The sequence below is a fragment of the Pseudomonas fluorescens genome, from assembly GCF_001648775.1.
In the GTDB taxonomy this organism is placed as follows: domain Bacteria; phylum Pseudomonadota; class Gammaproteobacteria; order Pseudomonadales; family Pseudomonadaceae; genus Aquipseudomonas; species Aquipseudomonas fluorescens_M.
On sequence record NZ_LVEJ01000037.1, the window covers coordinates 56,541 to 110,866 of the forward strand.

Annotated in this window: 60 protein-coding genes (2 of these 60 cut by a window edge); 30 read left to right on the plus strand and 30 right to left on the minus strand. The window is 60.2% G+C overall.

Annotation, left to right across the window (positions count from 1 at the left end; genetic code table 11):
• Nucleotides 1-7 carry the 3' portion of an MBL fold metallo-hydrolase gene (locus A8O26_RS28255; RefSeq protein ID WP_064120884.1) on the plus strand. Its footprint begins 857 nt before the window's first position, so 7 of the gene's 864 nt are visible here — the last part of the coding sequence; its start codon lies beyond the left edge, outside the window; the stop codon is at nt 5-7.
• Nucleotides 8-131: 124 nt separating this feature from the next.
• The gene (locus A8O26_RS28260; RefSeq protein WP_064120885.1) at nt 132-989 is read left to right on the plus strand and encodes a tyrosinase family protein; all 858 of its coding nucleotides are present in this window, start codon (nt 132-134) and stop codon (nt 987-989) included.
• Between the two features lie 3 nt (nt 990-992).
• On the opposite strand, the gene bkdR is transcribed toward A8O26_RS28260, so the two are convergent.
• Nucleotides 993-1,481, minus strand: coding sequence for a Bkd operon transcriptional regulator BkdR (bkdR, locus tag A8O26_RS28265; protein ID WP_016985245.1), 489 nt, complete (start codon nt 1,479-1,481; stop codon nt 993-995).
• A gap of 185 nt (nt 1,482-1,666) precedes the next feature.
• Here bkdR and A8O26_RS28270 point away from each other — a divergent pair, with 185 nt between their 5' ends.
• The 5 genes from A8O26_RS28270 to A8O26_RS28290 all read left to right on the plus strand — a co-directional run bounded on the left by A8O26_RS28270 (nt 1,667) and on the right by A8O26_RS28290 (nt 7,868).
• The gene (locus A8O26_RS28270) at nt 1,667-2,902 is read left to right on the plus strand and encodes a 3-methyl-2-oxobutanoate dehydrogenase (2-methylpropanoyl-transferring) subunit alpha (RefSeq protein WP_064120886.1); all 1,236 of its coding nucleotides are present in this window, start codon (nt 1,667-1,669) and stop codon (nt 2,900-2,902) included.
• A 1-nt stretch (nt 2,903) separates the two neighbouring features.
• Nucleotides 2,904-3,962, plus strand: coding sequence for an alpha-ketoacid dehydrogenase subunit beta (locus tag A8O26_RS28275; protein ID WP_003224000.1), 1,059 nt, complete (start codon nt 2,904-2,906; stop codon nt 3,960-3,962).
• Nucleotides 3,963-5,234, plus strand: a complete 1,272-nt coding sequence (locus A8O26_RS28280) for a dihydrolipoamide acetyltransferase family protein (RefSeq protein ID WP_064120887.1) — start codon at nt 3,963-3,965, stop codon at nt 5,232-5,234.
• A 7-nt stretch (nt 5,235-5,241) separates the two neighbouring features.
• A complete protein-coding gene (lpdA, locus tag A8O26_RS28285; protein WP_064120888.1) occupies nt 5,242-6,615 on the plus strand; it encodes a dihydrolipoyl dehydrogenase in 1,374 nt (457 codons plus the stop codon).
• A 233-nt stretch (nt 6,616-6,848) separates the two neighbouring features.
• Complete coding sequence (locus A8O26_RS28290) at nt 6,849-7,868, plus strand: branched-chain amino acid aminotransferase (protein ID WP_053121443.1); 1,020 nt, start codon at nt 6,849-6,851, stop codon at nt 7,866-7,868.
• Nucleotides 7,869-8,056: 188 nt separating this feature from the next.
• Here the strand turns inward: A8O26_RS28290 and A8O26_RS28295 are convergent, their stop codons facing one another.
• The 3 genes from A8O26_RS28295 to A8O26_RS28305 form a co-directional block, all read right to left on the minus strand.
• The gene (locus tag A8O26_RS28295; protein ID WP_064120889.1) at nt 8,057-8,959 is read right to left on the minus strand and encodes a TIGR03915 family putative DNA repair protein; all 903 of its coding nucleotides are present in this window, start codon (nt 8,957-8,959) and stop codon (nt 8,057-8,059) included.
• The gene (locus A8O26_RS28300) at nt 8,956-10,176 is read right to left on the minus strand and encodes a putative DNA modification/repair radical SAM protein (RefSeq protein ID WP_064120890.1); all 1,221 of its coding nucleotides are present in this window, start codon (nt 10,174-10,176) and stop codon (nt 8,956-8,958) included. The genes A8O26_RS28295 and A8O26_RS28300 overlap by 4 nt, the downstream gene beginning before the upstream one ends.
• Nucleotides 10,177-10,269: 93 nt before the next feature.
• The gene (locus A8O26_RS28305) at nt 10,270-11,028 is read right to left on the minus strand and encodes an ArsR/SmtB family transcription factor (protein WP_064120891.1); all 759 of its coding nucleotides are present in this window, start codon (nt 11,026-11,028) and stop codon (nt 10,270-10,272) included.
• 78 nt (nt 11,029-11,106) lie between these two features.
• On the opposite strand from A8O26_RS28305, the gene A8O26_RS28310 reads away from it, so the two are divergent.
• Nucleotides 11,107-12,210 (plus strand): cytochrome P450, encoded by a 1,104-nt coding sequence (locus tag A8O26_RS28310; RefSeq protein WP_064120892.1) that lies wholly within the window; start codon nt 11,107-11,109, stop codon nt 12,208-12,210.
• On the opposite strand, the gene dmeF is transcribed toward A8O26_RS28310, so the two are convergent.
• The gene (gene dmeF, locus A8O26_RS28315) at nt 12,207-13,139 is read right to left on the minus strand and encodes a CDF family Co(II)/Ni(II) efflux transporter DmeF (protein ID WP_064120893.1); all 933 of its coding nucleotides are present in this window, start codon (nt 13,137-13,139) and stop codon (nt 12,207-12,209) included. The genes A8O26_RS28310 and dmeF overlap by 4 nt on opposite strands.
• Nucleotides 13,140-13,151: 12 nt before the next feature.
• A complete protein-coding gene (locus A8O26_RS28320) occupies nt 13,152-13,427 on the minus strand; it encodes a metal/formaldehyde-sensitive transcriptional repressor (RefSeq protein ID WP_064120894.1) in 276 nt (91 codons plus the stop codon).
• Between the two features lie 620 nt (nt 13,428-14,047).
• Here A8O26_RS28320 and A8O26_RS28325 point away from each other — a divergent pair.
• From A8O26_RS28325 to A8O26_RS28345, 5 genes are all read left to right on the plus strand, one after another.
• The gene (locus A8O26_RS28325) at nt 14,048-14,428 is read left to right on the plus strand and encodes a DUF6124 family protein (RefSeq protein ID WP_064120895.1); all 381 of its coding nucleotides are present in this window, start codon (nt 14,048-14,050) and stop codon (nt 14,426-14,428) included.
• A 2-nt stretch (nt 14,429-14,430) separates the two neighbouring features.
• Nucleotides 14,431-14,700, plus strand: coding sequence for a hypothetical protein (locus A8O26_RS28330; RefSeq protein WP_064120896.1), 270 nt, complete (start codon nt 14,431-14,433; stop codon nt 14,698-14,700).
• Nucleotides 14,701-15,006: 306 nt separating this feature from the next.
• On the plus strand, nt 15,007-16,227 hold the full coding sequence (locus A8O26_RS28335) for a colicin E3/pyocin S6 family cytotoxin (protein WP_064120897.1): 1,221 nt from the start codon (nt 15,007-15,009) through the stop codon (nt 16,225-16,227).
• A gap of 14 nt (nt 16,228-16,241) precedes the next feature.
• Nucleotides 16,242-16,481 carry a pyocin S6 family toxin immunity protein gene (locus A8O26_RS28340; protein ID WP_064120898.1) on the plus strand — a complete coding sequence of 80 codons (240 nt, stop codon included), beginning with the start codon at nt 16,242-16,244 and terminating at the stop codon, nt 16,479-16,481.
• 8 nt (nt 16,482-16,489) lie between these two features.
• Entirely contained in the window at nt 16,490-16,825 is a 336-nt protein-coding gene (locus A8O26_RS28345; protein WP_064120899.1) for a hypothetical protein, read from the plus strand.
• A gap of 63 nt (nt 16,826-16,888) precedes the next feature.
• Here the strand turns inward: A8O26_RS28345 and A8O26_RS28350 are convergent, their stop codons facing one another.
• Nucleotides 16,889-17,227 carry an FKBP-type peptidyl-prolyl cis-trans isomerase gene (locus A8O26_RS28350; RefSeq protein ID WP_064120900.1) on the minus strand — a complete coding sequence of 113 codons (339 nt, stop codon included), beginning with the start codon at nt 17,225-17,227 and terminating at the stop codon, nt 16,889-16,891.
• Between the two features lie 163 nt (nt 17,228-17,390).
• Here A8O26_RS28350 and A8O26_RS28355 point away from each other — a divergent pair, with 163 nt between their 5' ends.
• Nucleotides 17,391-18,467, plus strand: a complete 1,077-nt coding sequence (locus A8O26_RS28355) for a sensor domain-containing diguanylate cyclase (RefSeq protein ID WP_064120901.1) — start codon at nt 17,391-17,393, stop codon at nt 18,465-18,467.
• 5 nt (nt 18,468-18,472) lie between these two features.
• On the opposite strand, the gene A8O26_RS28360 is transcribed toward A8O26_RS28355, so the two are convergent.
• Together A8O26_RS28360 and A8O26_RS28365 are read right to left on the minus strand one after the other, a co-directional pair.
• A complete protein-coding gene (locus A8O26_RS28360) occupies nt 18,473-18,937 on the minus strand; it encodes a hypothetical protein (protein ID WP_064120902.1) in 465 nt (154 codons plus the stop codon).
• Between the two features lie 101 nt (nt 18,938-19,038).
• On the minus strand, nt 19,039-19,344 hold the full coding sequence (locus A8O26_RS28365) for an RcnB family protein (RefSeq protein WP_064120903.1): 306 nt from the start codon (nt 19,342-19,344) through the stop codon (nt 19,039-19,041).
• A gap of 430 nt (nt 19,345-19,774) precedes the next feature.
• Here A8O26_RS28365 and A8O26_RS28370 point away from each other — a divergent pair, with 430 nt between their 5' ends.
• Together A8O26_RS28370 and A8O26_RS28375 are read left to right on the plus strand one after the other, a co-directional pair.
• Nucleotides 19,775-21,067 carry an MFS transporter gene (locus tag A8O26_RS28370; RefSeq protein ID WP_064120904.1) on the plus strand — a complete coding sequence of 431 codons (1,293 nt, stop codon included), beginning with the start codon at nt 19,775-19,777 and terminating at the stop codon, nt 21,065-21,067.
• 12 nt (nt 21,068-21,079) lie between these two features.
• Entirely contained in the window at nt 21,080-21,850 is a 771-nt protein-coding gene (locus A8O26_RS28375; RefSeq protein WP_064120905.1) for a substrate-binding domain-containing protein, read from the plus strand.
• Here A8O26_RS28375 and A8O26_RS28380 read toward each other — a convergent pair.
• Nucleotides 21,840-22,754: a LysR family transcriptional regulator gene (locus tag A8O26_RS28380; protein ID WP_064120906.1), complete on the minus strand. Its 915-nt coding sequence runs from the start codon at nt 22,752-22,754 to the stop codon at nt 21,840-21,842. The two genes, A8O26_RS28375 and A8O26_RS28380, sit on opposite strands and share 11 nt — an antisense overlap.
• 252 nt (nt 22,755-23,006) lie before the next feature.
• Here A8O26_RS28380 and A8O26_RS28385 point away from each other — a divergent pair, with 252 nt between their 5' ends.
• Complete coding sequence (locus A8O26_RS28385) at nt 23,007-24,815, plus strand: monovalent cation:proton antiporter-2 (CPA2) family protein (RefSeq protein WP_064120907.1); 1,809 nt, start codon at nt 23,007-23,009, stop codon at nt 24,813-24,815.
• A 118-nt stretch (nt 24,816-24,933) separates the two neighbouring features.
• Here the strand turns inward: A8O26_RS28385 and hcnC are convergent, their stop codons facing one another.
• The 4 genes from hcnC to A8O26_RS28405 all read right to left on the minus strand — a co-directional run bounded on the left by hcnC (nt 24,934) and on the right by A8O26_RS28405 (nt 28,688).
• Nucleotides 24,934-26,193, minus strand: coding sequence for a cyanide-forming glycine dehydrogenase subunit HcnC (hcnC, locus tag A8O26_RS28390; protein WP_064120908.1), 1,260 nt, complete (start codon nt 26,191-26,193; stop codon nt 24,934-24,936).
• The gene (hcnB, locus tag A8O26_RS28395) at nt 26,186-27,595 is read right to left on the minus strand and encodes a cyanide-forming glycine dehydrogenase subunit HcnB (protein ID WP_064120909.1); all 1,410 of its coding nucleotides are present in this window, start codon (nt 27,593-27,595) and stop codon (nt 26,186-26,188) included. Before hcnB ends, hcnC begins: the two co-directional genes overlap by 8 nt.
• Entirely contained in the window at nt 27,592-27,906 is a 315-nt protein-coding gene (gene hcnA, locus A8O26_RS28400; RefSeq protein ID WP_064120910.1) for a cyanide-forming glycine dehydrogenase subunit HcnA, read from the minus strand. Before hcnA ends, hcnB begins: the two co-directional genes overlap by 4 nt.
• A gap of 242 nt (nt 27,907-28,148) precedes the next feature.
• Complete coding sequence (locus A8O26_RS28405; RefSeq protein WP_064120911.1) at nt 28,149-28,688, minus strand: hypothetical protein; 540 nt, start codon at nt 28,686-28,688, stop codon at nt 28,149-28,151.
• On the opposite strand from A8O26_RS28405, the gene A8O26_RS29895 reads away from it, so the two are divergent.
• Entirely contained in the window at nt 28,681-28,890 is a 210-nt protein-coding gene (locus A8O26_RS29895) for a hypothetical protein (protein ID WP_155740697.1), read from the plus strand. The genes A8O26_RS28405 and A8O26_RS29895 overlap by 8 nt on opposite strands.
• 21 nt (nt 28,891-28,911) lie before the next feature.
• Here the strand turns inward: A8O26_RS29895 and A8O26_RS28410 are convergent, their stop codons facing one another.
• Both A8O26_RS28410 and A8O26_RS28415 read right to left on the minus strand, forming a co-directional pair.
• Nucleotides 28,912-29,841, minus strand: a complete 930-nt coding sequence (locus A8O26_RS28410; RefSeq protein ID WP_064120912.1) for a hypothetical protein — start codon at nt 29,839-29,841, stop codon at nt 28,912-28,914.
• Nucleotides 29,842-30,033: 192 nt separating this feature from the next.
• Complete coding sequence (locus A8O26_RS28415; RefSeq protein ID WP_064120913.1) at nt 30,034-30,369, minus strand: hypothetical protein; 336 nt, start codon at nt 30,367-30,369, stop codon at nt 30,034-30,036.
• A 166-nt stretch (nt 30,370-30,535) separates the two neighbouring features.
• Between A8O26_RS28415 and A8O26_RS28420 the strand changes: the two genes are divergently transcribed.
• The gene (locus A8O26_RS28420) at nt 30,536-31,219 is read left to right on the plus strand and encodes a response regulator transcription factor (RefSeq protein ID WP_064120914.1); all 684 of its coding nucleotides are present in this window, start codon (nt 30,536-30,538) and stop codon (nt 31,217-31,219) included.
• Nucleotides 31,197-32,591, plus strand: a complete 1,395-nt coding sequence (locus A8O26_RS28425) for a sensor histidine kinase (protein ID WP_064120915.1) — start codon at nt 31,197-31,199, stop codon at nt 32,589-32,591. Before A8O26_RS28420 ends, A8O26_RS28425 begins: the two co-directional genes overlap by 23 nt.
• Nucleotides 32,592-32,722: 131 nt before the next feature.
• Here the strand turns inward: A8O26_RS28425 and A8O26_RS28430 are convergent, their stop codons facing one another.
• The 3 genes from A8O26_RS28430 to A8O26_RS28440 are packed head-to-tail and all read right to left on the minus strand — an operon-like array spanning nt 32,723 to nt 34,973.
• Complete coding sequence (locus A8O26_RS28430) at nt 32,723-33,133, minus strand: SRPBCC family protein (protein ID WP_064120916.1); 411 nt, start codon at nt 33,131-33,133, stop codon at nt 32,723-32,725.
• A 23-nt stretch (nt 33,134-33,156) separates the two neighbouring features.
• Complete coding sequence (locus A8O26_RS28435) at nt 33,157-33,954, minus strand: SDR family NAD(P)-dependent oxidoreductase (protein ID WP_064120917.1); 798 nt, start codon at nt 33,952-33,954, stop codon at nt 33,157-33,159.
• Complete coding sequence (locus tag A8O26_RS28440; RefSeq protein ID WP_064120918.1) at nt 33,951-34,973, minus strand: aldo/keto reductase; 1,023 nt, start codon at nt 34,971-34,973, stop codon at nt 33,951-33,953. Before A8O26_RS28440 ends, A8O26_RS28435 begins: the two co-directional genes overlap by 4 nt.
• 112 nt (nt 34,974-35,085) lie before the next feature.
• Between A8O26_RS28440 and A8O26_RS28445 the strand changes: the two genes are divergently transcribed.
• Together A8O26_RS28445 and A8O26_RS28450 are read left to right on the plus strand one after the other, a co-directional pair.
• Nucleotides 35,086-35,982: a LysR substrate-binding domain-containing protein gene (locus tag A8O26_RS28445; protein WP_064120919.1), complete on the plus strand. Its 897-nt coding sequence runs from the start codon at nt 35,086-35,088 to the stop codon at nt 35,980-35,982.
• A gap of 219 nt (nt 35,983-36,201) precedes the next feature.
• Nucleotides 36,202-36,861 (plus strand): methyltransferase family protein, encoded by a 660-nt coding sequence (locus A8O26_RS28450; RefSeq protein WP_064120920.1) that lies wholly within the window; start codon nt 36,202-36,204, stop codon nt 36,859-36,861.
• Between the two features lie 126 nt (nt 36,862-36,987).
• On the opposite strand, the gene A8O26_RS28455 is transcribed toward A8O26_RS28450, so the two are convergent.
• Both A8O26_RS28455 and A8O26_RS28460 read right to left on the minus strand, forming a co-directional pair.
• Nucleotides 36,988-37,656, minus strand: coding sequence for an HAD-IA family hydrolase (locus A8O26_RS28455; protein ID WP_064120921.1), 669 nt, complete (start codon nt 37,654-37,656; stop codon nt 36,988-36,990).
• Between the two features lie 56 nt (nt 37,657-37,712).
• Nucleotides 37,713-38,126: a response regulator gene (locus tag A8O26_RS28460; RefSeq protein WP_038365223.1), complete on the minus strand. Its 414-nt coding sequence runs from the start codon at nt 38,124-38,126 to the stop codon at nt 37,713-37,715.
• A 199-nt stretch (nt 38,127-38,325) separates the two neighbouring features.
• Here A8O26_RS28460 and A8O26_RS28465 point away from each other — a divergent pair, with 199 nt between their 5' ends.
• Nucleotides 38,326-39,267 (plus strand): class I SAM-dependent methyltransferase, encoded by a 942-nt coding sequence (locus A8O26_RS28465; protein WP_064120922.1) that lies wholly within the window; start codon nt 38,326-38,328, stop codon nt 39,265-39,267.
• A 149-nt stretch (nt 39,268-39,416) separates the two neighbouring features.
• Here the strand turns inward: A8O26_RS28465 and A8O26_RS28470 are convergent, their stop codons facing one another.
• Nucleotides 39,417-40,190, minus strand: a complete 774-nt coding sequence (locus A8O26_RS28470; protein WP_064120923.1) for a helix-turn-helix transcriptional regulator — start codon at nt 40,188-40,190, stop codon at nt 39,417-39,419.
• A 110-nt stretch (nt 40,191-40,300) separates the two neighbouring features.
• Here A8O26_RS28470 and A8O26_RS28475 point away from each other — a divergent pair, with 110 nt between their 5' ends.
• Nucleotides 40,301-41,404: an extracellular solute-binding protein gene (locus A8O26_RS28475; RefSeq protein ID WP_064120924.1), complete on the plus strand. Its 1,104-nt coding sequence runs from the start codon at nt 40,301-40,303 to the stop codon at nt 41,402-41,404.
• Nucleotides 41,405-41,545: 141 nt separating this feature from the next.
• Complete coding sequence (locus A8O26_RS28480; RefSeq protein ID WP_064120925.1) at nt 41,546-42,664, plus strand: DmpA family aminopeptidase; 1,119 nt, start codon at nt 41,546-41,548, stop codon at nt 42,662-42,664.
• Nucleotides 42,665-42,790: 126 nt separating this feature from the next.
• Here the strand turns inward: A8O26_RS28480 and A8O26_RS28485 are convergent, their stop codons facing one another.
• Nucleotides 42,791-43,417, minus strand: coding sequence for a TetR/AcrR family transcriptional regulator (locus tag A8O26_RS28485; protein WP_064120954.1), 627 nt, complete (start codon nt 43,415-43,417; stop codon nt 42,791-42,793).
• A gap of 163 nt (nt 43,418-43,580) precedes the next feature.
• Between A8O26_RS28485 and A8O26_RS28490 the strand changes: the two genes are divergently transcribed.
• Nucleotides 43,581-44,021, plus strand: coding sequence for a hotdog fold domain-containing protein (locus tag A8O26_RS28490; RefSeq protein WP_064120926.1), 441 nt, complete (start codon nt 43,581-43,583; stop codon nt 44,019-44,021).
• A 63-nt stretch (nt 44,022-44,084) separates the two neighbouring features.
• Here A8O26_RS28490 and A8O26_RS28495 read toward each other — a convergent pair whose 3' ends face one another.
• Nucleotides 44,085-44,771: a GNAT family N-acetyltransferase gene (locus A8O26_RS28495; protein WP_064120927.1), complete on the minus strand. Its 687-nt coding sequence runs from the start codon at nt 44,769-44,771 to the stop codon at nt 44,085-44,087.
• Between the two features lie 224 nt (nt 44,772-44,995).
• Here A8O26_RS28495 and A8O26_RS28500 point away from each other — a divergent pair, with 224 nt between their 5' ends.
• Nucleotides 44,996-45,319: a YXWGXW repeat-containing protein gene (locus A8O26_RS28500; RefSeq protein WP_064120928.1), complete on the plus strand. Its 324-nt coding sequence runs from the start codon at nt 44,996-44,998 to the stop codon at nt 45,317-45,319.
• 43 nt (nt 45,320-45,362) lie between these two features.
• On the opposite strand, the gene A8O26_RS28505 is transcribed toward A8O26_RS28500, so the two are convergent.
• The 3 genes from A8O26_RS28505 to A8O26_RS28515 all read right to left on the minus strand — a co-directional run bounded on the left by A8O26_RS28505 (nt 45,363) and on the right by A8O26_RS28515 (nt 48,429).
• Entirely contained in the window at nt 45,363-45,920 is a 558-nt protein-coding gene (locus tag A8O26_RS28505) for a YceI family protein (protein ID WP_064120929.1), read from the minus strand.
• Between the two features lie 190 nt (nt 45,921-46,110).
• Complete coding sequence (locus A8O26_RS28510) at nt 46,111-47,469, minus strand: MATE family efflux transporter (RefSeq protein ID WP_064120930.1); 1,359 nt, start codon at nt 47,467-47,469, stop codon at nt 46,111-46,113.
• Between the two features lie 204 nt (nt 47,470-47,673).
• Nucleotides 47,674-48,429, minus strand: coding sequence for a hypothetical protein (locus A8O26_RS28515; RefSeq protein ID WP_155740698.1), 756 nt, complete (start codon nt 48,427-48,429; stop codon nt 47,674-47,676).
• Nucleotides 48,430-48,587: 158 nt separating this feature from the next.
• Here A8O26_RS28515 and A8O26_RS28520 point away from each other — a divergent pair, with 158 nt between their 5' ends.
• On the plus strand, nt 48,588-49,151 hold the full coding sequence (locus A8O26_RS28520) for a chorismate mutase (RefSeq protein ID WP_064120932.1): 564 nt from the start codon (nt 48,588-48,590) through the stop codon (nt 49,149-49,151).
• Nucleotides 49,152-49,306: 155 nt separating this feature from the next.
• Nucleotides 49,307-49,630, plus strand: a complete 324-nt coding sequence (locus A8O26_RS28525; RefSeq protein ID WP_064120933.1) for a hypothetical protein — start codon at nt 49,307-49,309, stop codon at nt 49,628-49,630.
• 73 nt (nt 49,631-49,703) lie between these two features.
• On the opposite strand, the gene A8O26_RS28530 is transcribed toward A8O26_RS28525, so the two are convergent.
• On the minus strand, nt 49,704-50,039 hold the full coding sequence (locus A8O26_RS28530) for a hypothetical protein (protein ID WP_064120934.1): 336 nt from the start codon (nt 50,037-50,039) through the stop codon (nt 49,704-49,706).
• A gap of 175 nt (nt 50,040-50,214) precedes the next feature.
• Here A8O26_RS28530 and A8O26_RS28535 point away from each other — a divergent pair, with 175 nt between their 5' ends.
• Nucleotides 50,215-51,885, plus strand: a complete 1,671-nt coding sequence (locus tag A8O26_RS28535) for a sensor domain-containing diguanylate cyclase (RefSeq protein WP_064120935.1) — start codon at nt 50,215-50,217, stop codon at nt 51,883-51,885.
• A gap of 30 nt (nt 51,886-51,915) precedes the next feature.
• Here the strand turns inward: A8O26_RS28535 and A8O26_RS28540 are convergent, their stop codons facing one another.
• Complete coding sequence (locus A8O26_RS28540) at nt 51,916-53,004, minus strand: polyamine ABC transporter substrate-binding protein (protein WP_064120936.1); 1,089 nt, start codon at nt 53,002-53,004, stop codon at nt 51,916-51,918.
• A 51-nt stretch (nt 53,005-53,055) separates the two neighbouring features.
• On the minus strand, nt 53,056-54,326 hold the 3' portion of the coding sequence (locus A8O26_RS28545; protein WP_064120937.1) for an NAD(P)/FAD-dependent oxidoreductase. Its footprint extends 31 nt past the window's final position; only the last 1,271 of its 1,302 coding nucleotides appear in the window; its start codon lies beyond the right edge, outside the window; it ends in the stop codon at nt 53,056-53,058.

The following is a 54,326-nucleotide window of genomic DNA, read 5'->3' on the forward strand; positions in this document are numbered from 1 at the left end:
TCTATAGGAAAAATCGCTGACCCGATTGCCCGTTTATTTTTCCTACGAACCCTGGCGATAGCGATGAACTGGTGAAAATCCTCTCAGCGATCAGACTCCATTGGGCAAACATTCAATGGAGTTTTCGCAATATGGATATTCGTCGTAATCACCGTGACATGACACCGCAACAGAAGTCCGCGTTTATCGAGGCCATCCTGACCCTGAAAAACAACGTCGACAGCGTGCTGCGACCCGGACAACAAAGCCGCTACGATGATTTTGTGCAGATCCACAAAAATTCGATGGGCCGGGGCAATCCGCTGACACCCAATCCGCACTTGAGCCCGCTGTTCTATCCGTGGCACCGAGTCCTGATCCGCCAATTCGAACTGGCCCTGCAAGCCGCGGCCAATGACCCGACCATCACCCTGCCCTACTGGAACTGGCAACTGACCGGCGCAGACAACCCCTTCACCTCGGATTTCATGGGGTCGAACGGTGACAACCTGCAAGACCAGCGCGTTACCAGCGGCCCGTTTTCCAGAGAGCAGTCCCAATTCGACGTCAGGGTCTGGGACGAAGACATCGGCAACACCGGCATTCGCCGGGATCTTGGGGCAAACGGCACACTGCCCAGCGCACTGGACGTGATCTCGGCCCTGAACAGAACGCCTTACTGGATGGCCGAAAGCGGCTGGGAGAACGTCTCGGAACTCCAATTGCACAACCCGGTGCATGCATGGATTGGCGGCAGCATGGCGCAAGCCTCCTCACCCAACGACCCGATATTCTTCCTGCACCACTGCCACCTCGACTTGCTCTGGGAGCGTTGGAAGCACCAGCATCCTGGCACGCCGGGCTTCACCAACGAGGCCGGTTCGGCAGACATGAATGACACCGTACTGATCTTCCATCCCAACAATGAACCGGCGCCCTTCTTAAAAAACTTTACCGTCCAACAAACGCTGTTCACCGAAGAGCTGGATTACCGGTATGACTACATCTGAGCCTCAACTGCCCAGCGTCAGACCGTTCGCCGGTAATGGCAACGCGGTTTTGTAGCGCACCTGCTTGAGCGCAAAACTGGAGCGGATATTCGCCACACCGGGAACCTTCGTGAGGAAATCCATCATGAAACGTTCCAGCGACTGAATCGTCGGCACCAGGACCCGGATCAGATAATCCGGGTCTCCGGCCATCAGGTAGCACTCCATCACTTCGGGGCGATCGGAAATCGCCTCCTCGAAATGTTGCAGTGCCTCCTCCACCTGCTTCTCAAGGCTCACGTGAATGAACACGTTCACGTGCAGCCCCAACAGGTCGGCATCGAGCAGTGTCACCTGCTCGCGAATCAGGCCTAATTCTTCCATCGCCTTGACCCGGTTGAAGCACGGCGTCGGCGACAGATTCACCGAGCGTGCCAGGTCGGCGTTGGTGATGCGCGCGTTCTCTTGAAGGCTGTTGAGAATGCCGATGTCGGTACGGTCCAGTTTGCGCATGAGACAAAACCACCTGTTTTTTATGTTTATGCAGAATTTCTATCTGCAAATCGTCTCCAGCGCAACGAAACAGAGATAAATATTCTTCTTGCCCGGGCCTATGATTGTTGTAGGACAAGATTTCTTCTACCGAAGAATGACTGCCAGCTCACTACAAGAAATTCACAAGATCGAGCGTAGAAGCCATGACCCAAGCGTATGAACCGCTGCGCCTGCACGTCCCTGAACCCTCGGGCCGTCCCGGCTGCAAAACCGACTTTTCCTACCTGCATCTGACCGATGCCGGTACGGTGCGCAAACCTCCCGTGGACGTAGAACCTGCCGACACCGCCGACCTGGCGCGTGGGCTGATTCGTGTGCTCGACGATCAGGGCAACGCTCTCGGCCCTTGGGCTGAAAACGTGCCAGTCGAGATCCTCCGTAAAGGCATGCGCGCCATGCTCAAGACGCGCATCTACGACAACCGCATGGTGGTCGCCCAGCGTCAGAAAAAAATGTCGTTCTACATGCAGAGCCTCGGCGAAGAAGCCATCGGCAGTGCTCAGGCGTTGGCCTTGAACATCGACGACATGTGCTTCCCGACCTACCGTCAGCAAAGCATTCTGATGGCTCGCGAAGTGCCACTGGTCGACCTGATCTGCCAACTGTTGTCCAACGAGCGCGATCCGCTCAAGGGCCGCCAGTTGCCGATCATGTACTCGGTCAAGGATGCGGGTTTCTTCACTATTTCCGGCAACCTCGCCACGCAGTTCATTCAGGGCGTGGGCTGGGGCATGGCTTCAGCGATCAAGGGCGACACCAAAATCGCCTCGGCATGGATCGGCGACGGCGCTACCGCTGAATCGGACTTCCACACCGCCCTCACCTTCGCCCACGTTTATCGGGCGCCGGTGATCCTCAACGTGGTCAACAACCAATGGGCGATTTCGACCTTCCAGGCCATCGCCGGTGGTGAAGCCACCACCTTCGCCGGACGCGGCGTCGGTTGCGGCATCGCTTCGCTGCGCGTTGACGGCAACGACTTCTACGCGGTTTACGCCGCGTCTGCCTGGGCCGCTGAACGCGCCCGCCGCAACCTCGGCCCGACCATGATCGAATGGGTCACCTACCGCGCCGGTCCGCACTCGACCTCCGACGATCCGTCGAAATACCGCCCGGCCGATGACTGGAGCCACTTCCCGCTCGGCGACCCGATCGCGCGCCTGAAACAGCACCTGATCAAGGTCGGTCACTGGTCGGAAGAAGAACACACCGCCGTCAGCGCCGAACTCGAAGCCGAAGTGATTGCCGCGCAGAAACAGGCCGAACAGTACGGCACCCTCGCCGGCGGCCAGATTCCAAGCGCCGCGACCATGTTCGAAGACGTCTACAAAGAGATGCCGGAGCACTTGAAGCGCCAGCGTCAGCAGTTGGGGATCTGACATGAACGATCACAACAACAATATTCAGTTGGAAACCGCCATGACCACGACCACCATGACCATGATCCAGGCCCTGCGCTCGGCCATGGATGTGATGCTTGAGCGTGATGACAATGTCGTGGTGTTCGGTCAGGACGTCGGCTACTTCGGCGGCGTGTTCCGTTGCACCGAAGGTTTGCAGACCAAGTACGGCACCTCGCGGGTATTCGACGCACCGATCTCGGAAAGCGGCATTGTCGGCGTGGCCGTCGGCATGGGCGCTTACGGCTTGCGTCCGGTCGCCGAAATTCAGTTCGCCGACTACGTCTACCCTGCCTCCGACCAGATCATTTCCGAAGCGGCGCGCCTGCGTTATCGCTCGGCCGGCGAGTTCACCGCACCGATGACCCTGCGCATGCCTTGCGGCGGCGGCATTTACGGTGGCCAGACGCACAGCCAGAGCATCGAGGCGATGTTCACCCAAGTGTGCGGCTTGCGCACGGTCATGCCATCCAACCCGTATGACGCCAAAGGCCTGCTGATCGCCTCCATCGAAAACGATGACCCGGTGATCTTCCTTGAGCCAAAACGCCTGTACAACGGCCCGTTCGACGGCCACCACGATCGCCCGGTAACCCCGTGGTCGAAACACCCGCAAGCGCAAGTGCCGGACGGTTACTACACCGTGCCGCTGGACGTTGCTGCGATCACCCGTCCGGGCAAGGACGTGACCGTGCTGACTTACGGCACCACCGTGTATGTCTCGCAAGTCGCTGCCGAAGAATCCGGTGTTGACGCCGAAGTCATCGACCTGCGCAGTCTGTGGCCGCTGGACCTGGAAACCATCGTCAAGTCGGTGAAGAAAACCGGCCGCTGCGTGGTGGTTCACGAAGCCACCCGCACCTGCGGTTTCGGCGCCGAACTGGTGTCGCTGGTGCAAGAGCATTGCTTCCATCACCTGGAAGCGCCGATCGAACGCGTCACCGGTTGGGACACCCCCTACCCGCACGCGCAAGAGTGGGCGTATTTCCCTGGGCCGTCCCGAGTGGGCGCGGCGCTGAAACGGGTCATGGAGGTCTGAATGGGCACGCACGTTATCAAGATGCCGGACATCGGCGAAGGCATCGCAGAAGTAGAACTGTCGCAGTGGCACGTCAAGGTGGGCGATCTGGTGGTTGAAGATCAGGTGCTGGCGGACGTGATGACCGACAAGGCGATGGTCGATATTCCATCGCCAGTGCACGGCAAGGTGATTGCCCTCGGCGGTCAGCCGGGTGAAGTGATGGCGGTTGGCAGTGTGCTGATCAGCATTGAGGTTGAAGGTGCCGGTAACTTGAAAGAGTCTGCCGCACCCGCGCCGGTCAAAGAAGCGCCTGCGGCGCCGAAAGTTGAAGCAGTTGTTGAAAGTAAACCTGCTCCAGCCGCCCAGCGTCCGGCTGCCGTTTGCCAAGGCCCGATGGCTGCTCGCGAAGCAGACGAACGCCCGCTCGCTTCGCCAGCCGTGCGCAAACATGCGCTGGATCTGGGCATTCAATTGCGTCTGGTGCGCGGTTCCGGCCCGGCCGGTCGAGTGTTGCACGAAGACCTTGAAGCCTATCTGGCGCAAGGTCAGTCGAACGCCTCGGCGCCGGCGGCTGCCGCTTACGCCCAACGTAACGACGAAGAACAGATTCAAGTGATCGGCATGCGCCGCAAGATCGCCCAGCGTATGCAGGACGCCACTCAGCGTGCTGCACATTTCAGCTACGTCGAAGAAATCGACGTCACCGCGATTGAAGAGCTGCGTGCGCACCTGAATGAAAAACACGGGGCCAGCCGTGGTAAGTTGACCTTGCTGCCGTTCCTCGTCCGCGCCTTGGTCGTCGCCCTGCGCGACTTCCCGCAGATGAACGCTCGTTACGACGACGAAGCTCAGGTCATCACTCGCCTTGGCGCGGTGCATGTCGGCGTTGCTACGCAAAGCGATGTTGGCCTGATGGTGCCCGTGGTGCGGCACGCCGAGGCGCGCAGCCTGTGGGACAGCGCCACGGAAATCTCGCGCTTGGCCAACGCCGCGCGCAATGGCAAGGCCAGCCGCGATGAGCTGTCCGGTTCGACCATCACCCTGACCAGCCTCGGTGCACTGGGCGGCATCGTCAGCACGCCGGTGCTGAACCTGCCGGAAGTGGCCATCGTCGGCGTCAACAAAATCGTCGAACGGCCAATGGTCGTCAAAGGCCAGGTGGTGATCCGCAAGATGATGAACCTCTCCAGCTCGTTCGATCACCGTGTGGTCGACGGCATGGATGCGGCACTCTTCATCCAGGCCATTCGCGGCCTGATCGAACAACCTGCCACTTTGTTTGTGGAGTAAGGCGCGCATGCAATCTCTGAACACTACGCTGCTGATCATCGGCGGCGGCCCAGGCGGTTATGTGACGGCGATCCGCGCCGGGCAATTGGGCATTTCGACGATTCTGGTCGAAGGCCAATCGCTGGGCGGCACCTGCCTGAACATCGGCTGCATCCCGTCGAAAGCGCTGATCCATGTGGCTGAGCAGTTCCACCAGACCCGGCATCACAATCAGCATTCGGCGCTGGGCATCAGCGTTTCCGCGCCGACCCTCGACATCACTAAAAGTGTCGAGTGGAAGGACGGCATCGTTGATCGCCTGACCACTGGCGTGGCTGCGCTGCTGAAGAAGAACAAGGTTCAGGTCATCAACGGCTGGGCCAAAGTCATCGACGGCAAAACTGTCGACGTCGGCGACACGCGCATCCAGTGCGAGCACTTGGTGCTGGCCACCGGTTCGACCAGCGTCAACCTGCCGATCCTGCCGATTGGCGGGCCGATCATCTCCTCCACCGAGGCGCTGGCGCCGACATCCGTGCCGAAACGTCTGGTCGTGGTCGGCGGTGGTTACATCGGTCTGGAGCTGGGTATCGCTTATCGCAAGCTCGGTGCCGACGTCAGCGTGGTCGAGGCACAGGATCGCATTCTGCCGGCCTACGACGCTGAACTGACGCAACCGGTGCATGACGCGTTGAAGCAACTCGGCGTGAAGCTGTATCTGAAGCACAGCGTGCTGGGTTTCGACGGCACCCTGCAGGTGCGCGATCCCGAGGGCGAAACCTTGAACCTGGAAACCGATCAGGTACTGGTCGCCGTCGGTCGCAAGCCGAATACCCAAGGCTGGAACCTCGAAGCGCTGAATCTGGACATGAACGGCTCGGCGATCAAGATCGACAGCCGCTGCCAGACCAGCATGCGCAACGTTTATGCGATTGGCGATTTGAGCGGCGAGCCGATGCTCGCTCACCGCGCCATGGCGCAGGGCGAAATGGTTGCCGAGTTGATCAGCGGCAAAACCCGCGAATTCAACCCGACGGCCATTGCTGCCGTGTGCTTCACCGACCCGGAACTGGTGGTGGTCGGCAAAACCCCGGACGAAGCCAAGGCTGCGGGGCTGGACTGCATCGTCTCCAGCTTCCCGTTCGCCGCCAATGGCCGGGCGATGACGCTGGAGTCGAAAAGCGGCTTCGTGCGCGTAGTCGCTCGTCGGGATAACCATGTGATTGTCGGTTGGCAAGCCGTGGGCGTGGGTGTTTCAGAGTTGTCGACGGCGTTTGCGCAAAGCCTGGAAATGGGCGCGCGGCTGGAAGACATCGGCGGCACCATTCATGCGCATCCGACTTTGGGTGAAGCGGTGCAGGAAGCGGCGTTGCGTGCTTTGGGGCATGCGTTGCATATGTGATGTGCGGTGGCAGTGATGGCCCCTTCGCGAGCAAGCTCGCTCCCACAGAGGGAATGCATTTCAAATGTGGGAGCGAGCTTGCTCGCGAATTCTCAGGGGCAACGCGATTTATCTGTCTGTCACCCGATAGTCCGGGCTGCGAAACCGCTCAAGAATGAAGTATTGTTGTGCCCATCCAAAAAACGTCAGAAGCCTTGAACCGTTTCGGCGGTTGTTCAGTGATAGAGGGTGTCATGGGTAACGAAAGCATCAATTGGGACAAGCTGGGTTTTGACTACATCAAGACCGACAAACGCTATCTGTCGTACTTTCGCGATGGCGAGTGGGACAAAGGCACCCTGACCGAAGATAACGTGCTGCACATCAGCGAAGGCTCGACTGCCCTTCACTATGGCCAGCAGTGCTTCGAAGGCATGAAGGCCTATCGTTGCAAGGACGGCTCGATCAACCTGTTCCGCCCGGACCAGAACGCCCTGCGTATGCAACGCAGCTGCGCGCGTCTGCTGATGCCGACGGTCGACACCGAGCAGTTCATCGAAGCCTGTAAAGAAGTGGTGCGTGCCAACGAGCGCTTCATCCCGCCGTACGGCACCGGCGGCGCGCTGTACCTGCGCCCGTTCGTGATCGGCGTGGGTGACAACATCGGCGTGCGCACCGCACCTGAGTTCATCTTCTCGATCTTCTGCATCCCGGTCGGCGCCTACTTCAAGGGTGGCCTGACCCCGCACAACTTCCAGATCTCCAGCTACGACCGCGCGGCCCCACAAGGCACCGGCGCGGCCAAGGTCGGTGGCAACTACGCGGCCAGCCTGATGCCGGGCTCGAAAGCCAAGAAAGCCAACTTCGCTGACGCGATCTACCTGGACCCGATGACCCACACCAAGATCGAAGAAGTCGGCTCGGCCAACTTCTTCGGGATCACCCACGACAACAAGTTCATCACCCCGAACTCGCCGTCCGTTCTGCCAGGCATCACCCGCCTGTCGCTGATCGAACTGGCGAAATCGCGTCTGGGCCTGGAAGTGGTTGAAGGCGACGTGCTGATCGACAAGCTGTCGGACTTCAAAGAAGCCGGCGCTTGCGGTACAGCAGCGGTGATTACGCCGATTGGTGGCATCAGCTACAACGATCATCTGCATGTGTTCCACAGCGAGACTGAAGTGGGTCCGGTGACTCAGAAGCTCTACAAAGAGCTGACGGGCGTGCAGACCGGCGACATCGAAGCGCCAGCGGGTTGGATCGTCAAGGTTTGATCTGACGGGTGTTGATGTAGAAAAGCCCTCCACCGAGTGATTGGTGGGGGGCTTTTTTGCGTTTGGTGGGGATTTTTGTGTAGGGCTTGAGATTTTTTCCCCCTCACCCCAGCCCTCTCCCCCAAGGGGGCGAGGGGGAAAGGGAGCCGATCTCGGTTGTTCTCCAGACTGAAGTTCGACGCGGTTTTTCAGGTCGATGTCGTACGGGAGAACACCTCGGTCAGCTCCCTCTCCCTCCGGGAGAGGGCTGGGGTGAGGGTAGGCTTTTCGCTCTTCAAGGCAATCCGTTTACCAAGCCGATCAGCTATCCCACTCGCCTGCCCATTCTGCTGCTTGCCCATTCGCGCCTGCGTAATCAACCCGGGAATCAGCTCCCCCTCCGGCAGATTCTTCCAGAACCGCACCGGCAAATGTCCCTGCATGACCTTCTCGTTCAACCGCGCCGGATTGAAGATGTGGCTGTAATAGGTCAGCCACAGATCACCATGGGGATCGTCGACGTTCTGCGCCAGTTGCTGCCATTCCAGCGGGCATTGGCGCTGATGGATCAGTTGCTCACCATCGTAATAAACCCCGTCGCGCGGCGTGGCGATCAACCAACGATGCCGGCCCATGCGCCCGATAAAATGCTCGCTGGCGCTGCGCAGGATGTCATGGGCGGGTTCATGCCAAGCCACGTATTGCGGGCCCGCGCTGGATAACGGACGTTCGATGAAGCGCACAAACGCATGCAGGTGATGGGCTTCCCGATTCACCTGTTTAATTCGCCGCTGCAGTTCGCTGCCCAGTTTGTCCCCGGCGAGCATGGCCGTGCGATCACCATGGCTGACCCGCCACAACACCTCGTAGAGCAAACTCCAGCGCTGATCACCCCGGTATTGCGCGGCTTGCTCCAGCGTGTCGAGCAGCACCCGCGGGATGCGCGCCATAAACGGCCCCTGCCCTTCAGGCACAGGGTCATCACTGGCGAACAAATCGCCCACGCCTTCCGACGCCCAGCTCACCAGACTTGGGTCGACTTCATGGCTAAGCAGCCAGCGCGCCTGTTGCCGCCAGGTGTCGAACAGGTCATCGCAATCGAGGTTGATCATCCCCACAACCCCATCTGCTGCGGCATCGGCCGGTCGCGCAATTGCTGATAGAGCAAGTGGCTGGTGACTTCGGCCTGCTGCGGGTGGTAATCGCTGGTGATGATGAACGGCTTGGCTTTGGCCAGTACGCAACGCATGCGCGCGACATCTTCGTAGCGGATCCGCCGCTGTCGGCGCAGCTCGACCAAGCGTTCGGTGGTGCGCAAGCCGATGCCAGGGATGCGTGCAATCAACGACGCGTCGGCGCGGTTGAGGTCCAGCGGGAACACCTCGCGATTCTGCAACGCCCAGGCCAGTTTCGGGTCGATGTCCAAGGCCAGATTACCCGGCCCCTTGAGCAACTCATCGGCGCTGTAACCGTAGCTGCGCAAAAGAAAATCTGCCTGATACAAACGGTGCTCGCGCATCAGCGGTGGTGCGGCCAGCGGCACGCTTTTCGGACTGTCGGGGATCGGGCTGAAGGCCGAATAGTAGACCCGGCGTAGACGGAAATTGCCGTACAGCGACTGGGCACTGTGCAAGATCGTGCTGTCGTCGGTGTCATCGGCACCGACGATCAGTTGCGTGCTCTGCCCGGCCGGGGCGAACTTCGCCGAGCGCGGTTCGTTCAACACGGTCTGCACGCCGGTGTAGATGGTATTCATCGCCTGTTTGATCGAAGCGATGTCCTTCTCCGGTGCCAGCATTTGCAGGCTGGCGTCGGTCGGCAATTCGATGTTGACGCTCAGGCGATCGGCGTAGCGCCCCGCCTCCTCGATCAACGCCGGATCCGCTTCGGGGATGGTTTTGAGGTGGATGTAGCCACGAAACTCATGCTCTTCGCGCAGCAGCTTGGCGACCCGCACCAATTGCTCCATGGTGTAATCCGCCGAGCGGATGATGCCGGAACTGAGAAACAGCCCGCTGACGCAGTTGCGCCGGTAAAAATCCATGGTCAGCGCGACGACTTCTTCAGGGGTGAAACGAGCGCGCGGCACATCGCTGGAACGGCGGTTGACGCAGTATTGGCAATCGTAGAGGCAGAAATTGGTCAGCAGAATTTTCAACAACGACACGCAACGCCCGTCCGGCGTATAGCTGTGGCAGATGCCCATGCCATCGGTCGAACCCAGCCCGCTTTTGCCCTCGGAGCTGCGCTTGGGCGCGCCACTGCTGGCGCAAGAGGCGTCGTACTTGGCGGCGTCGGCGAGGATGCTCAGCTTGTCGATGATTTGCATGGCGCGGGCTCTATACTGTGTGCATATACAGTATAGAGCCCGCGCGCAGGGTTCAAGGGCAAACTTTGCCCTTCGTCGGTCAGGCGATTTTATCTACCGAACGTTGATCGTTGCCGCAATGGATGGCGTGCTGCGCGGCATCCTTACTGCGTCAGCCGCAGGCAACGCCAAAGCAAACCGAACGCCGATTTCCTTTCTGCCCAGTGTCGTCAACGCCAACGCCCGACTGTCCATGTCCTGAGTCAGCCACTTGCGCTTCAACGCCGCTTGCAACAGCGCCGCACCCAGCGACCCGCCCAGATGCGGTCGACGCATGCTCCAGTCCAGGCACGGACAGGCAAACTTGCGCCGCAACGTACTCAAATCCTGCACTTCAATGCCCAGGCCTTCAAACAACGCCTCCCCACTCTCACTCAGGCAATACGCGTGCTCGTCGGTTTCGAGCATCCACCCCGCCTCGATCAACCGATCATGCAGCAACACCGCCAGGGTGCCGGCCATATGGTCGTAACAGGTGCGGGCGAATTGCAGGCGATCCGGCGTGTGCGCTTTGAAGGTCGGCGTGGCGTTCTGGCCGATCACCATCAAGGCTTCGAGGGCCTGAGCCACGCGTTTATCGGCGAGGCTGTAATAACGATGGCGGCCCTGCACGTGCAGGCGCACCAGCGCCAGGTCCTTGAGTTTGGCCAAGTGCGCGCTGGCGGTGGAGGCGCTGACTTCGGCAATGGCCGCCAATTCGGTGCTGGTGCGGGCGTGGCCGTCCATCAGTGAGCAGAGGATTTTGGTGCGCGCCGGCTCCGCGATGGCCGCCGCCACCTGCGAGACACCGATGTCTTGATGTTCTGCGTGCATATTTCGCTCCCGGACGAATCGTCGTCGCTGCGAACTGAAGATACTCGCATCACTTTCCCGACGACAAGGCTGCGAAACATGGACCCGATCATCGCTGCGACTCATGCCGACCCTTATCCTTATTACGCCGAACTGCGTGCTCAGGGCGGGCTGACCTTTCATCACGGACTGAAACTGTGGGTCGCCAGCAGCGCCCGCGCGGTGTGTGCCGTGCTGGCCAGTGCCGATTGCCGGGTGCGTCCGCCTCAGGAACCGGTGCCCAAGGCAATCGCCTCGGGCATGGCCGGCAGGGTTTTCGCGCAGTTGATGCGGATGAATGATGGCGAACGTCAGCGCTGCCCGCGCTCGGCGATCGAGCCCGCACTGGGCTTGATTGATCAGGCGCAGATTCGCGCGCTGGTGGCGGCGCGCCTGCTCAGCGACGATGCCGACGGCCTCTATAAAGCCATGTTTCGCGGGCCGGTGTGCGTGCTGGCGGCACTGCTCGGTTTCACGCCGGCGCAGGGCCGGGCGATCAGCGAGCTGACGGCGGACTTCGTCGCGTGCCTGTCGCCGCTGAGCAACGATCTGCAACTGGCAGCGGCGCATACGGCGGCTGAGCAATTGCGCGGGTATTTCATCGAGTTGCTCGCCGAATCGAACAGCGAATTGCTGACGGCTATTGAGCAGCGATTTGAAGGCGATGAGGACACGCTGATCGCCAATCTGATTGGCCTGTGTTCGCAGACCCATGAAGCCACAGCCGGGTTGATCGGCAATGCGCTGGTGACGTTGCGCCGTCAGCCGGCGTTAAGCGCAGCCCCGATGGATGCTCTGTTGGCCGAAGTTCAGCGCTTTGATCCATCGGTGCAGAACACCCGGCGCTTTGTCGTCCAGCCTTGCGAGATTGACGGTGTCCGCGTCGAAGCCGGTGACGTGATACTCGTGCTGATGGCCTCGGCCAATCGCGATCCGGCCCTCAATGAACATCCCGATGAGTTCCTGCTGGAGCGGCCGAACCGGCGCAGTTTCAGTTTTGGCAGTGGCCGGCATCAGTGTCCGGGGCAGGCGCTGGCAATGAGCATCGCCAGCGCCACGGTGGGTGAAATACTCGCCCACGGTGTCGACCTGAATCGGCTGAACTGGCATTACCGCCCGTCGCTCAACGGCCGCATCCCGATGTTCAGCGAGGCAACGGCTTAAGCGCTGCGCAGCTCGATGGTCAGGTGCGACAGCTCATGCACCGGCGCCAGCCGTTCGCGAATCACCTCCGCCGTGACACCTGCTGCCGCGACCACACTGACGATCGCCACCCGCGCCTGCGGGCCGACTTGCCACACGTGCAGGTCGCTGATGCGCACATCATTCGAGGTTTCCAGCAGCTCGCGGATCTGCGCCGCGACCGGCTCATCGGTGGCGTCGAGCAGCACGGCCGCACTGTCGCGCATCAGGTTGTACGCCCACTTGGCAATGACGATGGCGCCGACAATGCCCATCACCGGGTCCAGCCACACCCAGCCCAGATAGCGCCCGGCCAGCAGTGCGGCAATCGCCAGCACCGAGGTCAAGGCATCGGCGAGCACATGGACATAGGCCGAACGCAGATTGTTGTCGTGATGGTGGTGATGATGATCATGGCCGTGATCATGCGAGTGTCCGTGGTCGTGGCCATGCTTGCCCATCAGCAGAAAAGCGCTGATCAGGTTCACCGCCAGGCCCACGATCGCAATCACCGTCGCCTCGCCAAACGCCACCGTGGTCGGCTGGAACAGACGCAAAACAGATTCACCGGCAATGCCCAGCGACACCAGCCCGAGAATCATCGCCGAAGCAAAACCGGCCAGATCGCCGACTTTACCGGTGCCGAAACTGTAGCGCCGGTTATTGGCGTGGCGCCGGGCAAAACCGTAAGCCGCCGCCGCGATACCCAAGGCGCCAGCGTGGGTTGCCATGTGGAAACCGTCGGCCAGCAACGCCATGGAACCGGTGATGTAACCGGCAGCGATCTCGGCAATCATCATCACAAAAGTCAGCGCCACCACCCACAGCGTGCGCCGCGCGTTTTCATCGTGCGAGGCGCCGAGAAACTGGTGATCGTGGCTGAAGCGGTCAGCCTTGGGAGTCAATGTCATGATGTTTGCGCTCTATTTGGCGTAACGGCGGATGGCTTGCAGCAATTCTTCAACGCCCTGCGCGCGTTCGTCATCGCTCAGCCCCGGACGGGCAACGTGTTCACGGGCGTGAGCCTCGACGAATTGCTCCAACAAACCGTTGACCGCCCCGCGAATCGCCGCCACCAAGTGCAACGTCTTGGCGCAATCGGCGTCGCCCTCCAGCGCTTTCTCGACAGCCTGAACCTGCCCGGCAATGCGCCGGACGCGGTTGAGCAGTTCGTCTTTGTGTTCGTGAATGTGCGACATACCTATACCCCCTACCCCTATGTAGCGAGAATCATCGTCGATGGCTTCGGCAATCGCAAGCTCGGCTTGGTCTGAACGGGATGAGCGGGATGCAATGAACGACATCGCCCCCTGTGGGAGCGAGCCTGCTCGCGAAAGCGGTGTGTCATATTACGAAGATGCTGGTGGTGCCGGCCTCTTCGCGAGCAGGCTCGCTCCCACAGTTTTTCGGCGGTGTGATCGAACTCCCCGCCCGACACAAATCCCTGTGGGAGCCAACCTAGTGGTGATGGCGAACTGAAAAACGCAGCATCATTTCGGCATCATCCAGCAGGCTACAGCGCCTTGCGCCTTTGCCTACAACTAAGCCAGAATCCGCCGCTTGTGCGGCTTGGGGGGCGCCGGTAACTTGGTTCGCGTCACTGAATGTTCAGTGATCGGGTTTAGTCGCTCGGTGTTTTCTCAAGTTCGCAAGCTGTTATTCAGTCTGGCATTTCGATGCCTGCACTCAATGGCGGCTGTGCGCAGGGCGCTTTCGAGCGCGCCGGTAATGCTTGGGATGCCGGTCGACTAACCTGCGTATAGCTGCCACCTAATGTTTAGTCGCAGAACGGTGTCAGCCTCATTGAGGTTCCCAGCATATGTTCAAGATAACGCCAAATCCGCCCGAAACAGACGCGGAAATCGATCCAAATCCAACGTCCCCCTATTCCACACCGGGCTCCAGAAAACTCCACGAAGCCGCCGAACGCGCCCTCGACCACTACCTGAAACCCACACCGCCTTCACCACCGCGCAGACCCAGCACCATGTTCCTCGTCGACCCCAACACCGGCGCCGAAGACCTCATGGCCCATGCCTGCGAATCAATGGCTTCGGCCAGCGTCATGCTCAGCGACTTCGCCGCCCTGCTCGACTCGCCCTACCGCAACACCGTGCTCGGCATCCAGCAAGTGGTCATGCTCGGCGAACTCGCGGTCAACCGCGCCCTCGACAAAATCGACCCCGCCCTGAGGCAATAACCATGACCCACAAAACAGATGCACAAGTCGTCGCGGCACTGGTGGCCATGGGTTTCAACGAGCGGGACGGACGCTGGGCACAGAACGCCTGCTTGGTGCTCTTCGAAAGCGAACGCGAATCCATCGTCGTCTCCGCCGTCACCGTCCTTCCCCAACTCGATGAACTGGAAATCGACGCCGTGCTACCCGCACTGCGCCGCGTGACCCGCCGGTTCCCCTCACTGCAAAAAACCGTGGCCGACACACTGGCCGAGATGGCGCACGCAGCCTGACTGACCGCGTAATCGTTCTTCGCGAGCAGGCTCGCTCCCACACTAGATCTGCGCTGCACTCAAATCCCATGAGCATCCGCGATCAACTGTAGGAGTGAGCCTGCTCGCGATGGCTTTCTTTCTGCTAACAAATATCTGAAAACCAGACCGTAGGAAGGCCCGAGCGAGTTGGCGTACCTGCCGATGTACCAATCCTGATTTTTTACACTTGTAACAACTGTCGCAATTTCAGACCCGTCCTACATCCATCAAACGCCCATTCATTTAGCGTCCGCATCGTTTTCTGACGAAAGAACAAGGACGCTCATGACGCGAAAGACAGACAGACCTCGGGTTCAAAACCCACCGGCCGGTGACGGACACCACATCACTAGCCGCTACATGACCGACAGCGAGTTGGCAGAGCGGGAAGCTAGACAAACCGCCTATGACGACATGCTTGCCAGACAGCAAGCCTACGAAAATAGCCTAATCAAACAGCCACAACAGCCTATGCCCGATGCAAAAGGTTGCGTGTTCGCTAAAAGCTGCCAACTTCCGGATGGTGTAATCAACCATGTCAGTAGTACCGGATTTATTCCGGTCGAGAAGTTGGCTGATTTTGGAGAGTTGTCTTTGTTGGGCGGCCGCGAGCGAGACACTGCTGGGAACATCCCGCTAAAAAAAGTAGGAGGCCGTAATTTTCCCGCTGAGGCAGGAACGCTTCTATTAGCTACGACTACCACTGCAAGCCCAGGCGCAAGTGCGGTGAGTGGTGCAAGTGCAGTGACGGGAGGTGTTGTCGCTGGTGCATTGCTCGGCATGGTTGCTCTGCTTTGGCCTTCGAGTTTGGGCGACAGCTCGCTATACACAGAAGAACAACTTAAATCGCTTGAGAAAGGTCGCACTCGTGTCCGATTGCGTTTAGAACAACAGGCTGACGGCACCTTGAAAGGATATGGGTACAACACCCAGACGCGAAGCGATTGGGAGATGATTCCTGTCGTACGGTTCGTGAAGCAAGGCACACAGCAAGTCGCAGATTTCGGCAATGGCGCAAAATTGATCTGGACACCCGCTGTAGACCCCACCAAGACAACGGTAATTCCACCGTTGGAAAGCACACCACGAGTACCTCAGATCTGGATTTACCCGCCGACTGAGCAAGCAGACAAGATCATCGTTAATCCGGTTTACCCACCTGAGTACCACGACTTCATCTTGGTTTTTCCGGCTGACTCCGGGGTGTCACCCCTGTATGTTGTTATTTCAAGGCCCGCTCTCGGCGGCGATATCAAGTACCACAGACCTCCCTCAACACTTCCCGCATTCCCGGATGCCTTTCCTGTCAAATCCAAAAGCAGTGTTCAAGGCGGAGGCGGTAGACGCAGCCGATGGAAAGATAGAAAAGGCCGGATCTATGAATGGGACAGTAAAACCGGTGCGATCGAGCTTTATAACAAGCAAGGCAAGCATCTCGGCGAGTTTAACCACGAGACTGGGGAACAAATCGATCCCGCAGACCCCGAAAGATCAACCCCGAAGTAAACAGGAGGCTACAGATGTTTTTATGGATTAGCGGTTTCTTAAAAGGTGACGACGAAGACGACGCCTTAAAATACGAACTTACAGTTGGACCGAAATTTGAACCTGCAGTCTTGGCTGCAATGGGTTGGAAAAGCCTTGATGAAAGTCCCGACGGCGAATGGCTGCTGACCTCGGATCAAGCTCAAAAAATCGGCATGGTGATTAACGAAAAACTGCCATCGGAACTCGATCTTTTTATCGGCATCAGGGGTTAATTTCGCCAATGGGTCTCATCTATCAAAATCCACGGATACCCCACGATGAGGCCATCCTCCTACTTGCCAGCGGCACGGATGCAGACATAAGCGCCGCACTCGTATCCATTGGCCTGAATGAAACCGATAGAAACTGGGCTCAGGACATCTGCCTGAAACACCTCACCAGCAAAACCGAAGCAATTGTGGCCGCTGCGACTACTGCACTCGGGCACATCGCTCGCCGACATGGCGAGCTGGATACTGAAACAGTTTTTGCGGCACTCGAATCTGTGAAGCGAATGCACCCTTCGCTACAAGGGATCATTGAAGACACGCTCGACGATATCGACATATTCACCTGATCATCCCTGGCTACATTCGGATGAAGTTACGAGCTTCATCCGAGCCAGCTCCAGCCGCCCACCTCAATCCTCCCGCGTCAGCACTTCCAACAACTCAATCTCAAACACCAGATTCGAATTCGGCGGGATCTTGCCCATCGTCCGCTCGCCATACCCCAGATGCGCCGGCACCAGCAATTTACGTTTGCCCCCCACCTGCATGCCCATCAAGCCCTGATCCCAACCCTGGATCACCCGCCCGGTGCCAATCACGCACTGAAAAGGTTTGCCGCGGCTATAGGAAGAATCGAACTCGCTGCCGTCTTCCAGCCAACCGATGTATTGAGTTGTGATCAGCGCGCCTTTGACTGCGGCTTTGCCTTCGCCGACCTGAAGATCGATTACCTGCAGTTCATCATTCATAACATTCACTCTATTGTTCAGCCGACCGCCGTTTTCCCAGAAATGCCGGGGATTGGCAACCTGCCAGCGCAGATCAACGTGGTATCGGAACTGAGTATTGAAGCATTAACATAGCCAACCGCCACTACCCCACGGATCGACCCGCCATGCTGGCAGCGCCCGAATGACTCTGTTCTGGATCAGCCTTGCCATGGGCGCGATCTTGCTCGCCATCATCGCTCTGCTGTTGTGGCGCGAACGCGGTTTGCGCAGGCAGCTTGCGCAATACCGGGATCTGCTGACGCGTGCTGCTGATGGCCAGCACATTCAGCAGGACGGCGACGTCGAGCGTTTCAAGCGCAGCCAGTACTTTGCGCGCATCGGCACTTGGGACTGGGAAGTCGACACGGATCGGCTGTACTGGTCGGATGCGATTTACGGCATGTTCGGCTTCAAGATCGGTGAAATCACACCGTCCTATGCGTTGTTCTGTTCCTGTGTCCATCCGGATGACCGCACCAAGGTGCGCGAAGGCGAACTGCGTTGCCTGGAAACCGGCGAAAACCACGATGAGGAATACCGCGTGGTGTGGCCCGACGGCACGATTCGCTGGCTACGGGAAACCGGCAACGTGGTGCGCAACGACCACGACGCGGTGGTGAAAATGATGGGCGTGGTGCGCGACATCACCGAAGAAAAAGCTTCCGCCAGCTACCTGCAACACCTCGCTCACTTCGATCCGCTGACCGGGCTGCCCAATCGCTTGGTGCTGGAACAACGCTTGTCCGAAGCACTGGATCACGCGCGGCAGACCGAGACCCGCGTCGCACTGGTGTTCGTCGACCTCAACGGTTTCAAAACCATCAACGACCGCTACGGCCATGCCGCCGGCGACCGCGTGCTGATCACCACGGCAACACGGTTGAAACGCATCCTGCGCGCCACCGACACCGTCGCGCGCATTGGCGGCGATGAGTTTGTGGTGATCCTGCAAGACCTGTCGCCGAGCCTGAGTTTGCAGGACGAAGCCCGCAGCATCTGCCAGAAAATTTTCATCGAACTGTCGCCCCCGATCAGCATCGGCAACGACCAGCGCCATATCGGTACCAGCCTTGGCGTGGCAGTGTTTCCGGACCATGCGACGGCCATGGATCGCTTGCTGCACATTGCCGATCTGGCGATGTATGAGGCCAAGCGCAGTGGCAATAATCAGTATCGAATAGGGGGTGGGCAGGTGATGAATCAGGTTCGGGTCGAGTAGCTCGATCAGTCCGCAGGCAGGCCAAACGGAACGCCGTTGAAGGTATGCGTGCAGCAACGGCAATGAGGTTTCATCTCTTCGGCAGTCAGCTGCGGGTTGACGATTTGCAGCTGCTTTTGCCCATCGACGAACAGGCCGTTGAAGTAGGCCGACTCGCCCAGTCGCACAATGTCCTCACGATCCTCTTCATGGATGGCAACCATCCAGAACACCGGCTCTGGCCGATCAAGGCGAGAAACCGCTTCGCTGAAAATCTCATCCCAATGACCGCCGACGCGGGATAACAGAAAACGAAACAGCGGCGTGTAGTCATAGCCGTGGTGTTTGATGCCGTGCATCGAGCCGCGCGTAGCCTCGCTACGGCTTTGCGCTTTGGTGTTTCGTTGATCACGGTAGTGCCCGCCTGGGTTGTTGCGCCAGACATTGTGGGCGGTGGTGTTTTCTTTGCGATACAGCGGTTTCTTTTCCAACGTGTTGCTCCTTACTTCTCTTCACTCGAAACGCCCCACGGGTTTTACCCGAACGGCGCTCGATTGCAATCAACCGTCCATGGCTGATTATTGCCGGAGGTTTAACGCGGAACCGGTTTCATCTCGACAATGGTGCCGTTGGTGATCATCACCATGACGTACTGGTCATTGATCTGCACCCACTGTGCCTGATCGACCGGTTTTTTCAGGCCTTTGGTTTTCCAGTCGATGGCTTTTTCGCTGCGTTGATAAATGTCCGGGGCGCGGTCGTTGACCTTCAATTCGCGGTCGCTGACCGGGGATTGAACGGTGGGATCGCTTGAGGTTTGCGCCGCTTGAACAAGAGGGCTGATCCCGGCAATGCCGGCGACGAGGGCCAGGCTGGCGATTAGGGTTTTGCTGTTCATCGGTGAACCTCCATTGATGTGTGATACCTGAACTCGGACTGCACAGTTCGGCAATCATTCCTTGTTTTTTGCCTGGGTTGCCTGAGGGATTGTAGTCGCCAGTCGGGCCGCCATCGCTGGCAAGCCACACACAAGGGGCCAGGGTGTTAGCGAAAGTTGCAGGCACCCCGAAAACCTGTGGGAGCGAGCCTGCTCGCGAATGGGTCAGCACAATCGACATTTCATCGCCTGATTCACCGCTTTCGCGAGCAGGCTCGCTCCCACAGGGTTAGTGAGTGGGTCGGGATTTGGGCATTGATCGGCTTTGCACATCAATCCATGCCAATAATGCAATTAACATCCAGTTACACCTGAGCGACCATCCGCCTCAATAAGAACCGTGCGCTGCCTCTCCGTGGCGCACGTCATAAAAGCGGTGGAGTCCTTTGCTATGACAGCCTCAATCCCACACGGCGGCTCGCGGGCCGGTGCCATTTTCCGGGTGACCTCGGGAAACTTCCTCGAACAGTTCGACTTCTTCCTGTTCGGCTTCTACGCCACGCAGATCGCGGCGGTGTTCTTTCCGGCGAGCAGTGAGTTCGCTTCCCTGATGATGACGTTCGCGGTGTTCGGCGCAGGCTTTCTGATGCGTCCGCTGGGCGCCATCGTGCTCGGTGCGTACATCGATGATGTCGGTCGGCGCAAAGGCTTGATCGTCACGCTGTCGATCATGGCCAGCGGCACGATCCTGATTGTGCTGGTGCCCGGATACGAGAGCATCGGCCTGTTTGCGCCAGCGCTGGTGTTGATCGGACGCCTACTGCAAGGCTTCTCCGCCGGCGCGGAATTGGGCGGTGTTTCGGTGTACCTCTCCGAGATCGCCACGCCGGGGCGCAAGGGTTTCTTCACCGCTTGGCAATCGGCCAGTCAGCAAGTGGCGATCATCGTTGCTGCCGCGCTGGGCTACGCGCTGAACGCGTGGATGGCGCCGGACGTGATTGCCGATTGGGGCTGGCGGATTCCGTTTTTCGTGGGTTGCATGATCGTGCCGTTCATCTTTTTCCTGCGCCGTAACCTGGCGGAAACCGAAGAGTTCGCCGCACGCAAACACCGCCCGAGCATGGGCGAAGTGTTCCGCACGCTCGGCCAGAACTGGGTGGTGGTGCTTGGCGGGATGTTGATGGTCGCACTGACCACCACCGCGTTTTACCTGATCACCGTGTACGCGCCGACCTTCGGCAAAACCGTGCTGCACCTGAGCACGTCCGATGCGCTGCTGGTGACCTTGCTGGTCGGTGTGTCGAACTTCTTCTGGTTGCCGATTGGCGGCATGTTGTCGGATCGCATCGGCCGTCGCCCGGTGCTGATCGCGATGTCACTGCTGGCGCTGGCCACCACCTATCCGGCGCTGTCGTACCTGGTGCAGGCGCCGAGTTTCAGCCACATGCTGCTGTCGCTGTTGTGGCTGTCGTTTATCTACGGCATGTACAACGGCGCGATGATTCCGGCGCTGACCGAAATCATGCCGGTGGAAGTGCGCGTCGCCGGTTTCTCTCTCGCTTACAGCCTGGCCACGGCAATTTTCGGTGGTTTCACCCCGGCGATGTCGACCTTCCTGATCCAGTACACCGGCGACAAAGCCGCGCCGGGTTACTGGATGAGCATCGGTGCGCTGTGTGCGTTGTGCGCCACTCTTTATCTGTACCGCCGTGCCGGTGGTCGTCTGCAACCTGTCGCGGCCTGAGGAAAACTCGCCATGAAAAAACTGTTTACTGTCGCCGCCCTGCTCGCCGGTCTCGCGTTCAACCTCGCGGCCCAGGCCGAAGAATTGAGCGTGATGACCTCCGGGGGCTTCACTGCCGCCTACAAGATTCTCGGGCCGAAATTCGCTGCCACCAGCGGCAACACACTGACCACCAGCCTCGGCCCGTCGATGGGCAAAGCACCCGAGGCAATCCCCAATCGCCTCGCCCGCGGTGAACACGCCGACGTGGTGATCATGGTCGGCTACGCCCTCGACGACTTGATCAAACAAGGCAAGGTCGACCCGGCCTCGCGCGTGGAACTAGCAGATTCGCGAATTGGCCTGGTGGTGCGTGAAGGCGCGCCAAAACCGGACATCAGCAATGTCGACGCCTTGAAGAAAACCCTGCTCGACGCGCAATCGGTGGCTTACTCCGACAGCGCCAGCGGCGTGTACATCGAGCAGCAATTGTTCAAGAAACTGGGCATCGAAGAGCAACTGAAACCGAAGGCCAAGATGATCCCGAAAATCCCGGTGGGCTCGGTGGTTGCCACCGGCGACTATCAATTGGGCTTCCAGCAGGTCAGCGAATTGCTGCCGGTGCCGGGGGTGAGTTTCGTCGCGAAGATTCCGGAATCGGTGCAGTCGGTAACGCGTTTTGCCGCCGGCATTCCAGTCGGCGCGCAGCATCCGCAAGAAGCCAAAGCCTTGCTTGCCTACCTCGCCGCGCCAGCCGCACAAGCCGACGTGCAAGCCACCGGGCTGGACTCGGTCAAGCGCTGATCGTTGGCGGCTGGACTTTCATTTCTATCACCAGCCGCTCCAGCTCCAATGCCGCCGGGGTCAACGTACGACCCCGGCGCTTGATGATGCCGACACTGCGCATCACTTGCGGATCGGTCAACGGCACCCGCGTCAGGATCGGATGATCCGGCCCCGGCAGCGCCATCTGCGGCACAGCTGCAACCCCCAATCCCGCCTCGACCAGACCGATCATGGTCGTCACATGCTTGGTTTCGCAGATGCTTTGCCGCTGCGGCACCACGGTGCTTAGGGCTTGATCGAGCAAAAAGCGGTTGCCGGAGGTCTTGTCGAGCGAGATGTAATCCTGCTGATAAAACTCGTCCCACGTCACACTGCTGCGCCCGGCCAACGGGTGATCGCGCCGACAGGCGACCACGTAGCACTCCTGCACAAGCGCTTCGAAGTCGACTTTGGCATCCTGCGTGCCCAAGAAACTCAAGCCGAAATCCGCCTCGCCGTTGACCACCGCGCTGAGCACATCGTGCGCGCTGGAGTCGAGCACTTTGACTTTGATGCGCGGAAATTGCTGGTGATAGCGCGCGACCACGCGCGGCATGAAGTAGTACGCCGCCGAGGGCACACAGGCGACGGTGACGTGGCCCAGCCGCGTCGAGGCGACTTCGCTGATGCCCAACAATGCCACGTCGAGGTCATCGAGCAAACGTTCGACACTCGGCATGAACCCGCGCCCGGCCTGGGTCAGGCTGACCTTGCGTGTGGTGCGCTCGAACAACTTCACGCCGAGGGCGTCTTCGAGTTTTTCAATGCGCCGGCTCAGCGCCGGTTGCGACAGGCGCACGGTGTCGGCAGCCTTGCGGAAACTGCCCTGCTCGACCACGGCGCGAAAGGCTTGCAGGTCGTTGAGGTCGAAGTTGATGGCCATGGCGGGACTCGCGAGGATTGATACGTAGAGGTTATGAATGTAACCAATTGATGCAAATTATTACAGACTCGACATCAGATCCCCTGTGGGAGCGAGCTTGCTCGCGAATGCAATCTGTCAGTGAAAACACTATTGGCTGACACTCCGCTTTCGCGAGCAAGCTCGCTCCCACATTGGATCTCCAGTGGCCTATATGTCTTGGTAGCCCTTATCCTTGTCACCCCCCGCCGTACCGTTGTCAGGAGTAACCCCATGCCCCATGAAGGCAATCTGTTGCAAGCCGCCGTCGTGTTTCTGTTCGCGGCCGTGCTCACCGTGCCTTTGGCCAAACGCCTGCAACTGGGTGCGGTGCTCGGTTATCTGTTTGCCGGGGTGATCATCGGCCCATCGGTTTTGGGCCTGATCGGCAATCCACAAAGCGTGGCGCACATTTCTGAACTGGGCGTGGTGTTGCTGCTGTTCATCATCGGCCTGGAGCTATCGCCACGACGCTTGTGGGTGATGCGTAAATCGGTGTTCGGTGTCGGGTTGGCGCAGGTGTTGCTGACGGCTTCGGTGATTGGCGTGCTGGCGTTGTCGGTGTTTGGCCAGCCGCTGAACAGCGCGATTGTGTTGGGTCTCGGCCTGGCGCTGTCATCCACGGCATTCGGGTTGCAAAGCCTCGCCGAGCGCAAGGAATTGACCAGTCCGCACGGGCGTCTGGCGTTTGCCATTCTGTTGTTTCAAGACATCGCTGCGATTCCGCTGATCGCGTTGGTGCCGATGCTGGCCGGCGGTACTCACGACAGCAGCAACGCCGACAGTCTCAATCACGCGTTGCAGGTGCTCGGCGGTATCGCCGTGGTCGTGGTCGGTGGCCGTTATCTGTTGCGCCCGGTATTCCGCGTGGTGGCGAAAACCGGTCTGCCGGAAGTGTCGACCGCCACGGCGTTACTGGTGGTGATCGGCACCGCGTGGTTGATGGATCTGGTCGGCGTGTCGATGGCGCTGGGAGCGTTTCTCGCCGGTCTGCTGTTGGCGGATTCGGAATATCGCCATGAACTGGAAGCGCAGATCGAACCATTCAAGGGGCTGCTGCTCGGGCTGTTTTTTATCAGCGTCGGCATGGGCGCCAACCTCAGTTTGCTGCTCAGTGCGCCGGTCACCGTGTTGGGGCTGACGCTGCTGTTGATCGGCCTGAAATTGCCGCTGCTGTTTGTCGTTGGGCGGCTGGCCGGTGGTTTGAATAAAGTCAGTGCGATTCGCCTCGGTATTGTCTTGGCGGCCGGTGGTGAATTTGCCTTTGTGGTGTTCAAGATCGGCCGTGATCAGGGTCTGTTCGAACCGCGCCTGTATGACCTGCTGGTGCTGACGATTACCTTGTCGATGGCGGTGACGCCGCTGCTGTTGTTGATCTGCGCAAGGCTGGTCAGCCCGAAAGTGCAGCCGGTGGAAGTACCGGAGAAATTCCGCCAGATCGACACCGAAGCCCCGCGTGTGGTGATTGCCGGCATGGGCCGGATGGGGCAGATCGTGGCGCGGATCCTGCGTGCGCAGAACATCAAATTCGTCGCGCTGGACACCTCGGTGGAAACCATCGAACTGTCGCGCAGTTTTGGTGGTGTGCCGGTGTTTTATGGCGACCCGATGCGCCCGGAAATCCTCAATGCGGCCAAGGTTGGCGAGGCGGAATATTTCGTGATTGCCACGGATGATCCGGAGACCAACATCAAGACCGCCGAGGTGGTGCGCAAGCTGTATCCGCACATGAAAATCATCGCCCGCGCCCGTAACCGTCAGCACGTGCACCGCTTGGTGGATGTTGGCGCGGAGGCGATTCGTGAGACCTATTATTCGAGTCTGGAAATGAGCCGGCGCACGCTGGTGGGTCTCGGTTTGACCCAAGCCCAGGCCGATGCGCGGATCAAGCGCTTCAAGCACCACGACGAACAGGTGCTGGAGGCGCAACACGCGATTTACGACGATGCGGCGAAAGTGCTGCAGACCGCCCAGGAAGCCCGGGCGGAACTGGCGCGGTTGTTTGAGTCCGACCAACTGGAAGAAGAATCCCGCGAATCCTGAGCCACATACAAAACCCCATGTGGGAGCGAGCCTGCTCGCGAAAGCGGTGTGTCAGTCAGCACCTCAGTGACTGACAGATTGCCTTCGCGAGCAAGCTCGCTCCCACAGGGGATCGGTGTCAGGCCAGTTCTAATTCCAGTGTTGGTTTGACCGAGGCCACTTCAAAACGGTCCGCCAGAAACGGCGTGATGTCCAGTGGCAGCGGCTCATCGTTGACCAGTTTGTCCAGCAGCACGCCGGTAATCGCCGAGGTCAGAATGCCGGTGCGGAAGTGTCCGCAGGCGTTCAGATAGCCTTCCACGCCACGCATCGGCCCGAGAATCGGCAGCTCATCCGGCGAGCCTGGTCGCAGCCCGGCCCAGGTGCGTTTCAGATTGACGTCTTTGAGTTCCGGCAGGCAGCGCACCGCGCCCTGCACCAACCCGGCGATTTCCGGGTAGGTGGTGGTGACGTCGAAGCCTTTGTCTTCGGTGGTGCTGCCGATCAGGATCTCGCCGTTGTCCTTTTGCGCCACGTAGCAATCGCTGGTGGTCAGGCAGCCGTTGAGGATCTTCGGCATGCGTTCGGTCAGCAGAATCTGGCCTTTGACCGGTTTCACCGGGATGCGAATCCCCGTGGCCCATTCGCTCAAGTCCGCCGCCCAGGCGCCGCTGGCGTTGATCAGCGTCTTGCAGTGGAACACGCCCTCCTCGGCCGTCTGCACGCCGGTCACGCGCGAGCCGTGATGCAAGACGCCGGTGACGTTGGTGTTGACGTAGAAGTCGACGCCATTTTGCCGCGCACCTTCGGCATACGCGTCGGCGAGGCGGAACGGGCTGACCTGATGGTCGCAGAGAAACTCCAGCGCCCCGCGTGCCTCGTGGCTGACGCTCGGTTCAGCCTCGCGCAACGCCGCCTGATCGAGCCAGCGCACTTGATCGGCCAGGTGCGGAATGCAACTGACGATGTGTTCGGCATACAGTCGATCTTCATCGTCATAAATAACGAACTTCAGCCCGGTCTTTTCGAACTTGAAATCCATCCCGTGCTGTTCTTTAAGCTCGCGGTGCAACCCCGGGTACAGCGCGTTGGACTGCAAGGCGAAATCGAAGAACGACTCCGGCAGAATGTGCGGCGTACTCGCATCCACGGCCACCGCCGCGCCTTGGGTTTCACGCTTGCGGTTGGCTGACATCATGCGGAAGAAAATCACCCCGCAGCCGAGCCCGACCGACTCACCGATCGCCCACAAACCACCGGCCGAGGCGCGGGTCGCGTTGCCCGGGCGTTTGGCATCGATGACCGCCACCTTGAGGTTTTTGCGCTTGGACAATTGATAGGCGCAGGACGCCCCGATCACGCCGCCGCCGGCAATGATCACGTCATAGAACTTACTCATGGGCAGCGACCTCCGTGCCGACGGACTGAAACGCGGAAAAGGGAATCGGATCGATCGGGAAGCGCGGGCGCAGCCAACCGACGTCTTTGCGCCCGGTGGCCTGACGCAAGCGATCGCTGCAGTAGCCGACGCACATCCGGCCCTGACAATCGCCCATGCTCACGCGGGTGCGCATTTTCAGGCTGGCGATGTCTTGCACGCCCTGCTCCAGCGCCAGGTCGATGTCGGCGCGGGTCGCGTGTTCACAACGGCAGATTACCGTGTCGGCGGCCGGCAACGCGGTCTGGCCGACGCCGCGCTCGGTGTAGCGATCCACCGCAGCGCGGAAACGCACGATGGCTTTGAGTTTGCTCAAGTAGCGGTCGCGGCGCACCCGCGCCAACTCTTCTTCGAGTACACCACGTTGCAGCAGGATCGATGTCGCGGCGATCTTGCCGGCGAGCATCGCGGCTTCACCGCCGCGAATTCCGCCCATGTCACCGGCCATGTGCACGTGAGGTTCGTTGCTTTGCTGCCAGATGTTGGCATTGGCGCGCAGGTAACCGTCGTCGCTGAAGCCATGGTCCAGGCCCATTTGCTGGCTCAGTTGCGTGCGCGGGATGAAGCCGTAACCGACGGCCAGGGTCTTCGCTTCAAAGCGTTCGACCCGGGACAGGTCCGGTGCCCACGTCGCCGAATAGGGTGCGACGCTGACGCTTTTCAGCTCGCCTTCGCCGTGGGCTTCAATCACGCCCCAACCGTAGTTCATCGGGATGCCGTGCAATTTCAGGTAGGCCAGCATGCTCAAGCCATCGAGGAACAGCTGCGGTTTGTTCAGCAGGGCCAGACTTTCGCGGGCGATCTTGCCGAACGCACAGGCTTCATACACGCCCGCGACAGTGACGCCAGCGGCATGCAACTGCGTCGCCACCAGCGGCAGCAACGGCCCGGTGCCAGCGATGATCACCGGCCCTTGCGGCTTGACCACACCACTTTTGATTTGCAGTTGCAGGCCGCCGAGCATGATCACCCCAGCCAAGGTCCAGCCGGGAAACGGCACGCTGCGTTCGTGGCAACCGGCCGCCAGCAACAACTGCGGATACTCGATCTCCTGCAACTGCTCATCGCCATCGAGCACCACCAAGGCACGGGTGCCTTCGGCGCCGACCACACGATGGTTGAGGCGCACGTCGATCAACCCGGACTGTTCCTGAAACTCACCGTGCAGTTTGACCAGTGCCTCGGAGTAGCGCGGCCCCAGATAATCCAGTTGCACGCCGTCACGCAGCGGCCCGCGATAGACCACCCCGCCGAGGCGCGAAGCCTCTTCAAGCAAGGTGCAACGCACGCCATGACGGGCCAGTTCGATGGCCGCCGCCATTCCCGCCGGGCCACCGCCGACAATCACCGGTTGCAGGTTCATACGACCCCCTGCGCGGCGATGCGGTTGACCTGGGTTTCGATGCGCATGCCGTCACGCACCACGGTCTGGCAGGCGCGGCGCTTGTGCCGGCCGTTGATTTTCACCAGACAGCACTGGCACACGCCCATGCCGCAATAGGCGCCGCTGATCTGGTCATGATCGTTGCGGGCAATCTGCCGTACGCCGAGGGATTGAATAACGCTGAGTACGGTTTCGCCGATAGCAGCGGTGACCGCTTGACCGTTGATGTGCACGGTCATATCCGCCTGCGCCAAGGGCTGGATATCGAAGGTTCTTTCTAGGCAGTGCATTGCGATGATCTTCCGTGAAATTGTCAGTGGAGTTTTGCGCCAGCTCCTTGCTGCACTACACCGTGCCGACCCGTTGTTCTAATGCATTTTGGGGGTCTGACTGCGGTACTCCGTCAGCGCAACCGGTGCGCGTGCAGGTAATGTAGTCGATCCCGCGGCAAGGGCTTGGATCTTTTAAGGTAGGGGATATCGCCACGGGAAATATTGATCCAGGCCAGTGAAGTGGTCGGATTGTCCAACGATCAATTGGAGAAGACGAACTGGCCCTTGATCTTCTTCGCACCGAAGAAACCCAGGTCAGGAAACAGCATGTTTTTCAGCAACGCGACGAAAAACACCATGGCTAACGTGATAGCCACGCCGATCACCGTGCCCATCGGATCGTCGGCGTATTCCTTGAACATGCGCGGCATCTGGGTGATCGAGAGAAATACGTACACGGTGTAGGCCTGCGCCACGTTGCGGTAAAAGCCCCACGCGAACAGCAGAGGTACGACACCGGCAAACAACCCCAAGCCGATGGCCCAACCGGTGCTGATCGTCAGGCCGAGGAAATAACCGCCCACCAGCCCGATCAACGCCTGGATATAGGTCAGACCGAGCAGCACCTTTATCTTGCCGGCGTGACGATCCAGCAGTTCTGGATCGGGCCACGAGCCGATCAGATACGCCAGCACCTTGTCCTTGACTGCGCCGCCGGACAACGCCTTGAAGGTTTCGGTTTTCGAGCGACCGGCGTCGAGCATCTCGCTCACCTGACGTTTGATTTCCTTCTTGTTCAACGTTCTCATCCTTAATCAGAGGTCTATCGAAATACAGCACAGCGCGGATTCTCGCCTTGTTGCCCGTCAGAAAGCAAAAAGCCGCTTCCACCCGAAGGTGGAAGCGGCCGAGGCATGGGCCTCAATGGAGCAATCAGTGCACGAACAGGGCGATCAGGATGATGATCGGGATCGGTACGCCGAGGAAAAACAGCAGAAGTGAGCGCATGGTGATTCTCCTTGTTTAACGGACCGGAGTGGTCGTGGTGTAGGTGTCGACTTCAACGTACTCGACCGCATCCCGACGACGACCGCCGAAGGTGGCAGCGAAGCTGGCGAAGAACGCACCGGCCAGCAGCGAGATGAACATCCACAGCGAGGTCCAGGCAGCGACTTTCGCAGCGGTGTCAGCCGCTTGTTGAGCTTTCAGTTTGGCGTCGGCCAAGGCTTTCTGGGTGCGAGCGTAGATCTCATCAACACGACGTTCGGCGTCGGCCTGAGTCAGGTTGGTGCGTTGGGCAACCAACTGCGCGAGGTAGGTACGGTCTTCGGCGCTGAGCTGACCGTTGGCCAGGCTTTGCGCAAAGATGCGGGCCACGGCGCCATGCGCAGCGTCATCGCTGACGGAGGCCGGGCGGTCATCGCGGAACAAGCTATCGATGTAGTAACCGTACTGGTTGCTGTCGGTGTTGGCCGCAGCACTACCGGCCGCTTGGGTCATGGCGCTGGCAGCACCGCCAGCGACGCTGGCACCGGCCTGCACACCACCACTGATCACGCTGCTGACCGAGCCGACCACCAGAACTGCGGTGACCAGCGTCGCCACACACCAGGCCAGGAAGCCGTGCGCGGTATCGCGGAAATACACCTCGTCACCGTGCATGTTCGCCCACTTCACCCGCAGGCGACCGGCGATGTAGCCACCCATGCCGGAAGCGATAATCTGCGTCGCCGCCAGCCAGACAATCGTTGAAATGCCCAGGCCCTTGGCGCTGACGCCCTCTCCGGCCCACGGTGAAACGGCAGAGAAACCCAAACCGAACCCGAGCAGGACCAAAATCATCGACAGGGCAGCGGCAGCCGCGGCACCGGCGAAAATCGCGCCCCAGGACACGCCCGAAACGCTGCTCGACTCTTCAACGGCGGGATAAAACCCATCAGGGGATCTATTCATTGTTGTTCTGCTCCAGGCATGAAAAATGGTGTTACAACTCGTCATGAGAGGAATTGCAGTGACCGTGCCAGTCGCAGAAATTAAATAATTCGTTTAGTTTCAATAAGTTAGAAAGAATGAACTTCCCAGGACCATGCAAATTGCAACAATAGCCGGATAACAGCGGGTTTTATGCATTGGCACAAATGCCAGTTATTTGCGTTTGTAGCTCTTGTTACCGCTGGGCGTCAGGCAATACACGCCACCGCGTGGGCCGGTGCAGAACGAACCGCTGCCGCAGGTGCAGCCATCGTTGCTTTGCAGGAAGTTTTGCGGGCGGGCCTGTTGGCGTTCACCGAACATCGCCGCGCAGCTTTTCTTCGACCCGCTGATGGAGCCGTCATTGCAAAGGAACAGGTCGCCATCGCAGCGAGCGATGCCGCCTTTTTTCCCGGAACACGGGGTGTTGGCCGCCCATGTCGAAGCGCTGAACAGCACCAGCAACAGACCGGCAATTGGCATCCAGCCACGGCGAATCGAAATACGCACGGAACGACTCCTGATTGAAATTATGGCCAGATGATATCAACGTTCCGACAAATAAATCGCCAAGGCGCGCAAATGACAGCTACAACATGAAAGTTAATTTAAAGCGTCAGCGGATTTTCTTGGCAAAATGCAGCCATTCCGTTTGAACCGATCAGCAGGCCTGCCTATGACTCGTATCTTGACCATCGAAGACGACGCCGTCACCGCCCGGGAAATCGTCGCCGAATTGAGCAGCCACGGGCTCGACGTCGACTGGGTCGACAATGGCCGCGAAGGCCTCGACCGCGCCGTCAGCGGCAACTACGACCTGATCACCCTCGATCGCATGCTCCCCGAACTCGATGGCCTGGCCATCGTCACCACCCTGCGCACCATGGGCGTGGCCACGCCGATTCTGATGATCAGTGCCCTTTCCGATGTCGACGAACGTGTGCGCGGCTTGCGCGCCGGTGGCGATGACTACTTGACCAAACCGTTCGCCACCGACGAGATGGCCGCACGGGTTGAAGTGTTGCTGCGCCGGCAGAACAGCGGCGCCACTCAGGCGACGACGTTGCAGGTGGCCGACCTTGAACTGGATTTGATCAGCCATGAAGCACGCCGCGCCGAGCAGGTGCTGACGCTGCTGCCGACCGAATACAAACTGCTCGAATTCCTCATGCGCAACAGCGGCCAGATCCTCTCGCGGATGATGATTTTCGAAGAGGTCTGGGGCTATCACTTCGACCCTGGCACCAACCTCATCGACGTGCACATCGGCCGTCTGCGCAAGAAGATCGACGCGGCCGGCAACGTGCCGTTGATCCGCACGGTACGGGGCTCGGGTTATGTCATTGCCGAACCCGTCTGACGGCTGGCGCTCCTCCAGCAGCCGCTTGCTGGCGCTGTACAGTTCGCTGTTCGTGGCGTGGAGCGCAATCCTCATGGGGGTCATGTATTACGAGGTGTCCGGCTACCTCGACAACCTCGCCAAACATTCGCTGATGCAACGTCAGCACCTGTTTTCGCACTTTCGCGGTGAGCAACTGGAAGAAGCGCTCGCCGCCAGCATGACCTTCGACATTCGCGGCATCGACGCCTATGGCCTGTTCGACGCCGAAGGCGTGTACCTCGGCGGCGCGCTCCAGCAGATCCCCGAAGGCCTGCCGCTGGACGGCAAGATCCACATGCTCGCCGAATGCGCCGACTCCGATGACCCGACCCTGCCCAATGACAGTTGCGATGCGGTCGCCACGCAAACCCGCGACGGTCGCTGGCTGGTGTTGCTGCGCGACAACGGCTCGTTGTTTGCCGTCACGCGGATCATTTTGCATGCGTTGTTCTGGGGTGTGTCGCTGACGATTCTGCCGGGGATTGCCGGTTGGCATTTGCTGCGCCGTCGGCCGTTGCGGCGCATCCGTGCGATTCAGGCCAGCGCGCAGGCGATTGTTGCCGGCGACTTGACCCACCGTTTGCCGCTGTCCAATCGCCGCGATGAACTGGACATGCTCGCCGCCATCGTCAACGCCATGCTCGAGCGCATCGAACGCTTGATGAATGAAGTCAAAGGCGTCTGCGACAACATCGCCCATGATTTGCGCACGCCGCTGACGCGCCTGCGTGCGCAGTTGTATCGCATGCAGCAGCAGGCCGGCGAAGGCTCGCAGGAAGCGGCGCAACTGGATCTGGTGCTGGCTGAAGCGGACACGCTGATGGCGCGGTTTCGCGGCTTGTTGCGGATTTCCGAGCTGGAGGACCGGCAGCGCCGCTCCGGTTTTGTCGAACTCGACCCGGTGCAATTGCTGGAAGAATTGCATGAGTTTTACCTGCCACTGGCTGAAGAAGGCGAGCTGCGTTTCGAGCTGAACATGCCGGAGACGCTACCGCCGCTCAATGGCGATCGGGCATTGTTGTTCGAGGCGCTGGCGAATCTGTTAAGCAACTCGATCAAGTTCACCCCGGTCGGTGGCACGGTGCTGTTGCGTGGCGTGAATGCCGGGGGGCAGACGCGCATTGAAGTGCACGACTCCGGGCCGGGGATTCCCGAGGCGGAGCGTGAGGCGGTGTTCCAGCGTTTCTATCGCGCCGAGGGTGGGCAGCCGCAGGGTGGCTTTGGTTTGGGGCTGTCGATTGTCGCAGCGATTGTCAGCTTGCATGGCTTCAGTCTGGAAGTCGGCAGCAGTGATCTGGGTGGGGCGAAACTGCTGCTCGATTGCCGGCAGAGCCTGATCGAAAATTCCTGATTTCCAATTTGAAATGCAACAAATGTGGGAGCGAGCCTGCTCGCGAAGAGGGAGTGTCAGACAACATCTTTGTTGAATGACACACCGCCTTCGCGAGCAGGCTCGCTCCCACAGGTTTTTGTGTTCGATGATTAAGCGGGGTAATTGGCTCGGAGTGCCTCGAGGCCACCCTGATAGATGCCGCTGAACAGCGCCACCACTTCCTCATCGCTGACGCCTTTGGCGTTGAAGCGCCCCGACCACGTCACCCGTGCGCCCTGCCCCTGGGCTTCAACCTTGATCGTTGCCAGATAATCCGTGGCCGGGAATGGCGCTTGTTCAATCGAATAGCTGTAGGTCTTGGCTGTGTTGTCGAACGCTTGCAGACGCTCGACCACCACAGCGCCATCAGCGGTTTGCAGCGTGCGTACACGACCACCGTCGCTCAGCTCACTGTCGGGAATGAACGGCAGCCAGTCCGGCAGCGTGTCGAAGCCGCCGATCAATTGCCAGACCTGATCGGCCGAAGCCGGAATATCGATGGTTGCTGATGCTGTAGGCATAAATAAATGTCTCTCTCGGGAATTCAGATCGTGAGGCTGTCGACCACGCCGCCATCGACGCGCAAAGCGGCGCCGGTGGTGGCCGAGGACAGCGGCGAAGCAATGTAGGTCACCAGGTGCGCAACCTCTTCAACATCCGCCACGCGCTGGATGATCGAGGTCGGGCGGGCCTTGAGCACAAAGGCGTCGGCCTCATCGCGCAGGTTGCGCCCGGATTCGGCGGCGGCATCCTTGAGCATGTCTTGCAGGCCATCGGTGAAGGTCGGCCCCGGCAGGATCGCATTGACCGTCACGCCGGTGCCAGCCAGACGTTTGGCCAAACCGTGGGACACCGCCAGATTGGCGCTTTTGGTCACGCCGTAATTGATCATGTCGGCCGGTGTGGCGACGCCGGATTCCGAAGACAGGAAAATCACCCGGCCCCAACCCTGCTCGACCATCGCCGGAACGTAATGCCGCGCCAGGCGCACACCGGAAATCACGTTGACCTCATAGAAACGCGTCCACTCGCTGTCCGGCGCTTCGAAGAAATCGACGGCGTCGAAGATGCCGAGGTTGTTCACCAGAATGTCGGCACGCGGTTCGGCGGCGAACAGTTTCTGCGCGCCCTCGGCGGTGCCCAGATCGGCCGCCAGACCACGCAACTGCGCGCCCGGGACTTTCTCGCGAATACTCGCCAACGCCTGCTCGACCTTGCCGGAGTCGCGGCCGATCACCACCACCGTGGCGCCGGCTTCGGCCAGCGACTGGCTGATACCCAAACCGATACCCGCGGTGCTGCCGCTGACAATGGCCAGTTTTCCACTCAGATCAATCTTCATGCTTTCACCTCATCGATTGGCAACGGTGCGCGTTCGGATACCAGTTTGGCGTCGCGCATCGCCTGCCAGAAACCGGCAGGAATGGTCGCCGACAACGCCGCGACATCTTCAGCAATACGGTCCGGTTTACTTGCACCGGGAATAACCGCCGCAACAGCGGGATTGGCCAGCGAGAACTGTAGCGCAGCGGCTTTGATATCGACGTGGTAAGCAGCGGCAATGCGTTTGATCTGCTCCACTTTGGCGATGACTTCAGGGCTGGCCTTCTGGTATTCGAAGTGCGCGCCACCGGCGAGGATGCCCGAGCTATAAGGGCCACCGACGACGATTTCAACGTTCTGCGCCCGTGCCGAATCCATCAGGCGTTGCAACGGACGTTCGTGGTCGAGCAGCGTGTAGCGACCGGCCAATAGAAAGCCATCCGGCTGCGCTTCAGTGAGGTCGAGAGTCAGTTCACACGGCTCGACTTTGTTCACGCCCAGGCCCCAGCCCTTGATCACGCCTTCTTCGCGCAAGCGGGTCAGCACTTTGAACGCGCCGGTGCGGGCCTGGTTGAAGTATTCCAGCCATTGATCGCCATAGAAGTCCTGAGCGATGTCGTGCACCCAAACGATGTCGAGACGATCGGTTTGCAGACGCTTGAGGCTGTCTTCAATCGAGCGCAGGGTCGCGTCGGCGCTGTAGTCATTGACGATCTTGTTCGGGCGGCCGTGTTCGAACACGCCACTTTTTTCGCCGAGATCGCGGGCGGCGGCGTCTTCGACTTCATCGAGAATCACCCGGCCGACCTTGCTGCTCAGCACGTAGTCGTCACGCTTGTATTGCTTCAGCGCTTCGCCGAGACGGATTTCCGAGAGACCGGAGCCGTAGAACGGCGCGGTGTCGAAGTAACGCACGCCGGCATCCCACGCGGCATGCACGGTGGCTTGCGCTTCGGCTTCCGGGATGGCGCGGAACATGTTGCCCAGCGGTGCGGTGCCGAAGCCCAGTTGGCCGGGCAGTTTGTCTTTCAAGCTCATTGGATTGTCCTCATTCGTTCAGGGTCTGCGTGACCGTTGAGCAGATCCTAGATTGCGAGACCGAGACCGTCCAAGACATAATGCGCAGCACTTGAGTCCCTATAGGTCTGACATGATCGACATCCGCCAATTGCGCTACTTCGTTGTAGTCGCCGAGGAAGAACACGTCGGCCGCGCCGCCGAACGGCTGCATATTTCCCAGTCGCCACTGAGCCGACAGATCGCCCAACTCGAAGAACGTCTGGGCCTGACTTTGTTCGAGCGCAGCCAGCAGCGCATCCGTCTGACCCGCGATGGCCAGACCTTTCTCGCCGAAACCCGCGCCCTGCTCACCCATGCCAACCGTCTGGAATCCCTTGGCAAACGTCTCGGTCGCGGTGAAGAAGGCGGCTTGTGCATCGGCTACATCGAGAACGCCATGCACGCCGGCGTCCTGCCCAACGCCTTGCGCGTACTGCGCGTGGACCGGCCGAATGTGCATGTCGCGCTGTACAACCTCAGTTCGGTCGAGCAATTGGAAGGCCTGCGTCAGCGTAGCCTCGATATCGCCTTGGTGAGCGAGCCGCCGACCGATGACGATCCGGACCTGCTGAGCTTCCCGGTGCTCGATGACCCGATGCTGCTGGCGCTGCCCGAACAGCATCCACTGGCGCAGCTGCCCTCGTTGAGCCCGCAGGATCTGGCCGCGCAGGAATGGATCGGCGTGCAGCCACGGCAAGATGCCAGCGATGAGTTTGTCAGCGCCTGCATCCGCGCAGGTTTCACCCCGGACGTGCGCATGCAGGCGACCGAACCGTTTACCGCGCTGGGGCTGGTGGCGTCGGGGTTGGGGATTGCGATGATTCAGAAAGGCTTGAGCCACAATGCGCCACCGGGTGTGGTGCTGCGTGAACTGCCGTGGCTGACATTGACCACCCCGTTGTGGGCGGCGTGGCACCGGATCAATTTGCGGCCCTTGGTGGAGACCTTTCGCAAAGTCTTGACTGACGGTGAGATCGCCGCTGACTGACCGGGCCCCTTCGCGAGCAAGCTCGCTCCCACAGGTTCAGGAGTGTTTTCGCATTCTCTGTACAACGCAGATCCCATGTGGGAGCGAGCCTGCTCGCGAAGGGGCTGGTACATTCAATATCAAATTTGACTGACCCAACGCTTTCGCGAGCAGGCTCGCTCCCACAGGTTTTGTGGTGGATCTACACTCAACGGATACGCCCCCAGCAGTGAGTTGACCATGAAAATGTCTGCGCAAATGACCGTCGTCGCGGTGCTCGCCACCCTCGCCTGGCTGGGCCTGGCGGTGTGGGGGATTGGCGGTGTGGCGCTGTTCTTTTCCCATGGCTCGCTGGTGATCGTGGCACTGGCGACGGTAGCGATGGTGATCGTCTCGCTGTTCAGCGAGGTGAACCTCAGTTCCGGCGAGCGCGAGGATCGTGCCAATCGCTGGGTGCTTCCGGCATTCGGCGTGATTGGTCTGGTCAGTGGTTTTTTACCGGCGTATTGCGACCGGGTGAATTTCTGGACCGTGGGCAGCGAAGGCGTGCGCTGGCTTGGCGCCTTGTTGTTTATCGTCGGCGGCGCGCTGCGGTTGTGGCCGGTGTTTGTGCTGGGGCGGCGTTTCAGTGGGTTGGTGGCGATTCAACCGGGGCATCGGTTGGTCACCGACGGGATTTACCAGCGGCTGCGTAACCCGAGTTATCTGGGATTGGTGGTGAATGCCGTGGGCTGGGCGCTGGCGTTTCGTTCGGTGGTGGGCTTGTTGCTCGCGGCGCTGACGCTGATCCCGTTGATCGCGCGGATTCATTCGGAAGAAGCGTTGCTGCGGGGGCAGTTTGGGGCGGAGTACGATGCCTATTGCGCGCGCAGTTGGCGGTTGTTGCCGGGGGTTTACTGAGCTGTGCTCAATACCGAACAAATGTGGGAGCGAGCCTGCTCGCGAAAGCGGTGTGCCAGCCAAGAATAACGTTGACCATGACACCGCTTTCGCGAGCAGGCTCGCTCCCACAGTGATTGTTGAGTATCAGTTTCTTTGCAGGTGGAGTTGGCCGGCGTTGTCGACTTCGACGCGGATGTCAGCGTAACTGGCCAACGTCGCATGGGCCGTTTCCAGCGGATGCTGATGCGTCGTCGTGATGATCATCAATGGCGAACCGGCCGCTTCGGCAGCCTGAATACCCACGGCGGCGTCTTCGAAGATCAGGCAATCACGCGGTTCCAGGCCAAGGCGTTTGGCCGCCAGCAAATAACCCGCCGGATCTGGTTTCCCCGCCTTCACATCTTGCGCGGTAATCATCACCGCAGGCGCCGCAATCCCCGCCGCCGCCATCCGCCGCAACGCCAGAGCCCTTGGCGCCGACGTCACCATGGCCCAACGATCGGCCGGCAGACTATTGAGAAACGCCGCCGCCCCGGGAATCTCGACAATCCCCTCAACGTCTTCAATTTCCGCTTGGGTAATGAACGCCGCTTGCGCTTCGGCATCAACACCCGGCAGGTTCAGGCGATTGATCGTGTCGATCGCGCGCGCGCCATGAATGGTCGGCAGAAACGTCTCGACATCGACGCCGTGGCGCTCGGCCCAGGCGGACCAGATGCGCTCGGCGGCGGCGATGGAATTGAGGACAGTGCCGTCCATGTCGAACAAAAACGCGCCGAATGGGCGATTGAAAACAGTGTCATGTGCAGGCAAAAGTTCGCTTCCTCTGGCAAGGGGCCGGGCAAATGTGCCCGGCAATGTAGCACTTGTCAGTGCAGGCGCGGTGCCTTGGACTTGAACGCACTGTCGACGCAGTCGAGCAATTGACCGATGGCCCAGGGCTTCTTGATGAACGCCACCGGATGCTTGACCCCGGAGGTCTCGGGCGTTTCATACCCGGACATGACCATCACCGGTTTGTCCGGCCAGCGGTCGCCGACCAGGTTAGCCAGATCAGCACCGTTGAGGGTGCCGGGCATGGTGATGTCGGTCAGTAGCAACGCCACGTTCGGAGCGTTCTGCTCAAGATAAATTGATGCGGCGTCGGCACTGGTCTGCGGCTCGACCTTGAAACCTTCCTCCTGAAGAATTTCGCAGAGAAACTCCAGAATCAACGGATCGTCCTCAACCACCAGAATCAATCCGTCAGGAAGGTGCGCGCTCGCCGTCGGTGTTGGGCACATGGAACTGCACTCCCTGAATTGCATTAACGATTTAGCGGCTTGAATCCGCTGCTTATCTGGTATGAGCGGCGGGCTCTGCAGAAATTCATTTTTGATACAGGTCTTTTAAAAAACCTCGTTTTTGCCTCGCGGCGGGAATCGTTCGCGACGACGCAATTGTGGTTAAAATGCCGGCCCTTTTGCTTGCCGACCGTGACCGATGAACCCTGAAGCCCTCGCCACCCTCCACGCCCATCTGCTGCCGGCACTTGCGGCCGCACCGAGCGAAACCCGCCGCCTGTTCCATGGGCGCGGACGTTGCTGGCCGGGGCTGGAGCAGTTGACCGTCGACTGGCTGCAAGGCGTGGTGCTGGTGTCGCTGTTCAAAGAGCCGGCACCTGAGCAACTGGACAATCTCAAAGCGTTGCTGCTGGGCATCAGCGCCAGCGACGAATGGAAGCAATCGGGCGCGCACACCTTGCTGATCCAGCATCGCTACCTGCCGCAAAGCACCGCCGAGTGGTTGCTGGGGGCAGAGATCGATGAAATGACCATCGTCGAGGGTGGGTTGCAGTACCGCGTCGATCTCGGTCGCAAGCAGAACGCCGGGCTGTTTCTCGACATGCGTTACGGGCGCAACTGGGTGCGTGAACAGGCCAACGGCAAACGCGTGCTGAATCTGTTCGCCTACACCTGCGGCTTTTCTGTGGCCGCCATCGAGGGCGGCGCCCACCATGTGGTCAACCTCGACATGTCGCGCGCGGCGCTGAGCCGTGGCCGCGACAACCACCGTTTGAACGGCCACGACCTGAGCAAAGTCAGTTTCCTCGGCCATGACCTGTTCAAGTCGTGGGGCAAGGTGATCAACAGCGGCCCGTATGATCTGGTGATCATCGATCCGCCGTCGTTTCAGAAAGGCAGTTTTCTGCTGACCAAGGATTATCAGCGGGTGCTGCGACGGCTGCCGGAATTGCTGACGGCGCAAGGCACGGTGCTGGCGTGCATGAATGATCCGGCGTTTGGCGCGGACTTTTTGATTGATGGCGTGATGCAGGAAGCGCCGAGCCTGCGCTTTGAGCAGCGCCTGGAGAATCCGCCGGAGTTCCCGGACATCGACCCGCAAAGCGGCCTTAAGGCCCTGGTTTTTCAACGCACTCCCTGACACCCCGAAGATCCCCTGAACAACACGCATCCACTGTGGGAGCGAGCTTGCTCGCGAAAGCGTTTTTTCAGTCGCCAGTGAGGTTGACTGATCTACCGCATTCGCGAGCAAGCTCGCTCCCACAGATTTATGTGTACGACCGATGATCTTTAGTGCGGGCTCAGCACCAAGGCAAACAACTCACCATGCCCGGTGACATTGAGCTTGTGATACAGATTGCGCCGATGCACCTTGACCGTTTCCGGCGAGATACCCATCTGCTGGGCCATCGCCTTGCTGGAGAAGCCCTGCAGAATCAGCCGCGCCGTGTCGATCTCGCGCACCGTCAGGCGTGCGTCAAAGCGATCGAGCAAGGTCGCCAGATCGCCCACCGGCGCTTCGGCGCTCGGCCCCTGCGGCGGCAGCAGTTGCACATGCCGGCGCATCGCCGCCAACACCCAATCGCGCAGACACAGCAGCCGGCCCTGCTCGGCCAGCTCGAAGGTCGTCGCCCGGCCCAAAGACAAACCCAGCACGCCCGCCTCGACGTTGAGCATGAATTGCAACTCATCCTCGCCGACCACCGAACGGAAATAGCTCAGGTAATACTCGCTGTGCAGAAACTGGTCCGGCGCCACCGAGGTCAGGCTGTGCAAACCATCGCTAATGCCGGTTGAGGCGACTTGATAAAACGGATCGAGCAAGTACATCCCGGCGCTGTAGCCGGCCAGTTCGGCCTGCTCGTCGGCACCGCCCTTGCTGTCGAAGTCGATCAGCAATTGCGGTGGCTGACCGGCCTGCATCACTGCCACCAGCGCGTTGTCGAACGGCACCAGCAAGCGCAACGTATCGACCAGCGCGCGCCAGAAGCCGTCTTGGCCGACGCAGCTGAACAGCCGCGCCAGGCTTTGATGCACCGGCAATTCCTGCAACAACGCGTCCACGCACTACCCCTTTTGAGTAACCCATGATGGGAATGGGTCAGGCGCGACCACCCCGATAGGCTGAGCACTCCTGTTCATCACCGGCCTGCACAGGCCAGGAGTGCCGCATCATGCGTCGTCACCGTGGCTATATCAACTTGAGCTTGCTCGCCTGTCTGGGCGCCTCGGCGTCCGTCATGGCCGCGAGTCCGCCAAGCGTGCACGTCTACAACTGGTACGACTACATCGGCCCGAACACGCTGACCGACTTCAAGCGCGACAGCGGCATCGAACCGGTGTACGACACCTTCGACAGCGCCGAAGTGCTTGAAGGCAAATTGATGACCAGCCGCAGCGGCTACGACGTGGTGGTGGCGAGCAACTTCAGCCTGCCGACGCTGATCAAGGCGGGCGCCCTCGCCCCGCTGCCCCGCGAGCAGTTGCCGGGCTGGAAAAACCTCGACAGCGACCTGCTGAAAAAACTCGCCAACAACGACCCCGGCAACCAATACGCGGTGCCTTATCTGTGGGGCACCAACGGCATCGGCTACAACGTCGACAAGGTCCGCGCGGCGCTGGGCGACCAGGCGCCGGTGGATTCCTGGGATCTGGTGTTCAACGAAGACAATCTCGCCAAACTCGGCCAGTGCGGTGTGGCGATGCTCGATTCGCCCTCGGAAATGCTCCCGGTGGCTTTGCATTATCTGGGCTTGCCGCCGAACAGCACCGACCCCGAGGACTACAAGAAAGCCGAAGCGCTGCTGCTCAAACTGCGCCCGCACATCGCCTACTTCAACTCCTCGAAATTCATCAGTGACCTGTCCAACGGCAACATCTGCGTGGCGGTCGGCTGGTCAGGCGCGATGCTCGAAGCCAAGACCAATGCCGAGCAGGCCGGCAACGGCGTGAAGATCGCCTACAGCCTGCCGAAGGAAGGCGCGCCGGTATGGTTCGACACGCTGGTGTTACTCAAGGACGCGCCGAATCGCACTCAGGGTCTGGCGTTTATCGACTACCTGTTGCGCCCGGAAGTGATCGCGCCGGTCAGTGATCACCTGTCGTACCCGAACGGCAATCGCGCGGCCACGCCGTTGGTGGCCGAGGCCACTCGCGACAACCCGGCGGTTTATCCCTCGGCGGCGGCGATGGCCACGTTGTACACCCTTGAGCCTTTGCCAAAAGCCACCGAGCGGGTGCGTACGCGGGTGTGGAGCAAGGTCAAGAACGGCCAGTAAAACAACGCATTTCCCCTGTGGGAGCGAGCTTGCTCGCGAAAGCAATCTGGCATTCAACATGACTGAGCGACCGCATTCGCGAGCAAGCTCGCTCCCACAGAGTCGGTGAACAACCCACCTCTTTTAGAGAGACAAAAATCGATGAAACCTCGTGCCCGCGACCTCAACATCCGCATCGGTCAACTGCCACCCGGCCCGCTCAACGCGATCACCGATGTACCCGGCGTGCGCGTCGGCCACAGCAATGTGCGCGGGCGCAGCAGCGCCGGCCGTGACATTTGTACCGGCGTCACGCTGATCGAACCGCGCCGGGGTTCGACCAACCAGCAACCGTGTTTCGCCGGTGTGCATGTGCTCAACGGCAACGGTGACGCCACCGGACTTGAGTGGGTTCGCGAGGCCGGGTTGCTGACCAGCCCGATCGCCTTCACCAACACCCACAGCCTCGGGGTGGTGCGCGATGCGTTGATTGCCCTGGATCGCCAGCAACAACCCGATGACGGTCGGCTTTACTGGAACATGCCGGTGGTGCTGGAAACCTTTGACGGTTTGCTCAACGACATCAACGGCTTTCACGTCCAGCCTGAACACGTCGCCGAAGCGCTGCATGGCGCCGTCGACGGTCCTGTCGAGGAAGGTGCCGTCGGCGGTGGCAGCGGGATGATCTGCCATGAATTCAAGGGCGGCATCGGCACGGCCTCGCGCCGTTTGAGCAGTGCTCGGGGCGGCTGGACAGTCGGCGCCATCGTCCAGGCCAACCACGGCATTCGCAGTGAATTGCGCGTCGACGGTTACCCGGTCGGGCGTTATATGGAGCAGAGGGATTCGCCGTTCCTGCGTGCCGCGCTACCGCATCCGGGCATGGGCTCGATCGTTGTCTGTCTGGCGACCGATGCGCCGCTGTTGCCGCATCAATGCACGCGCCTGGCGCAACGGGCCAGCCTGGGCTTGGCGCGTACCGGCGGAGGCAATGAAGACCACAGCGGCGACATCTTTATCGCTTTCGCCACCGGCAATGATCACGTGCCGCCGGCGGCCTACGAAGGCAAAGGCGCACCGACCTGCGACTGCTTGCGCATGGTCAACAACGACCACATCAGCGAGTTGTTCCTCGCCGCGACCGAGGCGGTTGAAGAAGCAATCATCAACGCCCTACTCGCCAGCGACAGCGCCGAGGGCAATGGCCATTCGGTGCCGGGACTCGATGCCGAAACCCTGCTCGCCGCCCTCGCCAAAGCAGGCTGGCCCGGCTCGCGTTAACCGCAAATCTCCCTGTGGGAGCGAGCCTGCTCGCGAATACGGCATTTCAGTCGACGCTGCGTTTGACTGACACACCGCTTTCGCGAGCAGGCTCGCTCCCACAGGGGTTCATGTGAACATTTGAGTTCAGAGTGGGGCATCGGCGCGCACCGATTGCCACGCCGCTTGCGCCAACAACTCGCGATACGCCATCGGACTGCCCTTCACCCTGCCTGCCAGCCACGCCCGGCAATAGCTGTCGGCCTGGCCGATGATCAGCGACGGTAACAGTTCGGCGGGCAATGCCTTGAGCTCGGCGGCGCGGCCGGATTCGGCCAGCCATTCACGCAGACGCAGGTTGCGGGTTTTGTTGCGCGCAGCCAGTTCATCCTTGAACGGCCCCTTGGTCACGGCGAACCGGGCGTGGTACTGGAAGCGCGCCCACTCCGGCTGCTGCTCGACCCAATCGAGGTAGCTGAACACCAGCGCCTGCACACCCTGTTCAGTGCTTTGCGCGGCATCCAGACCGGCATCACGCAAGCGTGCCTGATCCTCCAGCGCGGTAAAGAACAGCGCCGCCACCAGACCTTCCTTGTTGCCGAAATGGTGATAAATCGCGCCGACACTGGTGTCGCATTCGGCGCGGATCATCTCGATGGTGGTGGCTTCGATCCCCTGTTCGTTGAACAGGCTCAGGGCCTTGCGAAAGATGTCGCGCTTGAGTTCGGCGCGGCGGCCGGGGTAGCTGCGTTCAAGTAGATCTGCGGTGTCCATGCTGCTCACAGCCTGAAAATGAAAGTTGAAAAGGCACGGTGTGCCCATGGCGAAAACACGCACAGGTTGACAGATTTCACGCAGACAGAATACCGTTCCGTTACAGAATATTATTCTGTAACGGAACATCATTCTGCCAAATCATCATCAATGAGGCTTCGCCATGAGTCAGTTTCTCAGCATGTTCAACAGCGCCGGCCCCCAGGCCTTCAGCCAAATGGCCTGTCAGGTCGCGCCCTATTTCAGCAGCATCAACCCGCTGGTCACTGAATTGCGCGCGAATGCGGCGACGGTGCAGGTGCCGTTTCGCCGCGAGATCACCAACCACCTCGGCACCGTGCATGCAATCGCCATGTGCAATGCGGCAGAACTCGCCGCGGGGATGATGACCGACGTCTCGATCCCGACCGGCGCACGCTGGATTCCCAAAGGCATGACCGTGGAATACCTGGCCAAGGCGAAAACCGACGTGACGGCCGTGGCCAGCGGCGCAGGGGTGGATTGGCAAACGGCGGGCGACAAGATTGTCACCGTGGACATTCACGACAGCGAGGGCAAGCAGGTCTTCACCGCGCGAATCACCATGAACGTCAAACTCGGCTGAATCTCAGGCACAAAAAAGCCCTTGCTGCGCCAGCGCGGCAAGGGCTTTTTGGGGCATAAGCGATCAGTGCACGGTGAGGCGCTGACGCACGAATTCCTCGGTGTGACGGGTGGTTTGATCGAGGTGGCGGTCGCGCTGTTTCTCGGCGTCGAGCATCGCGCGTTTGCCGTTTTTCTGCAGGAGGTAGGTGTGGATCTGCTGCACTTCCAATGAACGATAGATCGGCGTGGTATCGATAAATCCGCGCAAGCCGTTGCTGCGGTAATGCCGGGTGCTCATCAGCACTTGGGTTTCGCGCTGGCCGATCACGGCAAAACCCAGCGCTTCGAAATACGGCACTTTGCCGACCGTACAGGCCAGTTCGACATGCGGGAAACGCGCGACCATTTCAGCGATCATCGCCCGCGCCACGCCTTGGCGACGATGCCCTTCGCGCACCGCCATGTAGGCCACGCTGCACGCCTCCCAATCCCCCTGCACCGGCAGGTACAACAGAAAACCAGTCACTTGCTCGGGATCGTCATCAGCGGTCGCCACCAGCAATTGCACCTCGGTGCCCTTGTCGCCATTCAACGCTTCCAGATACAGATGCACCTCATAGCCAACCGCGTACTGATAGACGTTGTACAGCAGGTTGCTCGGGCCGAGGCCGACCGCACTGATGTCGGTCAGGTAGTCGACGACCATTTGCAGAATCTGGCTGTTGACGCCTTCGGGGCATGGGGATTTGTAATGGGTGATGCGTGGCATGACAACTGAACTCCGGCAGAAAACCGCGACATCATACCCTGTGGGCTGAGCCAGCCTGCATTGGCAACGACAAATCGAAGGTGGCAGCGAGCTGGCTCGCTCCCACTGGGGTTGTCGTGGTGCCTGACAAAAATTTCATCCGCGGCCGGCAGGATCTTTTGCCGATTCGGCGTCCAACTGTTCAGCTGCGTTCACTTTTGCGACGCAGGCCTTGAGGAGTTGTCATGAGCGTTTTGCGTTCCCTGTCCAAATGGCGAAAAACCTTGCTGTGGGTACCGCTGACCCTGGCCACGCTGGCCAGCGCGCCGGTGTTTGCGCAACCGGTGGTGATCGTGCAGCAAGCCCCGCCGCCCATGCGCATGGAAGTGATGCCCGGCGCGCGTCCCGGTTATGTCTGGGACCAGGGCCACTGGCGTTGGCAAGGACGCGGTTATGTGTGGATGCCCGGGCATTGGCAACCGGTGAGGTATGGCGCGCGCTGGAAGCCGGGACACTGGCAGGCACGCGGGCCGAACTGGTTCTGGGTTGAAGGGCATTGGGTGCGTTGACGGCCCAATCGGCTCGCGACGCATATTGATCAGTCAGGTGGCGTCACTGCTGTGGCGCCACCACTTTGAACTTGATGGCGATGTCCTTGGACACCACGCTGTCCGCCCACTCCCCCGCGCCCAGCCCGAACTCGTCGCGCTTGAGCAGCAGTTCACCGTCGAAAATGCCGATGTTGCTGTCCGGTTTCAACTCCACCGGCACCTGCACTTCACGGGTAATGCCCTTGAGGGTGAGCTGGCCGGCGATCAGATAACGGTGCTCGGCAACCTGAGTGAAACGGCTCGACTCGAACACCGCCACGGGAAATTTTGCCGTGTCGAACCACGCCGGTTTCACCAGTTCGGTATTGGCGTCTTCACTGCCGGCGTCAATGCTGGTGAGGTCGATGTGCAAGGTGGTATGAGCGTTGGCGAGGTTGTCAGTATCGAAATCCAGCGTCGCCTCAAACTTGCCGAACGTGCCATACATCCGCGAGCCCATCTGGTTGTAGGTGAAACTGATCTGACTGGCGGTGGTGTTGACCCGGGTGTACTCAACGGCCTGCGCGGCGGGAATGGCGCACAGGGTTAAAGCGACTGCCAGCAGCATGCGGATCGACATGGGGTTCTCCGGGCAGCGCTTTGTCGTCGGGGGGCTCGATTGACTTAAGCAAACATTGGGCGGTTATGCCACTGCCGCCGTGACGGGCGTAGACAATGCCGAGGGCCAGAGGCTTATGCCCTACTGAATGCAAGTACTTCAAGTAGAGTGAATTCGCTGTTGAATACCCCGAGCCCACTCTACAAGTCGATCAAACCAGTCGCTCGATTTTCTGATGCTGCCAGACCAGTTTGTAATACAGGGTCTGCAGCACCAGCATACCCAGATAAGCCACCGGAAACGCCATCCACACGCCCTGCAAACCATACTGCCCATCCAGCCAGTAGGCGGCCGGCAACTGCACGCCGACCACACAGATTATCGCGATGGCCACCGGCACCAGCACGGTGCCGCTGGCACGCATGATCCCGCCGATGATTGCCTGGAAACCGAACACCAACAGGCTCCACAGCATGATGTGCAGCAGATGCTCAGCCATGGCGCGCGTCGAGTCTTCGGTGAGGAACAAGCCCAGTAGCCAGTGCGAGAGCAAATAGCCCAGCACGATCAAGCCACCCGTCAGGCAGACGTTGATCAACAGCCCGGTGCGCAGGATTGGCCCCAGCCGTTCCAGACGTCCGGCGCCGATGGCCTGCGCGCCGAGGATCGACGCAGTGATCGCAATCGACAAGGCCGGGAACTGCACGTAGTTGACGATTTGCGTGACCGCGCCATAGGCCGCTGTGGCTTGCGAGCCGTGCTGGTTGACCAGCGCCAGAATCACCAGTTCGGACAACGACAGCACGATCATCTGCACACCGGTCGGCAAACCGATGCGCAACACTTTGCCGAGGATTGCGCCATCCAGACGCAACGCGGCGAAGAACTCGCGGTCCGGCGCCAGTGGATGGCCCTTGCGAATCAAGCGCCACGCCAGCCACGCCATCGCGGCCAGGTTACCCGCCAGCCCCGCATAGGCCGCGCTCTGAATGCCCATCTGCGGCAAGCCGAACCAGCCACGGATCAACGCCGGTGTCAGCGCCAGGCCGACGCTCGTCGAGACGATCAGCGCCAGCAACGGCGACAGCGTATCGCTGACCCCGCGCAGCAGTTGGGTGAACAGCACGAACACCAGCATCGACGGTAAAATCCACATCATTACGTGCGCATACGCCACCGCATCGTCGAGGACATCGGCCGGCGTCCCCAACCCTGCCAACGCCTGACGCGCGAAGACACTGCCGAGCACCGCAGCCAGCAGACCGATCAATACCCCGAGCAACAACGTTGCCCCGGCGATCGCTTTCACCGTGTGCGCTTCACGCGCGCCCCAGGCCTGACCGATCAACACCCCCGCGCCAGCGCCGAGGCCGATCACCAGCGCAATGAAAAAGAATATGATCGGGAACATGCCCGACACCGCCGCCAATGCCTGAGTCCCGAGCATCTGACCGATGTAGATGCTGTTGACCGTGCCCGACATCGATTGCAGGAAGTTGGACAACACCATCGGCGCCAGAAACAGCAGGTAGGTGTGCCAGAGCGGTTTGGCAGCGGTGGGGGTTTGCATTTAAATGGAGGTCCATCTCGTCGGCTGAAGGGCTAATGGAGGATAGCTTCGGTGAGATGCCGACGCGGTGCAATTAACATTTCCGCGCGGCGTTTATATTTCCCGATAAACCCGGCGTGAACCCGCGCACGACAACACGAATGAACACGCGGCTGTGGTTCAGGGCCGTTTTGCCAACCCCGCACCGTCCGCTCAACTGCCCTTTCAGCGCTTCGGTTTCAGGCGCAAACCATCCGTCTTGCAACCGGCACGCAAGGCATTGTCCAGATCCTCCTGCGACTGTTGGCTGGTCGGCGACGAATAGTCAGCGGCCAGCAAGTAGAAACCTTCCGCCCGCGCCTCTTCGGCTTCCAGCAGGGTCGGCTGAGCCCAGACCTTCATTTTTTCCAGAGCGTCTTCGCCCTCCTTCAGCGGTTCGATGACTCGCTCGAAACAGTACGCGTGATTGATCGCAAACGGATAAACGTCCTGATAAACATCGCCGGCGTTCAACGCTTTGCGCAGCAGGGCTCGACTCTCGTCGTAGCGCGAGGTCTTCGGGATCGTGTTGCTGCAGTTCACGTAGGCAATGGCGCCGATGATCAAGCCTTTCTGCGCCGCTTCGCCATACAGCACACACGCGGTTTCGCGCTTTTTGGTCAGATCGAGGTTGCCCGGATCACCGAACAGGACCATGCGCGCCTTGGTATACAGAGCCGCCGCACTGCCGTCGTTAATGGCTTGCTGCAAGTAACGATCGGTATCGATCTTGTCCTGCTTGATCTGTTCAACCAGGGCCAGCCCCTTGGCTTTGTCGGGTGTTTTTTCCGCCGCCATGGCCACCAGCGTTTGTACGTTGCCCTGCCACTGCCAAAACGCCGTCTGGAACTGATCGAAGGCCTGACTTCCGGGTGCGCTGGCTTGCGCGACAGCGCTGGAACAGAACAGCGCAACCATCAACAGCATGAGTATTCGGGACATTGTGCTTCCTGGCTTTGTGGAGAAATCAACATCAATCGTGGCGTGTGACAAGTCTGTATCGGTCGCCGGCGCCATCAGTTGAGGGAAAGACGTTGATGCCCTCACCCGCCCAACCGTGATAAACAACACGCCCTTGAAGGCCAATCGAGATCCTGCCCATGTTGCAACCGTCACGCCTGCTGAGCTGCGCCTTGCTCGCACTGGTCGCCAGCACCGCTCATGCAACCCCTGCCCCGAAGCCGCTGCGGCCATTGCTGACGACGCTGAACGAACGCCTGAACATCGGCGATCTGGTGGCGCTGACCAAGTGGGACAGTGGCAAACCGATTCAGGACAGCCCGCGCGAGGCACAAGTGCTGGCCAATGCCCGCGCGCTTGCCGCCGAACATTCGCTCGATGCCGAGGACGTCGCGCAATTGCTCGCGGCGCAAATGGAGGCCAATAAACTGGTGCAGTACGGCCTGTTGGCGCAATGGCAGGCAGCAGGTGCAGCGCCGGGAACACAGCGCCCGGATCTGGGCAAACAGATTCGCCCACGGCTGGATGAGCTGCAAACCCGGCTGTTGCAGCAATACGCTGACTTCGCGCCGTATCGTCACGATCCGCAATGTCCGGCCTGGCTGGCCGAGGCACGTCGTGGCCTGACCCGCGATGCGCTGCATGAGTTGGCGCTGGTTCGCGCTACGGGGGAGTTGTGTGTGCGAGCGGTCAAGTCGTCCTGAAGCCACAGCCTGCGGCAGTTCCTGCACGCGTTTCCAGCAGGGTCAGGTAACCATCATTGCTGTCGATGTTCACCATCACGGCAATGAAGTTCTCCTAAAAAATCCTCGGCGTAACATCGGCTCCAGACAAACAACTACCCCTGGAGCACACGATCATGAAACGCCAAACCCTTCTCGGCATCGCATTCTCGGTTTTCGCAGTTAACGCATTTGCCGCAACCCCGGCTCATACCATGGTCGCTGAAGGCGGCTCGGACAAGTTGATTGAAAGTCGTGTTGCCGAGGGTGGCTCGGATCGCCTGATCGAACGCCGCGTCGCTGAAGGTGGCTCGGATCGCTTGCTGGAACGCCGCGTTGCCGAAGGTGGCTCGGATCGCTTGCTGGAACGCCGCGTTGCCGAAGGTGGCTCTGATCGTCTGCTCGAACGTCGCGTTGCTGAAGGTGGTTCTGATCGTCTGCTCGAACGTCGCGTCGCTTGAATCACAGTTTCAAGCGCAATCCCAATAAAAAGCCCGGCCTGATCAGCCGGGCTTTTTTGCGTTCAAACGGTGCTTATTGCACGGTTTTCAACTTGACCACGTCACCGGAGATCTTGGTGGTGTAACCGGTCAGGACCCATGCCCAGAACCAGTTTTCCTGAACCTGAGTGTTGATCATCGCGTCGCCGCCCTTGGCTTTGATCGCGGCATTCTGTGCGCGGACGAAGCGGCTGTTCTGCTGGATCGGGATCACGCCGAACAGCAGCAGGCCGGTGGCGGTCGCTTCGCTATGGCCAATCACGGTGTATTGGCTGCTGTCGTAATGCTGGGTGTTCATCGGGGTGCCGGTGCAACCTGCCAGAACCACACCGAACAGTGCGGCGGCGACTACTTTGCTGAGGTATTTCACTGCAAAACTCCATGGGAAAACGCCCGGGATCCATCTCTCGAGCGGCGCACACTCTACCGAAAATGCTGGCTTATTAACATCAATGCTGGCGAGATTTCATCAAGCCGTTGGCTGGCAGGCGGTTGACGATGTCGCATACCATGGCCGCACTTTTTAATAAGAACAGACCTCGCCCATGCTCAAAGCCAGTCTGCGTAGCCATCTCACCCTGTGGTTTGCCGGTTTGTCCTTGCTGACGCTGTTGAGCGTGGGCTTTTACGTTGGTCATATCGCCACCGAACAAATGAAGCAGGCCAGCGGCAATGCGTTGCTCAATACCGCGCGCTCGGCCGCCTCGTTGTTGGGTGAACAGTTGCGTGAACGGCAACTGGAGGTGTATCTGCTCAGCCGCGCCCCGCATCTGGAACGTGGCGATCTGGATAACCCGGCGATTCTCAAATCAATGCAACTGCGCACCCAGGCCCGCGCCGAGTACGCGTGGATGGGTGTGGCCGACGCCGACGGCAACGTGCATCAAGCGGTGAACGGTTTGCTGGTCGGTCAATCGGTGCAGCAGCGGCCATGGTTTCAGGCCGGTTTGCGCGGCGAATACACCGGTGACCCGCATGAAGCGGTGTTGCTGGCCAAGTTGCTCCCGGGCATGCCAAACGGTGAACCGTTGCGTTTCATCGATTTTGCCGCGCCGATTCACAACGCTGACGGCCAAGTCATCGGTGTGCTGGGCGCGCACGCGCACTGGAGTTGGGTGACGCGCATTGTCGAGTCGGCGGCGTTCTCGCATAAAAACAGCGCGCCGGACATCGAAGCGCTGATCGTCGATCACGACGGCAAAGTGCTGTACCCCGAAGCGCTGATGGGCCAGCTATTACCAACGACTGATTCACGCGCGCCCGGCTGGTCGGTGGGCAATGGTTATCTGACCAGCATGGTCACCGTGCCGACGCCGTCGGGCACCGCGCTGTCGTGGTCGATTGCGGTCCGCCAGCCATTGGAAACCGCCCTGCAACCGGCGCGTCTGCTGCTGTACAAATTGCTCTCGCTGGGTGTGTTCGCCGCTGTACTGTTCGGTCTGGTCGCCTATTACCTGGCGTTGTACCTGAGCCGTCCGATCGAGCAACTCGCGCGCTCGGCCAAGCAGGTGCAGCACAATCAGCCCGGCGCGCACTTTCCGTTGCAGCATCCGGTGCGCGAGATTGCCCAACTTGGCCAGTCAATCGACGCCATGACGCAATCGTTGCTCGGCAAGGAGCGCGAATTGCAAGAGGCCAATGCATCGCTGGAAGCCACCGTGGCGCAACGCACCGCCGACCTGATGCAAGCCAATGCCGAGCTGCTCAGCCTGGCGACGCACGACGCGCTGACCGGCGTTTACAACCGTCGGCGCTTCGACGAAAAACTCACCGAATACACCCTGCTGTCACGCCGCACCGGGCGCCCGTTTGCACTGCTGTTGATCGACGCCGACCACTTCAAACGCATCAACGACAACCACGGCCATGCCGTGGGCGACGAGGTGCTCAAGCAATTGGCCGAATTGATTGGCAGCACCCTGCGCACCACCGATTTCGTTGCGCGTTATGGCGGTGAAGAGTTCGCCGTGTTGCTGCCGGAAATCGCCCAACCGGATACCCCGGAAGTGGTTGCGGAAAAGATTCGCGCGGCGATTGCCGGCGCGCACTTTCCGGTCGTCGAACGGGTGACCGTGAGCATCGGCGTGGCCCTGACCGACCCGGCGGACAACAGCCCCACCGCCCTGATCAAACGCGCCGATCAATTGCTGTATCAGGCGAAAGCGGCAGGCCGCAACCAGGTGGCTTGCCAGGAAAACACCAGCCTGCCACTGTAGGAACAACCTCCGGCGGCGACTATAGGGATTTCAGGTGTTGGTTTTCAGTTTGGTCCACAAGCGTGTCGACAACCGCGCAATCGCCGCCGGCAACTCTTCAACGGTGAACAACTTGTCCATCACGCTTTTCGGCGGGTAGATCGCCAAGTCCTGTTTCACGTCCGGGTTGAGAAACTCATTGGCCGCAGCGTTCGGGTTGGCGTAGTGAATGCTGTTGCTGATGTTGGCGATCACCTTCGGCTCGAGCAGGTAGTTCATGTACGCGTAGCCGTTGTTTTCGTGCGGCGCGCTTTTGGGCATGACCAGCATGTCGAACCACAGGGTCGTGCCTTCGTCCGGAATCGAGTAGGCGATGTCGATACCGTTCTTCGCTTCCCGGGCACTCGCCGCGGCCTGAACGATGTCACCGTTGAAACCAATCACCGCGCAGACGTTGCCATTGGCCAGATCGCTGATGTATTTCGAGGCGTGGAAGTACTGAATGTAGGGACGGATCTTCAGCAACGCCTGCTCGGCCTTTTTGTAATCGGCCGGTTCGTGGCTGTGCGGTGGCAAGCCCAGATAGTTGAGGGTGATCGGCAAAACCTGCGTCGGGTTATCAATGATCGCGACGCCGCACTGGCTGAGCTTCTTGATGTTTTCTTCGGCGAAAAACAGCTTCCAGGAGTGCGTGACGTCGGTGCTGCCGAAGATCGCCTTGATCTTCTCGACGTTGTAACCAATGCCGGCGGTGCCCCACATGTACGGGTAACCGTACTGGTTGCCGGGGTCGTTGACCTCAAGCTTCTGCATCAACAGCGGGTCGAGGTTTTTCCAGTTCGGCAGTCGCGATTTGTCGAGTTTCTGTATCGCCCCGGCCTTGATCAGGCGCGACAGAAAATGGTTCGACGGGCTGACCACGTCATAGCCGGTGTTGCCGGTCATCAACTTCGACTCCAGCACTTCATTGCTGTCGTGGATGTCGTAGGTGGTCTTGATGCCGCTGGCCTGAGTGAAGTTGGCCAGGGTGTCCGGGGCAATATAGCTGTTCCAGTTGGAGATGTTGACGGTGTCTTCGGCATTCGCGGCGGCCGAACCGGCGGCGAGCACGACCGCCAGGAAAAGAGGAGAAATGCGCATGGTCTATCACCTGAGTTGAGTGGTTTTTGTTCTTGTGCAATGTGCGGATGTTCAGATTTCTGTTCTGGCCCTTACCGCCTCCACGCGCATGCGAAGCATGGCACCGATATCGAACAAAGGACGCGGCGGCAGCCAGCCGGGTTCGGCCCGTTGCATCACCGCTTGCAGCAGCGGCGAGTCGAAGCCCGACGCCAGCTCCGCGAGCAGTCGCCCCCATAAGGTGCCGCGTGCGACACCCGAACCATTGCAACCGGCCACGGCAAACACACCCTCTTCCACCCGGTCGAAAAACGCCTGACCGCTGCGGCTCGCACTCAAGTGGCCGGTCCAGGTGTACTGAATATCTGCATCACCGAGGAACGGAAAACGCCGTTTCAAGCCGCGCACGTGGTGCTGGCGGCGTTGCGTGAGGTCACTGCTGGAGAGATCGCGCGTGCGGTATTCGGCGGTGTTGCGGATCATCACCCGGCGATCCGCGGTGAGACGCACGGTGGCCCCGAGCGGCCGGGTCGACAGCACGCCCCAAGGCTCTACAGCGCCGATCGCCTGAAATTCCTGATCAGTGAGCGGTCGAGTCAGGCTGGCGCTGAGTTCCATCGGGAAGGTCGCGCTGTCGGCGATCCCGACTCGCGGAATAAAGGCGTTCAGGCACACCAGCACCTGCCTGGCTTCAATGCTGCCATCGGCGGCATTGGCGCGCAGGCGTCCGTGGCTCAAACGTTCCAGGCCGGTGATGTCCGTGTTCTCGTAAACCGTGACATTGCCCGGCAAGGCGTTGAGCAAACCTTTGACGTACTTGGCCGGTTGCAACAGCGCGTTGCCACTACCGCAGCAGATCGCCGCCTGGTAATGGCGGGTGCCGAGCTTTTGCGCCAGCGCTGCGCCCTGCAAAAACTCAGCCCGGGCACCGAGGGCGCGCAACGTCGCCAGTTTCGCGTCGACATGGTCGAGCTTGCGCGGGTCGCTGACGGCGAAGTAATAACCGCTGTCACGAAAGTCGCAGTCGATGGCATACCGGGCGATGCGTTGCCGCACTTCGGCACTGGCCGCGCGGGAAATCATCGTGTCGGTTTCAAATCCGCCGAACCCTGGCATGCCAATCAGCTCGCCGGTTGCCGGATGCTCATGGGCCACGACGAAACCGGAGTTGCGCGCCGACGCGCCCTGCGCCGCCCGCTGCCGATCGACGACAACGATGCGCGCCTGCGGGTGCAGTTCAGCGAGGCTATGGGCGGCGCTGAGCCCCGTAATACCGCCGCCGATCACCAGCCAATCGGCTTTTTGTGCGCCCATCAGGCAACCGCGCTCTGGTGAGCCGCCAG

What these genes read in the sequence shown, in the direction of transcription:
- A8O26_RS28370 (WP_064120904.1), top strand. Translation starts at nt 19,775, where the DNA reads ATGACAGCCTCAATCCCACACGGCGGCTCGCGGGCCGGTGCCATTTTC.
- A8O26_RS28320 (WP_064120894.1), bottom strand. Translation starts at nt 13,427, where the DNA reads ATGTCGCACATTCACGAACACAAAGACGAACTGCTCAACCGCGTCCGG.
- A8O26_RS28325 (WP_064120895.1), top strand. Translation starts at nt 14,048, where the DNA reads ATGTTCAAGATAACGCCAAATCCGCCCGAAACAGACGCGGAAATCGAT.
- A8O26_RS28480 (WP_064120925.1), top strand. Translation starts at nt 41,546, where the DNA reads ATGAAACCTCGTGCCCGCGACCTCAACATCCGCATCGGTCAACTGCCA.
- hcnB (WP_064120909.1), bottom strand. Translation starts at nt 27,595, where the DNA reads ATGAACCTGCAACCGGTGATTGTCGGCGGTGGCCCGGCGGGAATGGCG.
- A8O26_RS28505 (WP_064120929.1), bottom strand. Translation starts at nt 45,920, where the DNA reads ATGTCGATCCGCATGCTGCTGGCAGTCGCTTTAACCCTGTGCGCCATT.
- hcnC (WP_064120908.1), bottom strand. Translation starts at nt 26,193, where the DNA reads ATGAGTAAGTTCTATGACGTGATCATTGCCGGCGGCGGCGTGATCGGG.
- A8O26_RS28380 (WP_064120906.1), bottom strand. Translation starts at nt 22,754, where the DNA reads ATGGCCATCAACTTCGACCTCAACGACCTGCAAGCCTTTCGCGCCGTG.
- A8O26_RS28465 (WP_064120922.1), top strand. Translation starts at nt 38,326, where the DNA reads ATGAACCCTGAAGCCCTCGCCACCCTCCACGCCCATCTGCTGCCGGCA.
- A8O26_RS28440 (WP_064120918.1), bottom strand. Translation starts at nt 34,973, where the DNA reads ATGAGCTTGAAAGACAAACTGCCCGGCCAACTGGGCTTCGGCACCGCA.
- A8O26_RS28330 (WP_064120896.1), top strand. Translation starts at nt 14,431, where the DNA reads ATGACCCACAAAACAGATGCACAAGTCGTCGCGGCACTGGTGGCCATG.
- A8O26_RS28340 (WP_064120898.1), top strand. Translation starts at nt 16,242, where the DNA reads ATGTTTTTATGGATTAGCGGTTTCTTAAAAGGTGACGACGAAGACGAC.
- A8O26_RS28475 (WP_064120924.1), top strand. Translation starts at nt 40,301, where the DNA reads ATGCGTCGTCACCGTGGCTATATCAACTTGAGCTTGCTCGCCTGTCTG.
- A8O26_RS28345 (WP_064120899.1), top strand. Translation starts at nt 16,490, where the DNA reads ATGGGTCTCATCTATCAAAATCCACGGATACCCCACGATGAGGCCATC.
- A8O26_RS28365 (WP_064120903.1), bottom strand. Translation starts at nt 19,344, where the DNA reads ATGAACAGCAAAACCCTAATCGCCAGCCTGGCCCTCGTCGCCGGCATT.
- A8O26_RS28310 (WP_064120892.1), top strand. Translation starts at nt 11,107, where the DNA reads ATGGACCCGATCATCGCTGCGACTCATGCCGACCCTTATCCTTATTAC.
- A8O26_RS28295 (WP_064120889.1), bottom strand. Translation starts at nt 8,959, where the DNA reads ATGATCAACCTCGATTGCGATGACCTGTTCGACACCTGGCGGCAACAG.
- A8O26_RS28510 (WP_064120930.1), bottom strand. Translation starts at nt 47,469, where the DNA reads ATGCAAACCCCCACCGCTGCCAAACCGCTCTGGCACACCTACCTGCTG.
- A8O26_RS28435 (WP_064120917.1), bottom strand. Translation starts at nt 33,954, where the DNA reads ATGAAGATTGATCTGAGTGGAAAACTGGCCATTGTCAGCGGCAGCACC.
- A8O26_RS28540 (WP_064120936.1), bottom strand. Translation starts at nt 53,004, where the DNA reads ATGCGCATTTCTCCTCTTTTCCTGGCGGTCGTGCTCGCCGCCGGTTCG.
- A8O26_RS28275 (WP_003224000.1), top strand. Translation starts at nt 2,904, where the DNA reads ATGAACGATCACAACAACAATATTCAGTTGGAAACCGCCATGACCACG.
- A8O26_RS28335 (WP_064120897.1), top strand. Translation starts at nt 15,007, where the DNA reads ATGACGCGAAAGACAGACAGACCTCGGGTTCAAAACCCACCGGCCGGT.
- A8O26_RS28490 (WP_064120926.1), top strand. Translation starts at nt 43,581, where the DNA reads ATGAGTCAGTTTCTCAGCATGTTCAACAGCGCCGGCCCCCAGGCCTTC.
- A8O26_RS28350 (WP_064120900.1), bottom strand. Translation starts at nt 17,227, where the DNA reads ATGAATGATGAACTGCAGGTAATCGATCTTCAGGTCGGCGAAGGCAAA.
- bkdR (WP_016985245.1), bottom strand. Translation starts at nt 1,481, where the DNA reads ATGCGCAAACTGGACCGTACCGACATCGGCATTCTCAACAGCCTTCAA.
- hcnA (WP_064120910.1), bottom strand. Translation starts at nt 27,906, where the DNA reads ATGCACTGCCTAGAAAGAACCTTCGATATCCAGCCCTTGGCGCAGGCG.
- A8O26_RS28430 (WP_064120916.1), bottom strand. Translation starts at nt 33,133, where the DNA reads ATGCCTACAGCATCAGCAACCATCGATATTCCGGCTTCGGCCGATCAG.
- A8O26_RS28460 (WP_038365223.1), bottom strand. Translation starts at nt 38,126, where the DNA reads ATGTGCCCAACACCGACGGCGAGCGCGCACCTTCCTGACGGATTGATT.
- A8O26_RS28520 (WP_064120932.1), top strand. Translation starts at nt 48,588, where the DNA reads ATGTTGCAACCGTCACGCCTGCTGAGCTGCGCCTTGCTCGCACTGGTC.
- A8O26_RS28525 (WP_064120933.1), top strand. Translation starts at nt 49,307, where the DNA reads ATGAAACGCCAAACCCTTCTCGGCATCGCATTCTCGGTTTTCGCAGTT.
- A8O26_RS28260 (WP_064120885.1), top strand. Translation starts at nt 132, where the DNA reads ATGGATATTCGTCGTAATCACCGTGACATGACACCGCAACAGAAGTCC.
- A8O26_RS28375 (WP_064120905.1), top strand. Translation starts at nt 21,080, where the DNA reads ATGAAAAAACTGTTTACTGTCGCCGCCCTGCTCGCCGGTCTCGCGTTC.
- lpdA (WP_064120888.1), top strand. Translation starts at nt 5,242, where the DNA reads ATGCAATCTCTGAACACTACGCTGCTGATCATCGGCGGCGGCCCAGGC.
- A8O26_RS28270 (WP_064120886.1), top strand. Translation starts at nt 1,667, where the DNA reads ATGACCCAAGCGTATGAACCGCTGCGCCTGCACGTCCCTGAACCCTCG.
- A8O26_RS28385 (WP_064120907.1), top strand. Translation starts at nt 23,007, where the DNA reads ATGCCCCATGAAGGCAATCTGTTGCAAGCCGCCGTCGTGTTTCTGTTC.
- A8O26_RS28355 (WP_064120901.1), top strand. Translation starts at nt 17,391, where the DNA reads ATGACTCTGTTCTGGATCAGCCTTGCCATGGGCGCGATCTTGCTCGCC.
- A8O26_RS28305 (WP_064120891.1), bottom strand. Translation starts at nt 11,028, where the DNA reads ATGCACGCAGAACATCAAGACATCGGTGTCTCGCAGGTGGCGGCGGCC.
- A8O26_RS28495 (WP_064120927.1), bottom strand. Translation starts at nt 44,771, where the DNA reads ATGCCACGCATCACCCATTACAAATCCCCATGCCCCGAAGGCGTCAAC.
- A8O26_RS28300 (WP_064120890.1), bottom strand. Translation starts at nt 10,176, where the DNA reads ATGCAAATCATCGACAAGCTGAGCATCCTCGCCGACGCCGCCAAGTAC.
- A8O26_RS28280 (WP_064120887.1), top strand. Translation starts at nt 3,963, where the DNA reads ATGGGCACGCACGTTATCAAGATGCCGGACATCGGCGAAGGCATCGCA.
- A8O26_RS28450 (WP_064120920.1), top strand. Translation starts at nt 36,202, where the DNA reads ATGAAAATGTCTGCGCAAATGACCGTCGTCGCGGTGCTCGCCACCCTC.
- A8O26_RS28410 (WP_064120912.1), bottom strand. Translation starts at nt 29,841, where the DNA reads ATGAATAGATCCCCTGATGGGTTTTATCCCGCCGTTGAAGAGTCGAGC.
- dmeF (WP_064120893.1), bottom strand. Translation starts at nt 13,139, where the DNA reads ATGACATTGACTCCCAAGGCTGACCGCTTCAGCCACGATCACCAGTTT.
- A8O26_RS28290 (WP_053121443.1), top strand. Translation starts at nt 6,849, where the DNA reads ATGGGTAACGAAAGCATCAATTGGGACAAGCTGGGTTTTGACTACATC.
- A8O26_RS28420 (WP_064120914.1), top strand. Translation starts at nt 30,536, where the DNA reads ATGACTCGTATCTTGACCATCGAAGACGACGCCGTCACCGCCCGGGAA.
- A8O26_RS28485 (WP_064120954.1), bottom strand. Translation starts at nt 43,417, where the DNA reads ATGGACACCGCAGATCTACTTGAACGCAGCTACCCCGGCCGCCGCGCC.
- A8O26_RS28445 (WP_064120919.1), top strand. Translation starts at nt 35,086, where the DNA reads ATGATCGACATCCGCCAATTGCGCTACTTCGTTGTAGTCGCCGAGGAA.
- A8O26_RS28515 (WP_155740698.1), bottom strand. Translation starts at nt 48,429, where the DNA reads ATGTCCCGAATACTCATGCTGTTGATGGTTGCGCTGTTCTGTTCCAGC.
- A8O26_RS28500 (WP_064120928.1), top strand. Translation starts at nt 44,996, where the DNA reads ATGAGCGTTTTGCGTTCCCTGTCCAAATGGCGAAAAACCTTGCTGTGG.
- A8O26_RS28425 (WP_064120915.1), top strand. Translation starts at nt 31,197, where the DNA reads ATGTCATTGCCGAACCCGTCTGACGGCTGGCGCTCCTCCAGCAGCCGC.
- A8O26_RS28535 (WP_064120935.1), top strand. Translation starts at nt 50,215, where the DNA reads ATGCTCAAAGCCAGTCTGCGTAGCCATCTCACCCTGTGGTTTGCCGGT.